Source organism: Mycobacterium genavense ATCC 51234 (assembly GCF_000526915.1).
Taxonomy (GTDB): domain Bacteria; phylum Actinomycetota; class Actinomycetes; order Mycobacteriales; family Mycobacteriaceae; genus Mycobacterium; species Mycobacterium genavense.
Genome location: NZ_JAGZ01000010.1, coordinates 1 through 57671, shown reverse-complemented (window position 1 = coordinate 57671; position 57671 = coordinate 1). Strand labels below are relative to the sequence as shown.

The window sequence follows — 57671 nt, the reverse complement described above, 5'->3', positions numbered from 1 at the left end:
CTGGGCGTCGGCGATGGTGTCGAACTTGCGCAGAGAGCCCCAGTCCCGGCCCCAGTCGTGGGACAGGTAGGTCGACATCACGTGGGCGCGCAGCAGCAGGTCGGTGATGCCCAGCAGGCCGCCGTTGACGCCGTCCTGCCAGGTGTCGGTGTCCTGCTTTTTGGCCGTGTAGTCCGGCGTGATACGGAACTTCGGGATTTCGGTGACGCCGTTGACGTGCAGCATCGGCTGTTGGCACGGGAACGCCAGGCCGACCGCCCAGTCCATTAGCACCGGCTGCGTCGAGCCGACGTATTCCTGCAACGAGCGCAGGTCGGGTACCCGCGGCGGCGTCACCGCGATCCAGTCGTCGGGCGTCAGCGACAGGTCCTCGGCCACCACCCGCACCGCGATCGTGTCCGACGGCATCTCGGAGCGGGCGAACCGCAGGTTGCGCCAGACCTTCGGCTGCTCGCCGTAGAGGTCGTAGGGCACCAGCCGACCGGCCGGTGCCACGGTGCCGTCGGGCCCGGGCCTGCCGTATTCCAGTTCCACGGTCTGCCCCGTGGTGTGGTGGTGCAGGATGCTGTTGCCGGCGATCGCGCCCGCGGCCGTCACCACCACCAGCGGATGCCCGGCGTCGGGCTTGGGCAGCTGGTACCACGCCGAGGTGAGCCTGCTCTGCTGTTGCGGGCCGCTGGTGTAGCTACCGGCCACCGGAACCTGTGCCGGGTTCAGCCCGTAGGGCAACGGCAGCAGGGAGCCGTTGATCCCCGGTGACGTCAGTTTGGTCGGCCCGTACCAGTCGTAGTCGGTGCCGGGTTGCGGCACGGCGGTCTCGCGGACCGCTTCGGCCAGCGTGCGTTCCGGTACGCCGTTGGCGCTGAATCCCGTCGGGTTGATCCCACCGAGCGCGCCCAGCGGAGAGTAGCTGCCGGGATACGGCGTCATGAACCCGGCGTTGCTGTCCGGTTCGACCAGGACGTCGTCGGCCAACCCGCAGCCGCCGCTGAACTCGCGCAGGTTGTCCCAGGCATTGGAGTAGGTGGGGTACTGGCGCACGATGCCCGCCGTCATCGACGCCACGAACACCAGCGCCATGAAGCCGGCCGTGAGCGGGATCGGCGCCGCGGTCAGCGCCCGCGCCAGCCGCCCCTCGCCGTGGCTCGGGTCGGCGAAGTGCAACCAGGCCGCATAGATCGCGGTGATCACGAACAGTGCGAAAAAGATTGTGCTGATTGAGATTCCGCCGATCTTCGGCATGGAGCTGTTAAACGGCACGCCGTAGCTCGAGACGTACCACCAACCGTTGGTGGTGGCAAAGCACAGAGCCAACACGAACATCAGTGCCGCGGCGAATGCCATCCGGTTGCGCGACCAGCGCAGCACCTCTCGTGACACCAGCACGGTGGTCAGGGCGGCCATCGCCGCACCCACCGCGGCGAACAGCCCGAAGTGATGCACCCACTTGGTCGGGGTGAACATCAAAAAGAACATGGTGCCGAAGATGACACCCATCAGCCGCCACGCCGGCCCGCGGGCGACCCCCGGAACGCGCTTGCGCCGCAACATGATGAACACCGCGGTGAACAGACACAGCGCGGTGATCAGGAAGCCGAACCGGCGCGACAGCGAACCGTCGACGGTGGGCAGGATCAGGTAGTAGTAGCGCAGGTTCTCGGTGTACCAAGCCTGGCTCGGGCCGATCGCGGTTCGAATCCTGGTGGCTTCCAACACCGTTGACAATGTCTGGTCGGCGAACACCACGGTGAGGATGACGGTGCCGGCGGCCAGTATCGGGGCGACCAGCGGCCAGGTCCCGACCAGGCGATGCCGTTTCACCAGAATGCGCAGGATCGGACGACCACCGGCGACCAGCGCGGCCACCGCGATCAACCCGGTCGGCTGCACGCCCAGGGTGAACGCCGCAGTGACCACGGCCAGGGCGGCCGGGGTCAGCCGCGAGGCGCACATGGCCCGTTCGATCAGCACCCAGGTGAGAAGCGAACCGACGGCGATGATCGGCTCCGGACGCAGCCCGTTGTCGAACGGCATCCACGCGGTCAGCAGCACCAGGCCCGCCGCCCAGTTCGCCGCCTTGCTCGACGTCACCGCCGGGCCCAACCGGGGCAGCACCTCACGCGACAGCAGCAGCCAGCACACCAGCCCGGCGATCAAGTCGGGCAGTCGCATCCACAGGCTGGCATCGGTGACGTGGGTCATCAGCGCCAGCAGGTTGTAGTACCAACCGAAGGGGTCTTCCGGGCTGCCGAACCAGCGGAAGTAGTTGGACATGTAGCCGGCGTGGTCGGCGACCCGGGCCATACCCAGGATGTAGCCGTCGTCCGAGGAGTTCGCCCCGATCACATGCCACAGCACGAATCCGAAGATCACCGTGGCGTCGGCGAGGGTGAATTTCTTCCAGCGTGTCGGGATCAGCCGGTGCATCCGGCGACCGTCCAGTTGGTCCATCCGCCACAGCGCGACCAGCGAGACGATGGTGGACAGGATGGCGCCCACCATCGCCAGCAGCTTCAAAGTCGTTGGGGTGGTGGAGAACCGGGTGTCGATGGTCGACGAGAACTTCAATCCGGGCGGTGCGGGCCCGACCAGGTCGGTGAACACCCCGACGATCTGCGGGCGCAGGTTCGGGTCGTTGAACCCGCCGCCCAGCGGTTTACCCGCCGGGTCGGTCAAGCCGACGAAGGTGGCGAAAGTGCCGACGCGGGTGGAGGTTATCTCGATGCGTTGACATTGCGCGGACTCGACCTGCTCGCGCGACGCGCTGGCGATCACCACGTTTCGATCGGTGACGTCGACTCGCTTGGCGTTGACGACGACGAACAGCGCGTTGAGTGCGGCGTCCTTGCCCTTCTTGGGTGCGGTGCTGAGTACCACGCCGCTCTCGGGCGGCAGGTCGCGCACCGCGGCGCACGGCACGCTGGCCGTCACGTCGACCGGGCTCAGCGAAATCAGCGGGGCGGTAACGCTATTCAGTTGGCCGCCCTGCGGCCAATTCAGCATCGCGGTGGTCTGCACGACGGGCAGCAGCGGTGTCGCGACCGACAGCACGAAACCGATCAGCCCGGCGATCGTGGCGACCCAGCGGGTGACGCGGACATCGTCGCGCGGCGTGGCTTCGGCGCGTCTTTCGATGACGACGCTCACGGTAGTGCCCGAATCGGCCCTTGCCGGCTCCAGCCGTTCACGGTCATCACACCCTGTTCGACGACGGCGTTCGGCGCGAGATCACTCGGCACCAGTGGGTAATACTGCTCGACCGATCCCCAGTCGCGATACCAGTCGCCGCGCAGGTAGGTCGAGATCGTCGAGGTCCGCAACAGCGTCTGGGTGAACAGGAAGGGGCCGCCGGCCTCGCCGGCCTGCCACCCGTTCGACGACGCGGCCGTCTGCTTGTGGTCGGGAAGAATGCGGTACCCCGGAAGTTCGGCAACACCAAGGTGTTCGGCGAACGGTCGCTGGCACGGGAAGTTCGCGGCGGTCGCGATGTCCATCAGCACTGGCGTCTGCGATCCCATCAACTGCTGCAGGGTCTGCAGCACCGGAACCCGCGGCGGCGTGAACGCGAACCACTGATCCTCGCTCAGGTTCGGGTCGTAGGCGACGATGCGCGCCACGTTGGCCTCGGGTGGCGCCCAGGTCAGCGGGAAGCGCAGATTGCGCCACGCCGGCTCGGGCCCGATGTCGATCGGCTGCACCTCGGCCAGCGGCTGGGTGGTCCCGTCGGGGCGGGTGACACCCCACTGCAATTTCAGCGACTGCCCGTAGGTGAAGGTGCCGTCCTCTTTGTACGACCAGATGGCGCCCGCGGCCGAGACCACCACCAGCGGGCGCTCCGGGGTGCGCTCTTTCCAATCAGGCGGCAACTGGTACCAGGCAGACGTGGCGGTGGCCGACAGCGAATTCTCGCCGTAGCTGCCCATCACCGGGGTGCGGGCCGGGTCGAGGCCGAACGGCAGCGCCACGTTCGACCTGTTGACCCCGACCGGGCCTCTTCCGCCGGCGGTGCCCGCGGAGTCGGTCATCGCGGCGTTGGGCTTGTTCGGTGACGCGTCGGAGTTCACCACACCAGGTTTGGTCACCACGGGATAGGACCTCAGGTCGTCACCCACCCCGCCGGGTTTGAAACCGACGGGATTGGTACCGCCGAGTGGGCCGTCGGGTCCGAACGTCTGGCCGCTAACCGGTTGCAGCAGACCAAGATTGGGGTCGGGCTCGGTCAGCACGTCGTCGGCCATCGCGCAGCTGGTGTTCGACAGCCCGGAATCCAGGGCGGCCAGATTGGCCTTGGCGGTGGTGTAGAGGGGGTAGCGGAACACCGCACCCTTGGCCAGCGAGCCGACTTCGCCCAGCACCATGATCGTCGCGACGACCAACAGGGGCGTGGCGGCCAGCACGCGGTTACGCCGGCTCTCCTTGATCTCGGTGTGCCCGGCGTAGTCCATCCGGAAGTGCAGCCAGGCGGCCAGCAGCCCGGTCGCGATCGACAGTGCCAAGAACATCGACGTCACCGGCTGGCTGGCGACGACCGGCTGGATGTCGAACCAGGGCACCCCGTAGTTGCCGACGTAGAACCAGCCGTTGATGCCCGAGGTCGCCCAAGCCAGCAGGAACAGCAGCGCCGTCACGTACAGCGTCAGGTTGCGGCGACTGTGCAGGCCGATGCGCGCGAAGGCGAACGCGGTGACCGCGCCGAGCGTCCCGCCCAGGCTGGCGAACGCCCCGAACTGCACGGCCCATTTCGTCGGCGTGAAGGTCAGCAGCAGCAAGCCCAGTGCGGTGGTGCCGATCAGCCGCCAGGCCGGGCCGCTGGCCAATCCCGGCACGCGGCCGCGGCGCAGCAGCACGACCAGCATGCCGAACAGGCAGAGGAACAGCACCAGCACCGCGAAGCGCCGCGCCATCGACCCGTCCGGGTTGGACTCGACCGTCAGAAAGTAGTAGCGCAGCCAGTCCTGGTACCACGCGATCGTCGGGCCGACCTTGTATTTGATGCGGGCCGACTCGGCGACCGTGGCCAGCGTCTGGCTGCGGAACACCACCACCACGATCAGCGACAGCGCCGCCGCCAGCACGGCCAGCGGCGCCAGTAACCCGTCGGTGGCGCGGCGGCGCCGGATGATCGTCGCGATGGCCCGCGCCCCGGTCAGCAGCGCGGCGACGGCGATCAGCCCCTGCGGCGCCAGCGTTACGGTGAGCATCGCGACCACGATCGCCACCGCGGCGGGAGCCAGCCGCCGTAGCGCTATCGCACGCTCCACCAACATCCAGGTGACGATCACGCCGAGGGTGATCAGCGGCTCCGGGCGCAGGCCGTTGTTGAACGGCAACCACGCGGCCAGGAACACCACGGCCCCGGTGAGCACCGCCACCGTATTGGATCCTAGTCCGCCCTTGGCGGGGCCCAGCCGGCGCAGCGCCCAATGGCTGATCACCAGCCAGCAGGCGATCCCGGCCAGCGTGGCCGGTAGCCGCATCCACACCCCCGCGGTGCTGACCGACGTCAGTTTGGACAGCAGCGACAGGTACCAGTCGAACGGCGCCTCGGTGGTCCCGAAGTAGCGGTAGTAGTTGGCCACGTAGCCGGCCTTCGGCGCCACCCGGGCGATGGTCAGGTTGTAGCCGTCGTCGGACGAGGTGGCGCCGATGACATGCCACAACAGCAACGTCGCGACCACGCCCGCGTCGGACAGCCAGGTGGCCCAGCGCCATCCGGGGCGGGGCGGGTGCGGGCGGTACCGGGACAGCCAGCCGACCGGGGAGCGCCAGTTGGCCAGGGTGCCGCCGCGGCCATGGCGGTCGAGGATGGCCAGCGCGACGATGGCGACCAGCACCGCCAGCGCCCCGGTCACCATCACCAGCGTCTTCAGCGCGGTCGGCGTCGTGATGAACCGGGTGTCGATGTCGATCCGGGCGAACAGCCCCGGTTGGGCGGCCACCTTCAGATCGGTGAAGACGCCGCCGACCTGAGGTTTCTTCTCAGCGGGCAGGATTCCGGAGGCACCCGGGATGCCGACGAAGTCCGCCCCCGCCGCGCCGGCGTCGGCCCAGACGTGCAGCACGCTGCAGTCGCCCGCGGCGATCGCCGAGCGCTTGGCCACCGCGGCCACCGTGTCCCGGAAGGCGACGACGACCACGTCCTTGTCGGCCCGGACGAACAGGCCGTTCTTCCCCGGGTCGACGCTGCCGGTCGGCAGCGTCGAGAGCACCAGTCCGCCGCTGGGCGGCAGGGTGGCCATCGCCGGGCACGGGATGGAGATGTCGAGGGTGCGCGGCGCACCGGATACCAGCGGCGCGGTGAGCTGGGTGACGTGCCCGTCGGCGGCGCCCTGCGGCCACGCGATGGTTGCCGTGGTCTGCCTGACCGGGAGTAACGGGACGACGAGGCACAGCAGTAGGCCGGCAAGTCCGGCGACGACGGCGACCAGGCGCGGGATCCGCTGGGATCGCTCGTCGTGGGGCACGGGGTTCGATGGTAAGCGAAGCCGCTTGGTGGGTTGAGGATGCGGGGCCGCAACCACCCGGATCGCCACCAACGGCTATTCGGGCATCCTCGCGGCCAGCATGGCGCGGCCCGGGCCGCTGAGGTCGGCCAGCGCCGCGCGGCGTCCGGTCATCGCCATCAGCAGGGCCTCGCCCGGGCCGGTGACCTCCGGCCCGGGCCCGTGCGCCCAGTCGACATCGGTGGCCCGCAGTTGCAGCCCCCTGATCCGGCGCCCGGCACCCAGGCGCGGATTGCCCGGCACCAGAGCGAGCACCCGCTCGAGCCGAGCGGGCGGCACACTGCGCGGACGGCCGAGCGACCGGCGGATGTCCTGGTGATGGATCGTGCCGTCGACCAGGGCGATCATGCCGCCGAAACCGGCTGTCAATCCCTGAGGTTAGAGGTGGTTACGCAGCAAGGTGAGCAGTTGCGGGGCGCTCAGCGGGGCGAGCTCGTCGACGCCCACCTGGTTGGCCCGCACCACCGCGCCCTTCGCGAAACGCTTCAGCAGCCCGAGCTCTTCATAGCTGATCACGTGCGCCACAACATCTTTGACGGTCCACTTGGAGCACAGGCTTTGTGTCTCCCAGTCCTGCGGGCTCAGCGTGGCCAGAAAATCCGCGAGGTCGGCGCGTTCGTCGTGGGCCATGCTCATCATCGACCCGACGGCGGTCATCGCGGCACTCTGGCGGTCAGCGTGACGTAGCGGTGCAGGTACAACGGCCAGCCGGCCTCGCCGTCAACGCCGTCGGCAACCGCCTGCCAGCCGGGGCCGTGCCGGTCCAGGTGGCGGTGGTCCAGGTCGACGCGCGTGCGGGTTTCGGACTCCGCGGTGAAGCGCACCTCGACCTCGCTGGTTCGCGACGGGTCGGATTCCGGTTGCCAGGACGGACTGATGTCCCAGCTGAACAGCAGCCGGTGCGGAGGCTCGTAGGCGAGCACCCGCGCCCACCGGCACACGCTGCCGTCGACGCCGCGGTCGTAAATGTGGCCGCCGGCATGGGTTTCGAACACCGTCTCGGCGATCGGGACCGCCAACAGGTTGTGCTCGCGCGGTTTGAAGTCGCCGAACTGTTCGGTGAAGACGGCGAAGGCACGTTCGATCGGGGCATTGACGATCACCTGGTGCTGAACTTCGGGGCTGCGCGGCTGGGTCATGACGCCTCTCCTTCGATCTCGGTGAACTTGGCCGCGTAGTTGGCCAGGGCTTGGGTCCAGAACCGGTCCAGGTCGGCGCGCATGGCCTCGAGGCCGGTCGGGTCAAGCTGGTAGACGCGACGGGTCCCCGCCGCGTGGTCACGCACCAAGCCGGCGCATTTGAGCACCTTGAGGTGTTGTGACACGGCCGGACGGCTGACCGGCAGCTCCCGGGCCAATTCGCCGACGGCTGCCGGGCCATGCGCCAGGCGCTCCACGATCGCCCGACGCATGCGATCCGCCAGGGCGACCCACGCGTCACCGGTGGCTTGGTAAGTGGTCACGAACCGTAAGTGTACGCTTACTAATAGCGCTTGGCGGCTTTGGGATCGGTAGCACCCTTGACCGGTTGCACTGGCGGCATGAACACTTCGCGCAGCATGAAACGAGCGTTTGCCGGTGCGGTGGTGTCGGGCGGCCTGGCGGTCGTCGGATTGAGCCTGGCCGCGGGAATCGGCCAGGCTCAGCCCGCGCCGATGGTGTGCCAGGACCCGACCCGGGGGCCGAGCCCCACCAACAGCTGCACCTACCAGTGGTGCCCGGACTCGCCGGTCATGAAAAACATGCCGGACTAGGACCGGAACACTTGCCACCCTTGGTATTTCGACAAGAACAGCCCGGCGACCAACTCGACCATCATCGAAGGCTTTCCGCCACCATACGTGCCGTCGCCGCCGTGTATCCCGTTCATCAACTGCCTGCCGGGGTTGTAGTTAGCCCCGGCGCAGCGGGGCCGGGTCCCACAGGCCGCCGCGCGTCGCGGTGCCCAGCTGCAGCCGGGCGGGCTGGGCGTTGGCGTAGTACGGCGTAAGCCGTTGCAGCGAGCCCCAATCGCGCGACCAGTCGTCCTTGAGGTAGGTGGCCATCGTGGTGGCCTTCACCAGCAACTCGGTGACACCCAATGGGCCGCCGCCGTTGTTGTCCATCACCGGCGAGTTGGCCTCGGCGCCGAACCGATCCGGCAGGATGCGCCACTTGGGGGTTTCGTCGACGCCGTTCTGATGGCCGAACGGTCGCTGGCACGGGAATGCTAGACCCACCAGCCAATCCAGGAACACCGGATCCGCCGAGCCCACCACCTGCTGCAGCGTCCGCAGTTGGGGAATGCGCGGCGGGGTGACCGCGATCCAGTGCTGCGGCGCTAGGTCCTCGTCGTTGGCCACCAGACGGACCTGGGTCGCGCTCTCCGGAATCCAGGACATCGGCATCCGCAGATTGCGCCATGCCGGGGAGGCGCCGACATCGAAGAACTGGAACGACCCGCCCGGGTGTCCGCCGGCCGCCTGCGCATCGGTGGCCCACTGCACCTGCACCTCGCGCGGGTCGAACCTACCGGCCGCCGAGACGACCAACAGCGGGCCCGCCTTGTCCCGCGGCGGCAACCGGTACCAGCCCGAGCGCAGCATGGCGGGCACCTGGATGCCGGCCCGCCAACTGCCCAGCACCGGGGTGTGCGCCGGATCGAGGTTGTAGGGCAGCTGGGCGCGCGAACCGTTGATGCCGGGCGCGGCGCTGGTGCCGCCCTCGGTGCCGGCCTCGCTGGTGGTGGTCTTGCCGTCTTCGTTGACGAAGCTGCGGTCGCCCGGACGCTCCATCACCGGGTCGGCCGAGACATCGGAGGGAATACCGTTGGGCGTGAAGGCTTCTGAGAGTCCGGCGCCCAGCGCGTCGCCCACCGGCGCGGACATCGGCGATAGCATGCCGGCGTTAGGATCCTGCTCCACCATGACGTCCTCGGCCAGGCCGCAGGACTTACCGGTCAGCGCCTCCAGGTTGGAGCGGCCCACCGACCAGGCCGGGTACTGCCCCGTCATCGCCAGCGTCAGCGAGAGGACCTCGAACATCACCAACGCCCACGCCGCAATTGCCAACGGCGACTGGATGATTGCGGACATCCGCGTCCCGTTGCGGGTCTTGGGGGGCCCGTTCTCCGGGGCTACGAAATGGAACCATGCCGACAACAGCAGCACCGCCAGCGTCAGTCCGAGCAGCACGGTGGCGAACGCGTAGTGCCAAGCCGGGAACGCATTCGACCACGGCACACCGAAATTGGAGACGTACCACCAACCATTGACGCTGGCGAACGACATTGCCACCAGAAACAACACCGTCGCGGAGAACACGGTGCGGTTGCGGCGGGAGCGCACCGCCACACTCGTCACCGCGACGGCGGCCAACGCGCCCAGCGAGCCCGCCAGCCCGGCGAACACCCCGAAGTGGTGTGTCCATTTGGTTGGGGTGAACATCATCGCCAAGAACGAGATGATCGTGATGCCGACGATGCGACGGCTCGGTCCGGCCGCGGTGCCCGGAATTCTGCCCTTGCGCAACGACATTGCCACGGTGATGCCGAGAGCGAGCAGCACCGCCAGCACCGCGAAGCGGCGGGCCACGGATCCGTCGGGGCTGGCCATGAACAGTCGCTCGTAGCGGATGTGTTCGTCGAACCAGCTCAGGCTGGGCCCGAGCGCCCGCTTGAGTGCGGTGGCCTGCAATTCACCGGCCAGCGTTTGGTCGCGGAAGATCAGGATCACCGTGACGGTAGCCGCGGCCAGGATGGGCGCCAGCAGTGGCAGCACCCCGAACCGCCTGGACCGGCGGTGAATGATGGTGCGCAGCGGCCCGATTGCGACCAGCAGGGCGCCGATCGAGGCGATACCGGTCGGCCCGGAGAACAGGGTCAGCGCGCCGATGATGCACGCGATCGCCACCGGCAACAGCCGATTGGTGGCCACCGCCCGCTCCACCGAGCACCAGGTGAGCAGGATGCCCAGGGCGATGATGGGTTCGGGGCGCAGCCCGTTGTCCAGCGGCAACCAGGTCGCCAGGAACAGCCCGGCGGCCGTCCACGCCGCCGCACGGTTGGTCTTGACGGCATGGCCCAGGCGGGGGATGACTTCGCGACTGATCGCCCACCAACAGGTCAATGCCATCGCCAGGGTGGGCAGCCTCATCCAGATGCTGCTGGTACTGACGTGCGCCCAGATCGCCAGCAGGTCGTAGTACCAACCGAACGGCGCCTCGGGGGTGCCCAGCCAGCGGTAGTAGTTGGCCATGTAGCCGGCGTGCTCGGACACCCGGGCCATGGTCAGGATGTAGCCGTCGTCGGAGGTGTTGGCCCCGACGAAGTGCCACCACACCAGCACGGCGATGACGAGCGTGTCCAGCCCGCCGATCGACCACCATCGCGGCGGCAGGAAGCGGCGATGCCGGGTGCCGTCGGTGGTGTCGAGGATGTGCAGCGCGATCAGCGCGACGGCCGTCAGCGCGACGCCGAGGATCATCGCGGCCATCTTCAGCGGCGTGGGGCTGCTGCTGTAGCGGGTGTCGACGGTCGCCGAGAAGCTCAGACCGGGCGGCGCCGGTCCGGACAGGTCGGTGAAGACGCCGACGATCTGCGGCCGGAAGTCGTAGCCGCTCTTCTCACCGCGCAACGGCGATCCGGGATGCTCGGCGTTGGGGCCCTGCATCAGCCCCACGAATTCGGCGGTGACCCGGTCGGCGTGCGCGGTGAACGTCAAGCGCTGGCAGGTGGGGCCGAGGACCTGACTCAGCGGCGCGGTGACCACCGGGACGTTGCGCACCACCAATACCAACTCGTCGTTGGCGCGCTGGATCAGCAGCCCGCGGTCGACGGCTTTGGGGGCCTGCTTGGGCACCGTCGACAGCAGCACGGTCTTGCCGGCGTTGTGCGGTCCGGCCAGTCCGGCGGCGGCCGCGCACGGCACGGAAATGTTCAGCTCGGTGGCCACATAGCCGATCAGCGGCGCCTCGACGCTTTTGAAGGTGCCGTTCTGCGGCCAGTTGAGTTGGGCGGTGGTCTGGTTGACCGGCAGCAACGGTGTGGCGATCGCCAGCAGGGCCCCGAGCAGACCGGCGACGACGGCGACGATTCGAGCGGTCCGGTGCTTAGCTCCCGCACCCTTCACGGACCTAGATGGTAGTTCTTCGGCCAAGTCGCGCGCGGTGTCGGTCGCCATCAGCGGCTCCCCTCCGGTTGGGCCGCCGGCCGGCGGATGGCCAGCACAAACGGACCGGCGCTTTGCACCGCGAAGCGCGGGTCGTCGAACAGCGCGGCCCGCAGTTCGACGGTGTAGCGACGAACGTTGGGCTGGTTGGGGTACACGTCCTCGGCCAGGCGCAGCGCGTAGTTGTTGTTGGCGCCGCGGCGCATCAGGAACACCGTGGGTGGGGGCCACGGCGAGGTGTCCAGCGCGCGGATAAACTCGTCGGGGCTCTTGAGGTTGGACCACTTCTTGATCTGCTTGGCGCGCAGGTCGAACTGTGCCAGCGGGTTGGCGTAGTGCGACGTCAATCCCTGGAAGCCCCAGTAGGGGTAGTAGGACAGGAAACTGTAATCGGCGGTCAGCACCACGGTTTGGTCCCGCGGCTTGCCGGTGACCGCGGTGATGGCGGCGTCGATGGCGGGATAGAACTTCTCCGAGCCCGGTGGCCGACGGTCACCGCGCTGGCCGTGGCCGTCGGTGTCGGTGTAGGCGATGGTGAGGTCGGGCCGTAGCACGTCGGGAATGTCCTGGCTGAACGCGATGGCGGCGGCCAGCCCGATCGCACCGGCCACCGGCAACGCGGCCCGGCTTCGGTGTCGCAGGGCGAGGGTGGCCTCGATGAAGCCGAACACCCCGGCGGCCACCAGCAGCATGCTCAACGTCGGCTGCAGCCGGAACGACAGCAGCGTGGTGCGGGCCAGCGTGGTCAGCATCGACAGCAGCGACCACAGGTAGATGGCCAGCACGCCGATCGTCAGGGCGCCGGCACGCACCGACGAACGGGTGCGCACCACCAGCCACAGCGTGCCCAGCATGCAGATCGCCCCCAGCAGCGAGAACTGCAGCATCGGGAAGGTCAGCTCGGCGCCGTCGGCCGGCAGGTAGTGGAAGGCGCTGCCGCTGTTGCTGACTGGATTGGAGGCCGCGCGCACCAGGAACGGCAGCCAGGTCGTGGCGGCGATGGCGGCGGCGATGACGGCGATGACGGCCACGCGGCGCAACGGATCGAGCGCGGCTTTGCGGCCGGCCGCCCGCCAGCGTGCGACGACCAAGGCCAGCGCCATAAGCGCGATCGTGAAGGCGGTGTAGCCGAACATCAGCGAGTACCAGGTGGCGGTGAATCCCAGGAACAGCCCGGCCCCGACGACCGCGGCCCAGCCGCCGGACCCCGCGGCGCGCAGGCCCGACCAGGTCAGCACCAGCACCGGGGGTAGCAGCACGGTGATCATCGCCGCGTAGGGCTCCGGCGAGCTGTAGGCCAGCGTCACCGCCGCGGTCGCGGTCGTGACGATCAGCGCGTACTCGAAGCGAATCATCCGCCACCACAGCACCAGCGCGACGGCGACGGCGACCGTGATCGAGGTGATCGCCCACGGCTTGAACAACTCCCACGCGGGCGTCCCGGTCAGCGCCGCGGTGCGCCCGCCGATCCAAAACCAGCCCGGCGGGTAGAACGACGGCAGCCCGAGGTAGGTCATGTCGTGCAATGCCGGGCTGTCGGCCAGCCGCGTCAGATACTCGGTGCGGAACTGCTGGTCGACGGAGATGCCGAACAGATACAGCTTCGTCGCTCCCAACGGCATGCCGAGCGTGACGACGGAAAACGCCGAGGAGAACACCAGCCCGCCCAGCTGGGCGACCAGCCGGGGATATCGACCGCCGCGGCGCCACAGCCAGCCGACGCCGAGCAGCCCGATCAGGCAACCGGTTTGGCCGACGGTGGTCAGCGCGTGCAGCTGGTTCGACGACGGAAAGGCCGGCCACTGGACCCGGGCGATGGCGATCAGCGAGATCACCGAAACGACGATCGCCACCACCACCGCGGCCAACATCTGGCCGAGGCTGGCCAGCGCGTTACGCATGATCAGATGGGCAGCTTGCGGAAGATGGGCCGCGGGATGTGTCGCAACACCATCATCACGTACTTGAATGCTGCTGGCGCCCAAACCAATTCCTTACCTTTTGCGGCTGCGGTGACCGCGAGGTTTGCGACATACTCTTTGTCGACGGTGAGCGGCGCTTCCTTGATGTGGGCGCTCATCTGGGTGCGTACCTGGCCGGGGCGAATCACCAACACGCGGACTCCGTGCTCGCGCAACGCTTCTCCCAGTCCCAGGTAGAAGCCGTCCAGGCCGGTCTTGGTGGAGCCGTAGACGAAGTTGGACCGTCGCACCCGCTCGCCGGTCACGGTGCTCATCGCGATGATCTGGCCGAAACCCTGAGCCCGCATCTTCTCGCCCAGCAGCACACCCACGGAAACCGCTGCCGTGTAATTGATCTCGGCGGCCAACACGCCTTTCTGCTGGTTTTGCCACAACTCTTCGGCGTCGCCGAGCACGCCGAACGCGACGATCGCCACGTCGACGTCACCGCCGGAGAAGGCGGCCTCGATCATCTTGGGGTGGCTGTCGGGCTCGGTGGCCTCGAAGTCGATCAACTCGACCGAGCGCGCGCCCGCGGCCTTCATCTGGGCGACGGCCTCGTCACGCCCCGGATCGCCGGGCATGGCGGCCAACAGGATTCGCGCGTGCGCGTTCTGCAGATAGCGCTCGCAGATCGCGAGCCCGATCTCGGAGGTACCGCCCAGCAGCAGGATCGTCTGTGGGTTTCCCACGGCGTCAAGCACCATCTAGAGCAGCTCCAAGCGTCGGGCCATGTCGGAGGCGAAGACCCGCAGCGGGTCGGCCTTGCGGCGCACGGCGATCCACTCGTCGATGCGGGGATACATGGCGTGAAAGGTTTCGGCGGTGGTGCGCGAGTCCTTGGCGGTGTAAACCCGCCCGCCGAATTCGAGTACCCGGCGGTCGAGTTCGTTGAGGAACTCGTTGACCCCGGGCTTGTTGGGGAAGTCCATCGCGACGTTCCAGCCGGCCATCGGAAAGCTCAGCGGTGCGCGGTTACCGGGGCCGAAAAGCTTGAACACATTCAGCGCCGAGTAGTGGCCCCGCGTCTGGATCCAGCGGATGATCGCCTTGAACTCGTCCAGTGCGTCCGGTGGCACCAGGAATTGATGTTGCGCGAAACCCGTTGGGCCGTAAGCATTATTCCAACCGCTGACCAGGTCGAGCATGTGGTAGAACTGGGACAGATTCTGGATCTTGCCGGTGTAGTTTCCGCCCAGCCGGTAGTACGTTTCGCCGATGGCCATGAACGACAGCTTGTTCATCGCGCTCAGCGGAAAAACGTTGGGCACCGTTAACAGGTGTGGCGCGTCGAATTTCAGCGGATTCTTGGCCAGCTTGTCGGGTAGCTGATCCAGTTTCGCCAGGCTGCCCCGGCTCACCGCGGCGCGGCCGAGCTTTGGCGGCGGGCTGATCAGGTCGAACCAGGCGCTGGAGTAGGTGTACCTGCTTTCGCTGCCGTCGACGTGCACGGCGACGGTCTCGTCGAGGCCCTTGGTGGCCACGCCGTCGGCGATGAAGTACGCGGTTTCCGTCGGCGTCATGGCGATCGTCGCACGCAACACGATCCCGGTCAGGCCGTTGCCTCCGACGGTCGCCCAGAACAGCTCCGACTCGGCACCGTCGGGGGTGATGGTGTGCACGGAGCCGTCGGCCATCAGCAGATCCATCGACCGCACGTGGCTGCCGAAGCTGCCCGCGCTGTGATGGTTCTTGCCGTGGATGTCCGAGGCGATCGCGCCACCGACGGTCACCTGGCGGGTGCCCGGCAGCACCGGCACCCACAGCCCCAACGGCAGCGCCGCCCTCATCAATTGGTCCAGGCTGACTCCGGCGTCGACATCGACCAACTGGGTGTCGGCGCTGATCGAGTGGATGCGGTTGAGCGGGGTCATGTCGATCACCAGGCCTCCGCCGTTTTGCGCGTTGTCCCCGTAGGAGCGGCCCAGCCCGCGCGCGATCACGCCTCTTCCGTTGGAAAGGCCGCCGGAGTCGGCGACGCGGGCGACCGCCTTGGCAATCACCTCGGGATCGGGCGTCGAGAGCACGTGTGCCACCGACGGCGCGGTGCGGCCAAAGCCCATCAGCCGGGTCGGGGTGGTCGGAAAGTCGGCGCTCAACATCGTCACAGAGGGTACCGCTTGCGCGGGACGGGTCAGTGGATGCGGAAGATCACGACGCGCTGCACGACGAAGTTGATCACCGTGGCGGTGCCCTGCGCGATCACGAACGCGACGACGGCCGCCCATCCCCGGTAGTGCATCAACACCAGGCAAAGGTGGTTGAGCCCGACTTGCACGGCGAAGGTGATGGCGTAGAGAACCATGACCGCGATAAAGCGCGCGGTGCTGGGCGGGGCCTGGAAGGTCCAGCGGCGGTTGATCAGGTAGGCGGTAATGGTGCCCGCCACGAAGCTGGTGGCCTTGGACACGTCGACCTGCATGCCCAGGACCTTCCAGAGCAGCATGTAGAGGCCGAAGTCGACGACGGCGGCCATCCCGCCGGTCGCGACGAAGCGCACGATCTGCGTGGTCAGACCCAGACACGCGGGCGCGGTGTCCGACTCGGGGGGAAGCATTGGGGGAGTTTATCGGGGGAGGGCGCACCCCGGCGCCGGCTAGCGGGGCAGCTTGACCGATATCAGCTCGACCTGGCTTTCGCCCTGCGGGGTCGAGTAGGTGACCGTGTCGCCGGCTTTGTGTCCCACCAGGGCCAGCGCCAATGGACTGTGCGAGGTCAGCGTCTCGGCTTCGCGGCCGACGGGCGTCTCCTCGACGATGGAGATCACATGCATTGTGACGACCTCGCCGTCGGCGAACTTGAGGGTCACCTCGGTGCCGCCGGGCAGCGCCGCGTCCTCGTGGGAGTTTGACGGCCCGGTGCGCAGCCGCCGGTCCAGTTCGTTGATCCGGTCGCCCAGGACCACCAGTTCCTCGGCCCGCTGGATGGCCTCCGCTGCGTCGCCGTGGTCGCCGATCATGCCACGGTCGTCCTTGACCTCGGCCTCGAGATTGTCGCGGCGCAGCCGCAGGCGGTCCAGCTCCGCGGCGAGGTTCTCCTGTGCCGCATCCGCCACTGATTGGACTTTTTTACTCACGTCCGTCGACCTTCCGCGGCGCCCCATCTTGGTCGCGGGGCATCCCAATTTGCCTGGTGGTGAATTTGTGGTGCTTCAGTTTTGCACCACACGAACTCGGCCGCCACCGATATCCGACGTTCTGCTGTCATCGGTTATACACGCGTGCGGCGACCAGCCGGCTGCTGTTTTCGCGCCGTCGGACGCGTACTACTGCTGCGACGAGGTGCCCGCGGTTCCGGTGAACGTCGCGTCGTCGTACTCGACGATCTCGCCGCGCAGCGCGTCGAAGATGGCCATGCCCTGCGACACCAGCCCGGCGGCCACCTGCCCCAGGCCCTCGGCGCCGTTGAGCACCGTGAGGTTGGAGTTCGCCAATCCCAGTGCGGCCTTTTCGACGATCTGCGGCAGCTGGTCGATCAGCGCCTTGTCCAGGGCGACGCGGTTGTGCGACGCCGCCGCCTCGGCCTGGATCTTCATCTTCTCGGCATCGGCGACGGCCATGATGCGGACGCGCTCGGCTTCGGCTTCCGCGGGTTTGACCACCTCGGCGACCAGTTCCTGCTGGCGCAGCTCGGCGGCACGCTGGGCCAGCTCGGTGCGCATCTTGAGCACCTCGCGCTGGGCCTCGGCCTCGGCCAACGGGCCCGCCTGGGCGGCGAGTGCCTGGGCCTTGTCGACCTCGGCCTTGTACTCCGCCTTGACGATCGCGGTCTGGCGCGCGAATTCCGCCTGCTTGCGCTGGGGACGTGGGACGCGTTGTGGAGCCGGGACTCCTGCTCGGCCTCGGCGGCCGCCTGGTTCGCCTGGACCTGAGCGATCTGCGCCTGCTGCTGGATGGCGGCGTTGTGCGGGCCCGACATCGCGTTGATGTAGCCGAGGCCGTCGTCGTCGATGGACTGGATCTGTAATGCGTCGACGGCAAGACCGATGCGGGCCATCTCCTCCTTGGATCCGTCGAGGACCTCGGTGGCCAGCTTCTGCCGTTCCCGGATGATCTGCTCCACGGTCATCGAACCAATGATCGAGCGCAGGTGCCCGGCGAAGATCCGGCCGGTCAGTACCGACATCTGGTCCTGCTCGGACAGAAATCGCTGCGCGGCGCTGATGATGCTTTCGGTGTCGTTGCCGACCTTGAACGCGATCACCGCCCGGACGTTGAGGGTGATCCCCTGTTGGGTGACGCACTTTTCGGCGACCTCGGACTCGCACATGGCCAGGGTGAGGAAGCGCGCCTTGCGGAAGAACGGTAGGACGAACGCGCCGTGGCCGGTCACCACCCGGAACGGGGCATTGCCTTTCGCGCGGCCGCCGGAGATGAGCAACGCCTCGTCCGGGGCGGGCACCTTATAACCGAGCATCTTTTGACTCCTTGGGTTTTGGTGTTGGGTAGCAGGGGATTTCACTCGTTGTCTGAATCAGGACAGATCCTGCTCGGCTCGTTCCCATGGCTCGACCACCACGGTCCGGCCGCCCCGGATCTCCACTACCAGGACCTTGCTGCCCTTCGATAACGGATCGTCGGACCAGGCCAGGAACGGTCTCCTTTGACCCCCGTACGGTCACCAACACCTCGCCGGGGCCGTGGTCGCCGCGCGTCGCTACGACCAGCTTTCCCACACAACCGATTGCCAAGGCGTCGCTCACGATCGCATATTCCTCCATCGGCGGCGTCTGCGCTACGCCCAGTCCTCTACCCCCTATCAGAAGGGCGGTGGGTCGTAGCTGGCGGCGAGGCGTTCGGCGCGCCGCGCTGCTTGGGCGGCAATGCGGGCTTCGTTGGTGCCGCGCTCCCAGCGGATGCGGTCTTGGGCCCGGGTTTGTCGCCGGGCCGGCATCATGAGTCCGCGGGTTTCTGCCGGCGATGGTGTCCAGGTGGGTAGCGTCAGCGTCCCCGTTGGAACGGCCAGCGCTGGAGACAACAGGCTGCCACCGGGTTTGGTGACGTAAGTCTGCCCCGTTGGCGACGTCCACACCACGGTGCCGTCGGGCTCTTGCCGATCCGCACAGCCCGCCCGGCCGGTAAAGAACGTTTTGAGCAGGTGATGGTAACGGCACAGCAGTTTGACATTCGACGGATGGGTCGGACCGAGCGGAAACGGTACGGTGTGGTCGATGTCACAGACCTCCGCGGGTGCATCACAGCCCGGGAATCGGCAGCACAGGTCGCGAAAGCGGACGAACTCGGCCAGCGCCACCGAAGGCCGATAGCCCGACTCCAACCGGTCTTTGGGGATGATCAGCGGCTTGACCTTGGCAATGCCGGCCAACTCGCGCAACCGGTCCGGGGGCAAGGGACCAAACCCGGGTAGATAGCCGAAAGCTTGCGATCCGCCGTCCACGGCGGTGTGCTCAGCGAGCACATGAATCACCACATTGGTTCCCGAGGGGCGTTGTGCGGCAGCGCAATCCGGTGAACCACACTGGCAACGCAGCGCCTTCAACCCGGCGGCCAGCGCGCCCATGGCATCGGCACGGCGCTGGGCGTGGGTGCGCGGATCCGCCCGGCACACAGAGCCGGCCAACGCGTCCAACGTGTGCTCCAACGCGGCGCCGTCGGTGGCGTGTAGCTGCGCCCACACGCCGGCCAGCCCAGAATCGGTCGGCCTGATCTCGACATAGCGATCCTCGGTGCGCGCTCCCGGCCTCCGCACTCCGGCCGGGTCGAACCGGGCCACCCACAAATCAACACGCTCGGCGAGTTTGGGCCCCGAGAGCCGCATCCATCGCGGGGCATGTCGGGCTATCGCGGCGTCGAGCTTCGCGAGCAATGCGGCATCGTCGACCAAGTCAGTGCGGTACACCACCGCGGCCACCAACCGAAAGTCGATGTCCCCGCGCGTAAACACCTCGGCCACCCGCGGCAGCCGCTCACGCAACGCGATCGCATACCGCAACCGCTCTCGGGCTCGGCCGCGACTGATGCGTAACGCCGCACCCAGCTCGGCCACCACATTCTCATGCCCATCAATGGCCCAGCAGGCCCGCTCGTCATCATCATCGGGCGCTCGACGCGCATACAGCTCACCGACCGACACCAGCTCCCGAGCACACGCGGCGTTTTGCGCGCGCGCCGCTGCGGTGACGGCATCCACCACGCCCGCGTCGGTCAGCGAATCGAACATACTTTCGATTGTACGCGTTTCCGGCGTAACTGGTTTGATAGCGCCCTCGGTTGTGGATAACTTTCGCAACCGACGTGGGCGGTGCGCACACCAACCGGCCGCTAGACCCAATAGGGCACCCGGGCGCGGTATTGACGCATCGCGAAGGCCGCCAGCAGCCAGCCGACGACGGTCAGCACCAGCACCACCGTCCAGTGCCGCGTCTCCTGGTGAGCGCCCAGCAACGGCGCACGCACGATATCGAGATAGTGCAGCAGCGGGTTGAGTTCGACGATCTTCGACCAGCTGCCCGCTCCTTGCTGGCGCAACGTGTCGCCGTTCCAGATGATCGGCGTCATGAAGAACAGCAGCTGCACGATCGAGAACAGCAGCGGGCCGATGTCGCGGTAGCGGGTCGCGAGAATGCCGAAGCACAGCGACACCCAGATGCAATTGAGCACGATCAACGCCAACGCCGGGAGCACCGAAAGGTCGGCCCACGACCAGGGTTTGGGATAGATGATCGCGACGACGAGGTAGATGACGATGTTGTGAGCGAACAGGATCATCTGCCGCCACACCAGCCGGTACACGTGCACGCTCAACGGCGTCGGCAACTGTTTGATCAGACCCTCGTTGGCGACGAACACGTCGGCGCCTTCCAGGATGGCGGCGTTGATCAGGTTCCAGATGATTAGGCCCAGCGTCACATACGGCAGATGCACGGACAGGTTGAGGTGGAACAGCTTCGAATACAGCCCGCCCATCGCGACGGCGGTGGTGCCGGTCGCGATGGTGATCCAGAACGGCCCCAGCACCGAGCGGCGGTAACGCTGCTTGATGTCCTGCCAGCCCAGGTGCAGCCACAGCTCCCGACGGCGAAACCCCTCGACCAGGTCGTTGCGGGCCCGGGTGAAGGTCCGCGACTGTGCGGCGGCGTCGATGAATGTCACGGGGTTCCTCCAGGTCCGGATGGTGGCGACCCGCTTCGTCCGGCTGCGCCGAGCTCCCGGTCGCCACTTGGCTTGCCGAATTGCTCACGACGTCCCAAGCGGCGCAACCGAATCCACTCCAGCAGGCCGCTGGGATCGCGCCGGGTCAGGAAGAACCAACCGAACCGCACCCACTCCTGGACCAGCAGCTTGCGCAGACCCGGCTGGGACAACAGATAGCCGCGGTTGCGGTAGGTGTAGAACCGCTTGGTCGGGTTGTCGGGATACTGCGTATGCATCCGTCCGCCCAGGATCGGGCGGAACTCGTCGGATCCGCAGGGGTGCAGATAGGTCGCGTCCAGGCAGGTCCCGAACGGCAGGCCCGAGCGCACCAGCCGCCGGTGTAGTTCCACCTCGTCGCCGCGGATGAACAACCGCATGTCCGGGACGCCGACCGCGTCCAGCGTCGACGCCCGGAACAGCGCGCCGTTGAACAGCGACGCGATCCCGGGCAGTAGATCTTGTTCCGCCTCGGTACGCAATTCGCTTGCGCGCCTGCGCCATACCAGGCCACGCCGCAACGGGAACGCCAGCCGCTGCGGGTCGTCGGAGTTGCACACCATCGGCGAGACTTCGGCCAGGCCGTGCTTCTCGGCGCAGGCAAGCAACGTGGCCAGCACCTGGGCGTCGTGCGGGCGGCCGTCGTCGTCGGCCAGCCACACCCAGTCGGCACCCTGCGCCAACGCGTGCAGCATGCCCAACGCGAAACCACCTGCGCCGCCGAGGTTTCGGCGCGACGGTAGGTAGGTGGTCGAGATCGGTTGAGCGGCAACCAGTTCGCGGATGCGGTCATCGGCACCGCCGTCGTTGTCGACGACGATCAGATGATCGGGCAGCCGCGTTTGCGCGCTGAGCATGTCCAGCGACTTGGCGAGCTCCTGTACGCGCCGATGGGTGACCACCACGGCGAAGATGGATTCACTCATCCCGCGGCGGTCTCTTCGAGCACCTCGCGGACGTGCCGTGCGGCGTCCTCACCCTCGTAGGCGCGCACCACTTCTTCGATACCGCCGGTTTGGCGGATGACGCCGTGGTCGATCCACATCGCGGTCTTGCACAGCCGGGCCAGGAACTCGTTGGAATGGCTTGCGAAAACCAGGATTCCGGACCGCTCCACCAGGCTCTGCAACCGCGACTGCGCCTTCTTCAGGAAGTCGGCGTCGACGGCGCCGATGCCCTCGTCGAGCAACAGGATCTCGGGGTCGATGCTGGTGACCACGCCCAACGCGAGCCGGACCCGCATCCCGGTCGAATACGTGCGCAACGGCATCGACAGGTAATCCCCGAGCTCGGTGAACTCGGCGATCTCGTCGACCTTGGCCAGCATCTGCTTTCGGGTCTGCCCCAGGAACAGGCCGCGGATGATGATGTTCTCGTAGCCGGAGATCTCGGGGTCCATCCCGACGCCGAGGTCGAACACCGGCGCCACCCGACCGGTGACTTTGGCCCACCCCCGGGTCGGCTCGTAGATACCCGAAAACAGGCGCAGCAGAGTCGATTTCCCGGCCCCGTTGTGGCCGACCAGGCCGACGCGGTCGCCCAGCTCCAGCGACATCGTGATGTCGCGCAACGCCTCGACGACGACGACGTTGGAGTTGTTGCGGCCGATCGTGCCACCGGCCTTACCGAGGAAGGCCTTCTTCAACGATCGCGACTTCGCGTCGAAGATGGGGAATTCCACCCATGCGTTGCTGGTCTCGATACGCGGGGCGCGAGGACCGGACACCAACGCCTGCTCTTACAGGTACTGTCCGGTGCCCGAGCCGTGTCCGTGGCCCGAGCGCCCGATGCCGGGCGGCAGGGCGCCTTGGCGCATCTGCTCGAGCTGCGCACGAGCGGCCATCTGCTGGGCGAACAGCGCGGTCTGGATGCCGTGGAACAGTCCCTCGAGCCAGCCGACGAGCTGCGCCTGCGCGATGCGCAACTCGGCGTCCGAGGGCTCGGAGTCCTCTCCGAACGGCAGGGTGAGTCGGTCGAGTTCCTCGCGAAGTTCCGGCGCGAGGCCGTCTTCCAGCTCCCGGATGCTGGTGGCGTGGATGTCGCGCAGCCGCTTGCGGCTGGCCTCGTCCAGCGGTGCCGCCCGCACCTCTTCGAGCAATTGTTTGATCATGGTGCCGATGCGCATCACCTTGGCGGGCTGCTCGACAAGGTCGGTCAGCGAGCGCTCGTCGGAATCGTCGTCGTCGCCGTCGTCGCGAAGCGCCATGATTCGCGGATCGACGCCGCCGATGATCTCGACACCGTCGTCGTTGCCGTTAGTCAATCCGGTCACCATCCTCTTGTCCTTCTAGGGGTGGGGCGGTGTGGTGTTTCCGCGCCATTCGTAAATTCTGGCCCCACCGTTGTCGTAGATCAGCGCCCACGACTTCGATTTTTCCAGCGACACTAGTCCGTCGGGCACGGCGAACCCCCGAACCGTGGGCGAGCTGGTGTAGATGTAGCGGATATTGAGCGCCTTTATCGCCTCGACGACCTTCGGATCGGAATCGCCGCGACGGGCATAGGCCCAGAAAATGTAGCGCTGGGGTCCCGGCCCGGTCTGCTGCGGGTAGTCGTAGTGCGTCCACAACGGGTGCAAATCGGCGACGGCGTACATCCAGGTGGTGCCGTCGGTGTTGGCGTTGCCGATCAGCGTGTCACGCGCGCCGGGTAGTTTCGCCAGGTACGCCATCGCCATCAGGTCGCGCTGGTCGACCATCACCGAGTCGTATTTGTCGCCGAACAGCACGATGTGGCGATAAAGATAGTGCCGCCCGATGAACACGGTCGAGAACACCAGCAGGACCGCGGTGGCCGAGGCCCATACCGGCGCGGGGAGGGTCTTGAACCGGCTGGTGAGTCGGCGGGCGACGGCGACCACCAGCGCGACGGCGCCGAACAATGCGGTGGCGGCCATCGGCGTCACCAGCATCGTCACCACCGCGGTGAGCCGGCGCGGATCGTTGTAGAAGAACTGGCTGAACTCCTCGATCGCCGCGCCAGCCGCGTTGTGAAACGGGGCCCCCGAGTACACGGTCGCCACGGTCAACACCAACCAGACCGCCGGCGGCCACCAGATGCGCCGGTACAGCAGATAGGCCATGCCGAGATAGACCAGCACGACCAGGCCGTATTGGATCGGGAAATCGTTCAGGTGACGGGTGTGCAGCAGCAGCGCGTCGATGACGCCCTGCTTGGCGCTCTTGAAGCTGGGGAAGGCATGACCGGCGATGATGTCGGCCTGCTTGAGCACCCCGATGAACTGGGGTGCCAGGATCAGCTCGGTCGGCACGGCGGTGGCGGCCAGGATCGCGACGTCGGCGAGCCGGCCGCGCACCGGATGCCACAGCACGTGCAGCAGCCACCAACCCAACAGAAACAGGATGACGATGAATCCACCCGTCAGGTGCACCGACAGCACGCCGATCAGCGCCAGCACCGCCACCGGGATGCGGTCGCGATGCCGCAGCGTCGAGGTGATCAGCACGAACGTCGGAATCGCGACGCCGTAGGCCGCCAGGTTCGGCATCGCGGCCACGCCGAACTCGACGTAGGGCACTGAGGTGAACGACGCCGACAGCGCGCCCGCCGTCGCCGCGACCGCGGCCGTTCGGCCCGGCGTCATCATCGGTCGCAGCAGATGCCAGGTCAGCATCGCCGCGCTGGTCGGGAACAGCCACACCGAAGCCGCCACCGAGCTCAGCGTGTAGCCGGTGGTCGGCGCCGCACCGGTCAGCTGGCAAAACACCGCGATCAGGGCGTGGAACACCGACGGGTAGTACAGCGCCTGGTGGGTCTCGACGTTGCGCAGCTCACCCATGTGGGTGGAGGACGCCTGGCCGGTGTCGAGAATGAAGCGCACCTCGTTGGCGTGCCACACGGCGTCCCAGGTGCTGGGGATCGTCTGCCAATGGGCGGCCAGCCCGCGATACGCCGCCCACATGACCAGCAGCGCGCCCAGCGCCACCCCCGCCGCGACCGCCAGCGCCGGCCAGCCCTCGATGCCCCGCGCCTCGGCGTCGGTGTCGCGGTAGCGGGCGAGCAGCAGCTGCAAACCGGTCGCCACCACGCACACGACAGCGAGCGCCCCGAACGCAGTCCAACCGTTCCAAGGGATTCCGAGCGCACCGAAGGGGATGATCGCCAGCGCGACGACACCGTAGGTCAGCGCCGGGCCAACTGTGACCGCGATTGGCCACGTTAGCTGGGTGATACGCGCAACGATTGTCCCCGGGGCGATCAGCAAAAACAGTGCGATCAGCGTTCCGATCCACAGCCCCACTGGACTAGTATGGCTGGCCGGGTGACCTGGCTCGGGTAGCCACCGGTTGGCTCTGACGTCTGTGGCACCCGCTACCGTCACAACTTCGCTCAAGTGCGGAAGCTCTAAGGTGGCTGCATGGCTTATGACGTCGCCCGGGTGCGCGGACTGCATCCGTCACTGGGTGACGGATGGGTGCACTTCGACGCGTCGACGGGGATGCTGATCCCCGATTCCGTTGCGACCACCGTCTCCACCGCATTCCGCCGTTCCAGTGCCACCACCGTGGGAGCGCACCCGTCGGCCCAGCGCAGCGCGGCCGTGCTGGACGCGGCGCGGACAGCCGTGGCGGATCTGTTCAACGCCGACCCGGCCGGCATCGTGCTGGGCGCCGACCGCGCGATCCTGCTGTCCTCACTGGCCGAGGCGTCGTCGTCGCGGGCCGGCCTGGGCTACGAGGTGGTCGTCAGCCGGCTCGACGACGAAGTCAACATCGCCCCGTGGCTGCGGGCCGCGCACCGCTACGGCGCCAAGGTGAAGTGGGCCGAGGTCGACATCGAAACCGGTGAGCTGCCGACGTGGCAGTGGGAGAGCCTGATTGGGAAGTCGACGCGGCTGGTCGCGGTCACTTCGGCGTCGGGGACGTTGGGCACGGTCACCGATCTGCGGGCGATGACCAAGCTGGTCCACGACGTGGGCGGGCTGGTGGTCGTCGATCATTCCGCGGCCGCACCCTTCCGGCTGCTCGACATCAAAGAAGCCGAGGTCGACGTGGTGGCGGTGAACGCCATCGCTTGGGGCGGACCGCCGGTCGGAGCGATCGTGTTTCGCGATCCGGCGCTGATCAACTCGTTCAGCTCGGTCTCCACCGACCCCAACGCCACTGGCCAGGCCCGCCTCGAAGTGGGCGCGCATCAGTTCGGGCTGCTGGCCGGGGTGGTCGCCAGCATCGAATACCTTGCGGCACTGGACGAGTCGGCCCGCGGCAGCCGGCGCGAGCGGCTGTCGGTGTCGATGCAATCCGCGGCGTTGTATCTGAACCGGATCTTCGACTACTTGATGGTCTCGCTGCGCTCGTTGCCGCTGATGATGCTGATCGGTCGTCCGGAGGCGCGGATACCGGTCGTCAGCTTCGCATTGCAGGGCGTGCCCGCCGAGCGGGTCGTACAGCGGTTGGCGGACAACGGAATTCTGGCCGTCTGCAACGAGAGTTCACGCGTGCTGGATGCGTTGGGGGCCAACGAGGTTGGCGGCGCGGTGACCGTCGGGCTGGCGCACTACTCGACGACGGCCGAGGTCGATCAGCTGGTGCGGGCGCTGGCGTCGTTGGGCTAAGCGCGTCCGGCTCTCTGATTGCCAGTGTATTCAGGGCGCCCTAATCGCAGAGTGGCGGCCGTGAGCGCACAATCGACGGCCCAGCCGGCGCGAAAGCTAGACGGTCAGCACGATCTTTCCGTGCACGTCGCCGGCCACCAGCTGCTGATGAGCTTGTCCCGCTTGCTGAATGGGCATGCGCGCACCGATGAATGGCCGCACCCGGCCGTCGGCGATCATCGGCCACACCGACTCCGTTACCGCGGCGACGATCTCGCCCTTGCTGTTCGGGCCGGACACCGGCCGGCCGCGCAGCGTGGTGCCGATTACTCGTAACCGCTTGGGCAGTAGCTTGCCGATGTTGAGCTCGCCCTTGAGACCGCCCTGCATGCCGATGATCACCAGCTGTCCGTCGCTGGCCAAAGCGTCGAGATTGCGATCCAGATACGACGCACCCATGATGTCGAGGATCACGTCGGCGCCGCCGCACTCCTGCAGCCGCGCCACGAAATCGTCGTCGCGGTAATTGATGGCGATCTCGGCGCCCAGGTCGCGGCAGGTTTGCAGCTTTTCCTCGGACCCGGCGGTGACGGCCACCCTGGCACCCAGGGCCCGGGCGACCTGAATCGCGTGGGTGCCGATCCCGCTGGCCCCGCCGTGCACCAACAGCAGCTGGCCCTCGTGCAGGTGCGCGGCCAGCACCAGGTTCGACCACACCGTGCAGGCGACCTCGGGTAGCCCCGCGGCGTCCCCCAGCGTGACGCCGTCCGGGATGGGCAGCACCTGGGGGGCCGGAACCGCGACGTACTCGGCGTAGCCACCGCCCGCCAACAACGCACAAATCTGTTGTCTGACAGACCATTCCGCGACCCCGGCGCCCAATTCGGTGACGGTGCCGGACACTTCCATGCCGATGATGTCGCTGGCTCCGGGCGGGGGCGGATACTTGCCGGCGGCCTGTAGCACGTCGGCGCGGTTGACGCCGGCCGCGGTGACCTTGATCAGCACTTCACCGGGCCCGGCGGAGGCATCGGGGACCTCTTGCCAGACGAGTCGGTCGGGAGATTCGGCGACGATGGCGCGCATGCGGGTCACGGTACTAGCCCCGCTACCCTTGTCAGCGGTGGCGTGGCAGAGCGGCCTAATGCACTCGCCTTGAAAGCGAGAGACGGCTAACACCGTCCGGGGGTTCAAATCCCTCCGCCACCGCGTTGTGATGCGGCGAGAAGGGCACCGATGCGGCCCGTCGGTAAAGCACGATTACGCGCCTTCGGTGTCGTCGAAGAACGACCACTCACCGTCGTGTTCGACTTCCATCCGCCAGCCGAGTTCGGTGTTGTCGGCCTTGTTGTTGACGAACCAGGCGCGTGGGCGTCCCCGGCACTGGCGATGTCCTTGGTCGCGACGACCTCTCCCTGCGGGTTCAGCACTCGATAGTTAGTCATCGCCGCAGTGTTCCCACCGGGCGTCGTGCTCAATCAGTCGGGATCTGTGCCGCGATGGTGTTCATCAGCGCGGTGTAACGGCGTAGCTCCGGGTCGCGGCCGGGTTTGCCGCTGCTGATCAGACCGGCGGCCAGGCTGCGCTCGGGGTCGGCCCAGATCGCGATGTTGCTCAAGCCCAGACTGCCGAATGCTTCCGGCGCATTGCGCCCGAACGGACCCCACCGGTTGGTGCCGAGAATGAAGCCGGTGCCCCAGCGGGCCGGCATCAGCCCGACCGCGAAATCGGGCCGCAGCCGCCGGGATTCAGTGACCACGCCGCGCAGCGTTTCGGCCTGTAGCACCCGCACACCGTCGAGTTCGCCATAGCGGCGCCAGATTTCGGCGAAGCGGGACATCTCGTTGGCGGTTGAGACGGTATTGGACGACGGGATCACCGTGGTCAAGAAGAACGGCGCGTTGGTCACCGGGATCATCTCGTGCACCGTGCCGCCGATGGCCTTACGGAATATCTGTGCGATCACCGGCGGCAAGGGCCGGCCGGTAGCATGGCTCGGGGCGACCAGATCGAGGTCTTGTTTGGCGACGCCGAAATTGGTCCACCGAAAACCCAGCGGGTCAAGGATTTCGGCGGCCAGAATCTCGCGGATGTCCTTGCCCGCGGCCGTGTAGACGATTTCGCGGATCAGCGGGCCCCAGGTCAGCGCGTGGTACAGGTGGATCAACCCGGGCCGGTACAGCGGCCGCAGATTGCTCAGCATCTGCTGCACGTACTCGTGATCGTCGGCGCGTTTGAGGTCCGGCAGCGGTCCGGTGGGAAACGGCAGCCCGGCGCTGTGAGTCATTACGTGCCGGATCGTGATGCGGTCCTTGCCATGGCTGGTGAAGGTGGGCATGTAGTCGCAGACCCGGTCATCGAGGGAAAAAAGACCCCGCTCGACCAACATGTGCACCACGGTCGCGGCGATGCTCTTGGCCGCCGAGTACACGCAGAACGGCGTGTCCGTCGTGACGGGGACCTTCTCGGCATCGGGGGCGTCGGTGGGCGCGTTGCCCCAGCCGTGGCCGATCGCGCGGTTGAGCACGACGCGCCCGCGGTGCCGGATGCACAGCTGGATCGCCGGGTGCATGCCCGCCCGGTACCAGTGCCGCGCCGCCTGCCAGATGCGTTCGACGGCCGCGGCGTCGATTTCGGAGTGGTCCTCGTCGCCGAGCGTCGTCACCGAGTCCAGGTCGGCCGGGACACGGATCTTGCCGTCCGGGGTCACTTGCGCCGCTCCTCGTCGTCGCTGCGCGCTGCATCGTCGTCGGCGCGGGTCGTCAAATTAGCGGTCGTATTCACCACTCCCGCGAGGGTACGTGGCGCGCGGCTACTCCCCGGTGAACTGCGGCGGACGCTTGGCGAACGTCGCCTGGATGCCTTCGGTCAGGTCCTTGGACGGCAGGAAGGCCGAGTTCCAGGCGGCTACGTAGCGCAGGCTCTCCGACACCGCCGCGGTGCGCTGCTGGTCGAGCACGTCCTTGACGCCGTAGACGGCCAGCGGCGGGTTGGCGGCAATCTCCGCCGCGGTCGCATGCGCGGCGGCCAGCGTCTTGTCGGCGTCGTCGTACACGTCGTTGACCAGCCCGATTTTCTCGGCCCGGGCTGCGTCGATGTCTTTGCCGGTCAGCGCCAGCTCGCGCAGATGGCCGTCGTTGAGGATCAGCGGCAGCCGGGCCAGGCTGCCGACGTCGGCGACAATGGCCAATCTGACTTCCCGGACCGAGAACTTGGCGTCGGCGCCGGCGTAGCGGATGTCGACTGCCGAGATCAGGTCGACGCCGCCGCCGATGCACCAGCCGTGCACCGCGGCGATGGTCGGGGTCCGGCAGTCGGCGACCGCGGTGATCGCACCCTGCATTCGCCTGAGTTCGGTGTGGAACTCCGTGCGCGGGCGAGCCAAGGCGCCGTCGGCCATCAACGGCGTGAACATGCCGCCCATCGCGGGCAGATCCAGGCCGTAGCTGAAGTTCTTGCCCGACCCGGTGATCACGATGGCGCGCACGTCACGGTCGGCGTCCAGCGTCCCGAACACGTCCGGCATCTCCGCCCAGAAGGCCGGGCCCATCGCGTTGCCCTTGCCCGGTCCGATTAACGTCACCCGCGCGACGTGGTCTTTGATCTCGACGGTGACGGATTCGTAGGTATCGCCCATATCGAGACCGTAGCGTGGGAATTATGTCTCGTGATTTGCGGCCCGGACCTCACTCCCGGCCCACGGATGAACTGCACAGCGCCGAGGACACGCTGGGGATCTTGCAGCGCGCGCTGCACCCCATCTCCAGCGATGATCTGTCCAAGCAGACGCCCTGCACCGAGTTCGACGTGACGCGGTTGACCGAGCATCTGCTCACGTCGATTAGTGGCATCGGCGGCATGGTCGGCGCGCAGATCCCGGAGCGCGACGAGAGCGATTCGGTGGAACGGCAGATCGTCCTCGCGGCTCGCCCGGCGTTGGACGCGTGGCACCGCCACGGCCTGGACGGCACGGTGCCGTTCGGCAAGAGCCAGATGCCGGCCAAGTCGGCGTGCGGCATCCTTTCGATCGAATTCCTAGTCCACGCATGGGATTACGCCGTCGCGGTGGGACATGAACTCGATGCCCCCAGCCGTTGTCCGAGTACGTGCTGGATCTGGCGCACAAGACCATCCGGCCGGAATTCCGCGGCACGGCGGGGTTCGACGATCCGGTGGACGTGCCCGACGATGCCGGCGCTTTGGAGAAGCTCGTCGCATTCACCGGACGCAACCCGGCCCGGTAATTCACGGCGCCGATTCGGACGCGCTGCGGACCACCCCTCGCAGCCAACTGTGGGACGGATCCTGATCGAAGCGCGGGTGCCACACGGCGTAGAACTGCAGCGCGATCAACTCCCGGGGCGCCGCGAGGATGCGGGTCTGCGCGGGGTCGGCATTCTTGCAGGCAACTCGCTCCGGAACCGTCAACAGGAGGTCGGTGCCCGCCAAAATGCTTGGCGCCAAGGCGAAATAGGGCACGCTGACAGCCACCCGGCGGGTGACGCCGAGCGCCTCGAGGGCCCGGTCGATCCAGGGCTGGCCGATGTCGATGGTCAAGTGTGGCCAGCGTAGATACGTCGACAGCGACACGGATGTCTGCTCGGCCAGTGGGTGCTCGGCGGCGACTATGCAGACGAAGCGATCGCTGAAAAGGTGTTCGCTGCAGTATCTTTCGGGCGCAACCCGGCCGTAGATCGCCAGGTCCAGTGTCCCCGCGTCGAGCTTGTCGAAGACGTGCTCGTCCAGGACTTCGCAACTCACGGTCGAATTGGGTGATTCGGCCAGGACCTTGCGGATCAGCGCGGGACCGAACGTCGCGACGGTGTAGTCGCTGACGGCGAGGCGAAAGGATTGTGCGGCCGTTGCCGGGTCGAACGCCTCATTCGCAAACACCTGCTCCAAATGCGTTACGGCCGTAGTTAATTGGTCGCGCAGACGCTCGGCGCGCGGGGTCAGCGAGTAGCCGTCCGGTCCGCGCACCAGCAGCTCGTCGCCGAAGTGCCGACGTAGGCGCTGCAGGGCCCGGCTCATCGCCGGTTGGCTCAACCGGACCCGCTCGGCGGCTCGCGAGACGTGTTGTTCCTCCAGCAGGGCCACCAACGGGGGCAGCAGATTCAGGTCCACCTGATGGATATGCGTGGTGCGCATGCACCAAATGCTAACGATTCATTTCACAAATAGCAGCAGGTGTCGGACCTGCGCTCAAGGGGCCTAGACGCGTTCGAGGTAGAAGTAGTAGTAGCGGCCCACCCCGTCCTGGAAGTCCAACACGCCCTTGCCGTTCATGATGCCCATCACGGCGTCGTCGTCGATCTTCATGAAATGGTCGTGCACGGGTTGGCCGTCGTAAACCATGGTGGCGGTGACCTCGCCGCGGAATTCTTCCAGCCAGAGGCTCGCCTCGCCCTTGCCCATCTTCTTGTTGGAGAACTTGTTTCCGTCGTCGTCCAGGCAGACCAACGGCTGCACGTCGCTAACCGAAGTGAAGGTCTTGCCGAACCAGCCGACCTTCGCCAACTGCCCGTTCATCATGTGACCGGTCAGGAACTCGCCGCCCTTCCACTCGCCCATCATCTCGTCGATGGTCGCGGGGTCCAGGGTTGCCCAATAGTCGTCGAGTTCGGCGTCGGCGATCTTGTCGCTGCGGTTCTTGAACTCGTTGAATTGCTTGCGGGCCAGGCTCATTCGGCAACCTCCGGGTGTGCTATCCAGTCGCGGGCGAATGCCAGCAGCGCGTCGTTTTCGGCGGGTGCACCGATGGACACGCGAACACCGTCGTCACCGTATTGGCGAACCACGATGCCCGCGTCGGCCGCCCGGGTCACGAAATCCCGGGTCCGCGGCCCCAACGGCAGCCAGACGAAGTTCGCCTGCGAAGGCGGCAATGCGTATCCGGCGTCCCGTAACGCGGCGCTGACCCGAACCCGATCGGCGGCCACCGCGTCGGTGCGGGTCAACAATTCGTCGGCGGCGTCCAGCGATGCGATCGCGGCGGCCTGCGAGATGTTGGTCACCGAGAACGGAACGAACACCTGGTCCAAAGCCGTGATCAGGTCGGGGTGGCCGACCGCATAGCCGACCCTCAGGCCGGCCAGCCCGTAGGCCTTGGAATAAGGTGCGCAGCACAACGACGTTGTCACGGGCGCGGACCAGGCCCAAGCTGTCGGGCAGCATGCCGTCGCGAATGTATTCGACGTAGGCCTCGTCGATCGCGATCACGATGTGCGGCGGAACGGCCTCGACAAACCGGGCCAGCGCGTCCGGGTCGACGACGGTCGAGGTCGGGTTGTTGGGATTGCAGACGAAAATCAGCCGGGTGTTTTCGGTGATCGCGGCGAGCATCGCGTAGAGGTCGAAGGTGTGGTCGGTCAGCGCCACCTTGACCGCGGTCGCGCCGGCGACCTGGACCAGCGGCGGGTAGAGCTCGAAGCTGCGCTAGCCGAGGATCACCTCGTCACCGGCCGAGGCGGTGATTTGCACCAACTGCTGGCAGAGGTTGACCGAGCCCGCGGCGACGGCGACGTTCTCCGGGTCGAGGCCGGGCCCGAGATGTTTGGCCAGCGCCGCGTCGAGTTGCACGCAGCCGTTGTCGGGGTAGCGGTTGACGTTGTCGGTCGCTTGCTCGATCGCGGCGCGGACACTGGGCAGCGGGCCGAACACCGTCTCGTTGCTGGCCAGTTTCATCGAACCCGGCACCGTCTTGCCCGGAACGTAAACTGGCAGCCCGGCCAGCTCCGGCCGTAGGCGGGCAGTCACTTCGACAGCATATGTCCTCGCTGTGTACGCTATGCCTCCGGCGGTTCAGGGACGCCCGTATCGAGTCGGGTACCCTCATGAAGTCCAAGGGAGGCGTGCCAGAGCGGCCGAATGGGGCTCACTGCTAATGAGTTGTCCCCCCTAAAGGGGACCGGAGGTTCAAATCCTCTCGCCTCCGCTGCAGTCCTTTCGCGGACACAACTGAGTTACCGGCGCCCGTAGCTCAACGGATAGAGCATCTGACTACGGATCAGAGGGTTAGGGGTTCGAATCCCTTCGGGCGCGCTCTCTCTCAAGGCTGCGGCGGCGGGGCCGGAGGGTTGTCCCAACTGCCTGGCGTCCCAACGGGCACCTGCATGTCGAGCCAGTTGCACGGCATCATCGATCTCCAGGCGATAAACGCGCACTGTTGCTCGGGCGTCAACGGACTAGGACCCGCGCACGGTGGCGTTCCCGGCACTCCACAGATGGGATCGGCGGTCGCGGCCGGTGCGGAGGCAAATGTCGCAGCGGCGATCGTCAGCGTGACGGCCGTGAGGAATCCAGCGACCGGACGTCGGGTGGGTTTCATGGCTGACTCGAATCTGTAGGCTGCCCCCTGCGCAGATCGTAATCGCAGCTCCTGACGTTGCGTAACCCTTCGATCAATCGTCAGTGCGGCGACTTCTCGGCAAGATTGACGACTTCGGATTCGCCCAGCCTGTCGCCGGTGTCAGCGCCGCGCGCTTCCACCTTCCATTCACCGGAGGTGATGCCGTTGCTGTCCAGCCACGCCCGGCACGCCCGGGTCCGCTGTCCAGTTCGCGGCGGGTGTACGGGTCGTGGTCGTACTCCGTCCAAACGGCGCCGTCGCGGCGCATTAGCGCGCATGCCTCACCAACAGGTGCGCGTGGCACAGCGCGGCGCGGTCAAAGGCACTGCCCGGTTTGGTGGGGAAATATCCGCCGCATGCTGCGCAGGTCCGCATCACGTGGTCCGGCCCGTCGTCGACCGTCATCGGCGTGAACCCCAGCGCGTCCGAGGTGAATTCGAGGTCGTCTCCCATGCTCATCAGCAGTTCCTCGCGCCGTAGCGTCGGAATTTGACCTTACTGACGGTCAGTGCCGGCGTAGACGGCCGGTCGAACCTGTAATCCGTTGTTCGACAGACCGTTAATGAGCAGTGTCGTCGGCGTCCGGGCCGGTGGACTTGTCGGGCATGGGCCCAACCGTCGCGAACATCGGGATTCTGAGCGTCTTGCCGCCGACGATCGGCAGGTGGACCGCGACGAACACGATCTTGAGCTCCAGGCTCACCTGCCGCAACGGCTGCTCGTACAGGTCAAAGCGCATGTCCCGAATCCGCGCCAGGCCGCGCTCGAACCGATTCATGGCCTCGACCCTACCGAGCCATTACCGTCGTGGCTCGAACGGCCGGGCCCGACGGGTAAGGAGGCACGTCCAAAGATGCTAGCCGTTGCCGATCTGGGTCAGCGCGCGCTCGAACAGGTGCACCGTGGCCGCGTGCAGCGCATCGCCGACATCTTTCTCGGCCTTGCCGGCACAGGCCCGGGCCAGCGTGCCCTCGATGACGATGCCCAGCTTGAAGCACGCCAGCACCGTGTACCAGGTGATGTGCGACAAGTCGCGGGTGGTGTTGGCGGCGTAACGCTCGAACAGCTCGTCGGTGCTGGCCAACCCGTCCTGACTGCTCAGCGTGTGGCTGAACACGCTGGAACCGTCCGGCTGGCGCCAGGTGGCCAGCAGCCAGCCCAGATCCAGCAGCGGGTCGCCGATCGTGCACATCTCCCAGTCGACGATCGCGACGACGTCGGGCCCGGTGCGGGAAAACATCACGTTGGCCGAGTGGTAGTCCCCGTGCATGATCCCGGGTGTCCAGCTCGTCGGCCGGTGGCGTTCCAGCCAGGCCGATACTTCCTCGATGCCCGGGATCTGCGGCCCGGGATAGCCGTCGTACTGGCGGTAGGAGTCCAGCTCCCCAAGCCAGCGCGGCACCTGGCGTTCCAGGAAGCCCTCCGGTTTGCCGAAATCGGCGAGACCCACCGCGACGTGGTCGATCGCACCCAGCCTGGCCAGCGAGTCGGCCATCGACAGGCCCATGCCGTGGCGCACCTTGGCATCGCCGGCATGCAGCGGGAGCAGCCCCTCGCCGGCGTTGAAGCCGTCGACCGGGTCCATCAGATAGAAGACGGCATCGCCCAGCACGGTGGGGTCGTCGCAGACCGCGATCAGGTGCGGGTGTGGAACGTCGGAACCGGCAAGTGCCGCAAGGACTTTGGTTTCCCGCAGGATCACGCTGTTGCTGCGCGGCCGCAGGTGTCGCGGCCCGCGCCGCAGCACATACGGCCGACCGGCCCGGGTGAACCGCAGCATCACGTTCTGCGTGCCGCCGGTGACGGCCGACACGTCCTGCAGCGGACCGTCGCCCAGCCCCTGCCGAGACATCCATTCCGCGACGGCGTCCAAGTCCACGTGCTCCACGGGGTGTGAACCTACTCGCGACGTCTCGGCGTGTACCGGACGGTCTGCGCGCGAATCATGCCGTCGCGGAAGACGAAGGTGTCGACGCCGTCGTCGACCCGGTTGGCCGCCGACTCGGCGGCCCATTCGAGGAACAACACGTCGCCGTCCGGGTCATCGCGGCACTCCTTACCTGTGGGCCCTCTGTGAAGACAGCGTAAGTGACCCGCAACGAGTGCCAAGAGCCGTCGGCGGCTGGAAGAATAGTGAACGCAATCGACTATCAGGGTGGGAGAGGACTGGCGATGCCGCGGACCGACAACGATTCCTGGGACATCACACCGAGCGTGGGATCCACCGCGCTCGGTGTTGCGGCCGCCCGCGCCGCCGAGACCGAAAGCGAGAACCCGCTCATCAACGACCCGTTCGCGCGCGTCTTCGTCAACGCCGTGGGGGAGGGGATGTGGAGCATCTACGCCGATCCCGAGTTGTTGGCCAAGGCGGTCGAGATCGAGCCCGAGGTGCGCACGCGAACACAGTTGATGGTCGACTTCATGGCCACCCGGACGGCGTTCTTCGACGAGTTCTTTCTCGGTGCGGCCGACGCCGGCGTCCGGCAGATGGTGATTTTGGCGTCGGGGCTTGACTCCCGCTCGTGGCGGCTGCCGTGGCCGGTCGGCACCGTGGTGTACGAACTCGACCAACCCAAAGTGCTGGATTTCAAGACGGCCACGTTGAAACAACACGGCGCGGACCCCACCGCAATGCTGGTGACCATACCGATCGATCTGCGTCAGGATTGGCCAAAGGCACTGCGGGAAGCAGGATTTGATCCGTCGAAACCCACCGCCTGGTCGGCCGAGGGGTTGGTGCGCTACCTGCCGTCGCAGGCACAGGACCTGTTGTTCGAGCGCATGCATTCGCTCAGCGCGCCGGGCAGTTGGCTGGCGTCCAACGTGCCGAGCAAAGGCTTTACCGACCCCGAGCGGGTGCGGCGCCAGCGAGAAGATGCGCAGCGCATGCGGGCCGCGATCGCCGAGGTGGTCGACGCCGAGATCACCGACGTGGACGACCTTTGGTACGCCGAGGAACGCACCCCGGTCGATGAATGGCTGCGTGAGCATGGCTGGGAGGTGCAGGCGGCAAGCTTCCCGGAGTTGATGGCGCGTTATGACCGCGCCCTGCCGGACGGTGCCGACGACGCCATGCCGACCACCCTGTATGTGTCCGCGCAGCGCCGCCGCTAAGGCGTGATGGGCGTCGAATTCGGAACCGCCGCTGGCTGATTCCGGCTCGCCGTTCTTCACCACCGCCCCCTTCGACGGCTATCCCTCGGTGCGGGTGCGTGGTAGTCGACTGGCAGAAATCTCGCCGAGCTGATCCAGGACGCGTGGCTGTCCCGGGCCTCCAAGAGGCGCGCCTAGCAATGGCTGGCGGCCCACTCGTAGCGGGTCCAAGAAGTTAGCCACGCCGAGGTTTAGACATACGTCCAACGGGTATCGCTAGCCGACGGGAATATCGTTCTCGAACACAACGGAGGTCACGATGCGTGGTCGCGGAATTATTGGCGCGATCGTCCTGGTGTGGCTGCTTACGGAGTCTTCGCGGCATGGCAACGCGGATACTTTGAAACTGGGCAAACAAATTGTGTCACAGTGGGAAACATCGCGCTGACAGTGGTCGCGGGGCCGTTGAACCACGGGGGCGTCAACCCCAAAGTCAAGGATTGCCATGTGCCGCAACCCAGTTCAATGCATAGCAATCTAGTGTCGCTCACGTAAGGAAGTCTGTCATGATCGTCTTGGGCGTAGTCCTACTCATTCTCGGATATCTGTTCGCCATTCCTTTGCTGTGGACGATCGGCATTGTCCTGATCGTCATCGGCGCGGTGATGTGGATCCTCGGCTCGATCGGCCGCCCGGTCGCCGGCAGGCGGTACTGGTACTAGGCACCAGCTGCTGTTTCACAGGACACACAAAGGAATGTCATAGCGTCGGCCCAGTCGGACGCGGATACTGGAACCTGTGACGCAGCCTCGAACCTCCGTGGAGCGCGTTGTCATGTGCCGCGCGGACGGCAATCCGATCAACGTGCTGGTCGTCGACGACGAATCCGTATTGTCCGAAATGGTGTCGACGGCACTGCGGTACGAGGGCTGGAACATCGCAACCGCCGGCGACGGATCGTCGGCAATCGCCTCCGCTCGTGCCCAGCGCCCGGACGTCGTCGTACTCGACGTGATGCTGCCCGACATGAGCGGGCTCGAGGTGTTACACAAACTGCGCGAAGAGAATCCGCAGCTGCCGGTGCTGTTGTTGACGGCCAAGGATGCGGTCGAAGATCGCATCGCAGGGTTGACCGCCGGTGGCGACGACTATGTCACCAAGCCGTTCAGCATCGAAGAGGTCGTGCTCCGGCTGCGCGCTTTGTTGCGGCGCACCGGCGTCACCACGCTGGACAGCGGCGCACAGCTCGTCGTCGGCGACTTGGTGTTGGACGAGGACAGCCACGAGGTCACCCGCGCCGGTGAGCCAATTTCGTTGACCTCCACCGAGTTTGAGCTGCTGCGGTTCATGATGCGCAATTCCAAGCGGGTGCTGAGCAAGGCGCAGATCCTGGACCGGGTGTGGAGTTACGACTTCGGTGGTCGGTCCAACATCGTCGAGCTGTATATCTCCTACTTGCGCAAGAAGATCGACAACGGCCGCGACCCGATGATCCACACGCTGCGCGGGGCGGGTTATGTCCTCAAGCCCGCCATCTAGGGCACGGCGCGTCTGGTCGCTTCGGCTACGGCTGCTGGTTGGGCAGGTCATCGTTCTGGCCCTGGTCTGCGTCGGAATCACCACGGCAACCGACCTTTCGCTGAACCATCACTTGATACGTCAGCTGGACGGACAGTTGGGCGGGACCTCGCACCGCTCGGCGCTGATGTACCCCGAACCGAACCGACCGAGATGGCGTCACGACCACGGCTTCAACCCGCGGCCCGGCCCCGGCCCCCGGTTCCTCGACGCTCCCGGGCAGCCGGCGGGCATGGTCGCCGCGGTGGTCAGCGGCGGCAAGACGGTCGACGCGGGCTACCTGACCAGCATCGGTTCCCGGGCCGCGTTGACCGACAAGGCCCAGGATCAGCTGGCGGCCATCGCCGGCAGCCGCAAGCCGGTGACCGTGGATCTCGACGGCCTCGGGCGGTACCGCGTCGTCGCGGCTCCGAGCCGGCGCGGCGGCCACGTGATCGTCACCGGACTGTCCATGGACCAGGTCGATGCGACACTGATCCAGATGCTGGTCATTTTCGGGATCGTCACCGTAATCGTGTTGGCCGCAGCGACGATCGCGGGGATGGTGATCATCAGGCGAGCACTCGCACCGCTGCGCCGCGTCGCGGCAACCGCGCGCCGGGTTTCGAATCTGCCGTTGGACCGCGGCGAGGTCGAACTGCCGGTACGCGTTCCCGAATCCGACGCCAACCCCTCTACCGAGGTGGGACAACTCGGGTCGGCGTTGAACCGAATGCTCGACCATATCGCGGCCGCACTCTCGGCGCGGCAGGCCAGCGAGACAAGGGTTCGGCAGTTCGTCGCCGACGCGAGTCATGAGTTGCGGACGCCGCTGGCCGCGATCCGCGGCTACACCGAACTCACCCAGCGGATGGGCGACGACCGGGAAGCGGTGGCACATGCGATGAGTCGCGTCGCGTCGGAGACCGAGCGGATAACGCGGCTCGTCGAGGACTTACTGCTCTTGGCCCGGTTGGACTCCGGCCGGCCATTGGAGCGCGAACCCGTTGACCTGTCCCGCGTGGCGGTCGACGCGGTCAGTGACGCGCACGTCGCCGGACCGGAGCATCAATGGGAGCTCGACCTGCCCGAGGAACCGGTGGTCGTCCTCGGCGACGCGGCACGGCTGCATCAGGTGTTGACCAATCTGCTTGCCAACGCGCGGATCCACACCGGCTCGGGGACCGTCGTCACGACGCGGTTGAGCACCGACGCGACGCACAGCGTGCTGCAGGTGATCGACAACGGCCCCGGCATTCCGGCGGCTCTGCAGTCGGAGGTGTTCGAGCGGTTCGCCCGCGGCGATACTTCACGGTCGCGCAAGGGCGGCAGTACCGGGCTGGGGCTGGCGATCGTCTCCGCTGTCGTCAAGGCGCACAACGGGACGATTTCCGTCGACAGCTCACCCGGTCACACCGAGTTCACGGTGCGGTTGCCACTCAGTGTCCTTTAGGAGGGTGGCAACCGCCCGCAGCCTCGCCTAACTAGCTATTGCAGGTTACGTCGATCTCGAAGGGCTTGTTCACCGGCTGGGTGGGATTGGCCATGTCGACGCCCGTGGCGGTACCGGTGATCTTGTAGCTGTTGCCGTTCTTGGTGGCCGAGGCGTTGCCGCCGCCACCGGCCGCGGCGTACGCGAGCGTCACGCCGTTGACATTGCCCAGCCCAACGGATGTCACCTGGGGCGGGTTGGCGTCGGTCAGCACCGCGGCGATGCCGGTCGCGGCCCCGCCGATCGCGATGTTGATGCTGCCGACTGCCGTTGTGCACACGACCGAGCCGCTTACGTTCTGGTCCTTACCGTCGACGATCACCTTCGCACCGCCACCTCCGCTGGAGCTGGACGAAGTGCTTGCGCCCGACGAGGAACCACTCGAACTCTTCTTGTCGCTGGAACAGCCGGAAATGCCGGCGACCAGAATTGCAGCTCCGGCTACCGCGACCGTCAGTTCACGCTTCACCTGTTCTCCTTTGCCCGATCGTTGCGGTCCTCAACGATGAGGCCTGTCAACGCAGTATGCCGTGTTTGCCGGGCCGCATAAAAGAGGTTCCGCGAAATTGTTTCGTCCCGGTTAACCCGTCGGCTTTCAACGCATCCTTTCGGGCACGGGCCGGTTATGGCAATGTATTGCCGGTGGACCACAAGCCCCCCACCGCAGCCATCGGGTCGGCGCACCGTGCACATGCCCTGCCCTGGGATGACACAACAAATTTCGACAACGCCGATCGTGGATTCATCGCGTCGTTGTCGCCCTGCGTCATCAAGGCCGCTGACGGACGAAGGGTGTGGGACAACGACGTCTACGCCTTCCTCGACGGCGACGCGCCAACCTCAGTGCATCCCAGCCTGTGGCGGCAATCGATCCTCAACGCCAAACAAGGCCTGTACGTGGTGGTCCCGGGCATCTATCAGGTCCGCGGCTTCGACATCTCCAACGTCACTTTCGTCGAGGGTGACACCGGGATCATCGTCATCGATCCGTTGGTGTCCACCGAAGTGGCCGCCGCGGCCCTGGATCTGTACCGCACCCACCGTGGCGCCGACCGCCCGGTGGTAGCGGTGATCTACACCCACAGCCACGTCGACCATTTCGGCGGCGTGCTGGGGGTGACTTCGCAGGCGGACGTGGATGCCGGCGCGGTCGTCGTGCTGGCGCCGGAAGGATTCACCGCGCATGCCATGCAGGAGAACGTCTATGCCGGGCCCGCGATGCTGCGGCGCGCGACCTACATGTACGGCAGCCTGTTGGCGCGCGGGCCTCAAGAGCAGGTGAGTTGCGGGCTCGGGCAGCTTCCGTCGACGGGCGAGGTGGCTATCATCGTGCCCACCATCGACATCCGGGAGACCGGCGAGACCCACACGATCGACGGCGTCCAGATCGAATTCCAGATGGCGCCCGGCACCGAGGCTCCCGCTGAAATGCATTTCTATTTCCCACGTTTACGCGCATTGTGCATGGGCGAAAACGCCACCCACAACCTGCACAATCTGCTCACCTTGCGCGGGGCACTGGTCCGCGATCCGCACGCCTGGGCGGGTTATCTCACCGAGGCCATCGACACTTTCGCCGATTGCGCCGAGGTGGTGTTCGCCTCGCACCATTGGCCGACCTGGGGACGGGACAACATCGTCAAGTTCCTGTCGCTGCAGCGCGACCTCTACGCCTACCTGCACGACCAGACGGTGCGCCTGCTCAACCAGGGCTACACCGGTGTCGAGATTGCCGAAATGTTCCAGATGCCAACGGCTTTGGATCAGGCGTGGCACACCCGGGGCTACTACGGGTCGGTGAGTCACAACGTCAAGGCCGTCTATCAGCGCTATATGGGCTGGTTCGACGGCAACCCGGGCCGACTCTGGCCGCATCCTTCTGAGGCGCTCGCGCCTCGCTATGTCGACGCGATGGGTGGCATCGACCGCGTGGTCGAGCTAGCCTAGAAGGCGTTCGATGTCGGCGATTTCCGTTGGGCGGCGACGCTGTTGGATCATGCCGTGTTCACCGACAGTGAGCATGCCGCGGCGCGTGAGCTGTACGCGGACACCTTGGAGCAACTCGGCTATGGCGCCGAGAACGCGACGTGGCGCAACTTCTTCATGAGCGGGGCAACCGAATTGCGGGAGGGCAACTTCGGATCAGCGGGACAGATCACGTCGTCGACGATGCTGTCCCAGCTGACGCCGGAACAGATCTTCGACGGTCTCGCGATCCGTGTCAACGGGCCGCGCAGTTGGGATCTCGATATTGCCATCGACATCACCTTCGCCGATTTGGCCACCAACTACCGGTTCACCCTGCGCAACGGGGTGCTCGTCTATCGCAACGTCGCGGCCGACCCCGCAACGGCGACCGTTACCGTCAAGCTAGATAACAAGTTTCGCTTGTTGCAGACGGCCATGGGCGACTTCACGTCGCCGGGTTTGGACATCTCCGGCGATCAGAACGCGCTGCGGCTGTTTCTCGACGTGCTCGAAAAGCCTAACCCGAACTTCAACATCGTCACGCCGTAGGTCAGGCGACGTCGATCACGACCTTGCCCAGGACTTTGCGATCGGCAACGTATCGCAGTGCGGCCGGGGCCTCGGCCAACGGAAACCGCGCGCCGATGTACGGACGGACCGTGCCCGCGGTGAACATCTGGGTCAGTTCTTCGATATCGCGGACGTACTCATCGGGGTAGTCGGCCATGAACGTGCGAATCTCCATGCCGCGCACGCAGATATCTTTAAGCATCACGAGGTTGAGCGGGATCGCCGGTATGGTGCCCGCCGCGTAGCCCAGCGTGACAAAAGTGCCGCCGCGGGCCAAACTGCGCAGCGCCGGTTCCAAATACGATCCGCCGACCGGGTCCAGGACCACTCGAGCGGCGTCGCCGGTAAGTTCACGGATGCGCAGTTTGAGGTCGTCGCGGTCGTAGTCCACGACGGCCTCGGCGCCACGGTACCGGCACAGTTCGAGTTTGTCCGGGCTGGACGCCGCGGTCAGCACCCGGGCGCCCATTGCCACGCCCAGGTCGACCGCGGCCAGACCGACTCCGCCGGCAGCGCCCAACACGACGACCCAATCCCCTTTTTTCACACCGGCAGTCGTACGCAGTGCGTGATATGCGGTGCGGTAGGTGACGCCGAACGCCGCGGCCGATGCGTAATCGACGTCGTCGGGCACCAGCGACGCCTGCGTCGCATCGAGCAGTGCTTGCTCGGCGAACGCTCCGAAGGTGGTTCCGGCAATCCGCTGTCCCGGGCGAAACGGCGCACCCGCGCCGACCGAGATCACTTCCCCGGCAACCTCATTGCCCGGTATGAATGGTGGCGGGAGCTTGACCTGGTACTTGCCGGCGATGAACAGCACGTCGGGAAAGTTGACGGCGGCGGCGTGGACCCGCACCAACATCTGGCCGGGCGCCGGGACGGGCTCCGGGACGTCGTCGAGCACCAGGCTCTCCGGTGGACCGTAGGCGCGACAGACAACAGCACGCATCAATTGACTCCCAGACCGTTGAGACAAAACCTCACCACATGCGCGATGTCGTCGGCTCGGGTCGAACGGTGGAGCCCATGTAGCGCCGCATCGTCGCCGCCGTGCAGCAGAACACGACCTCGACGTCGCGCTCGACGTCGGTACTTCCCAGTGCGGCAACCGGTTCGATCAACAGGTCCCGCAGTGGGCGCATCATCTCGTGATCGATCATCCGCCAATTTGTCGCGGTTGCCAACTGACCGGCCGCCGCACGGCTTTTCCTGATCAGGTCGGGTTCGCCGACTTGGGCCAGGGTGCCCTCGATCCAACGGGCAATCTTGTCCCGCGGTTTGGCCTCCTTGGCCATCTGGTGTTCGAGATAGGACACGGCGATCCCGACGCCGCGCTCCATCACCGCCAGGATGAGATCGTCCTTGCCCGCGAAATACCGGTAGAACGCCTTGTTCGACGAGCCGGCCTCCGCGACGATGTCGCTGACCCGAGGCGCCTCGGGCGCGACCCGCTCCATCACCCGCACCGCGGCCTCCAGGATGCGTTCGACCTCCGCTGTCGCGCCACGGTGTTGGTCGTCGAAAGCGCGTTCGACAGCCGCCGCCACTCTGTTGATCATAGCGAATGTGGATGTGCCGGAACGCTTCCGACCAGGGCGCCGTACTTCTCCCGGGCGGCAGCGCGACGGACATCCAGCATCTCGCTCGGCCACTCGCCCTCCTCGGCCTCATAGCTCCTGAGCAGCATCCGGGCCAGGTTGACCTTGTGCGCCTCGGTCGGTCCGTCGGCCAGCCCGAGCGCGACGCCGCCCAGCAGCACGTTGACCAGCGGCAGCTGATCGGTGAGCCCCAGCGCGCCGTGCACCTGGCTCGCCCGCAGCGCAATCGATTTCAAAACCTGCGAGGCCAGGATCTTGCACGCGGCGATCTCGGCGCGCGCGGCATGCTCGTCACCGTTGTCGATCAGCCACGCGGCATGCAGCACGGTCAGCCGAAACGGGATCAGCTCGGTGTAGGAATCGGCGACGAACTCCTGGACCAGCTGCTTATCGGCCAGCGGGCTGCCCGGGGTGAAGCGGCTTTTCGTGCGCCGCGCCATCATGTCGACGGCGCGCTGCGCCATCCCGATCGAGCGCATTGCGTGATGCAGTCGCCCGCCGGCCAGCCGGGTCTGCAAGATCAGGAAGCCCTGACCGGGTTCGCCGAGCAGGGCGTCCGCTCCCACTCGCACGTCGTCGTAGTGCACCAGCGAATGCCCCGGCCCGTGCGGGTCCGCTCCCACCAGGTGGTGGTTGGCCTCCAAGCGCAGCCCCTCGGTGCCGGCGGGAATCAGAAACGTCGACGCCCCGCGGTGGACCGGTACGTCCGGATCGGTGATCGCCACGACGATGAAGAACAACACGACAGAAGCGTTGGAGGAGAAGTACTTTCGGCCGGGATCACCCAGTCGTCGCCGTCGCGCACGGCGCGGGTGGTGAACACGCGGGGGTCGGCGCCGCCTTGTGGTTCGGTCATCGAGAAGCAGGAGAAGATCTCCCCGGACGGCAATCCGGACAGGTAGCGGTCCTTCTGGTCCTGGGTTCCGAAGCGCGCGATGATCTCCGCGTTACCGGTGTCGGGCGCTTGGGTGCCGAACACGATCGGCGCCCAAGGGCTGCGGCCCAGAATTTCGTTGATCAACGTCAGCTTGACCGCCCCGAAGCCCTGACCACCCAGCTCCGGCCCGAGATGCGGTGCCCACAAGCCGTTGTCGCGGACCTGCTGCTTGAGCGGGTCGACGATGCGCCGGCGCTCGTCATTGAGTGGCAGGAATTCGCAGCCCGGGAACAGGACCTCGAGCGGCTCCACCTCTTCGCGCACGAACTCGCGAATCCAGGCGAGCTTTTTCTCGAACTCGGGCTCGGTAGAGAAGTCCCATGACATTCGAATACTCCTACCTTTAGGGAATTCCGCCGTCGGTCCGCAGTATCGACCCGGTGGTGAAACTGGACGCGTCGGACGCCAAAAATAATGCGGCACCGACGACTTCGCGTGGATCGCCGGCGCGTTTCAGATGGAGATGGCTGAAGTTGTTGCCGGCCAGGTCCCAGGACTTGCTGACGTCGGTCAGGTAGGGCCCGGCCATCAGGGAGTTGACCCGCACCGTCGGCCCGAAGGCCTGCGCCAGCCCTTCGGTCATTGCGTTGAGCCCGGCCTTGGCGGCCGCGTAGGGGATGATGCCGCCGTTGGGCCGCAGCGATCCGGTGGAGCTCACGTTGATGATGGAGCCGCGGCCGGCGGCCACCATCCGTTCGCCCACCAACGCCGACAACCGAAACGGCCCTTTGAGATTCAGGTTCACCACGGCGTCGAACAGCTTCTCGGTGACGTTGCTCAGCTTGTCGTACAGGGGTGACATGCCCGCGTTGTTGATCAGGGTGTCGACCTTGCCGAACCTTTCATACGTCGCATCGACCAAACCGTCGAGTTGGTCCCAGCGCCCGACATGCACCCCGTAGGGCATGGCGGAACGTCCGGTTTCGGCCTCGATCTCCTTGGCGGTCGCCACGCAGTTGTCGATGTTGCGGTTGGCGATCACCATGTCGGCGCCGCAGTAGGGCGGCGGCGAATGCCATCTCGCGCCCCAGGCCACGGCTACCGCCGGTGATCAGCACTACGCGATCGGTAAGGTCGAAAAGCTGGTCGGGATAACCCATTTCAGCGACCTCTCGTCGGCAGGCTGCGAGCCAATTCGGCCGCTGTCGCGATGAGGGTAAGGATCATCGGCCCGAACGCGTCGGTGATCTTGGGGTCCACTTTTCTGGTGCGCACGCCGGCGGCGTAGGTCTTTTCGAGGACGATGCCGAGTTTCCAGTTGGCCAGCACCAGGTAGTAGTCGATGTTTTCGGTGGACAGCCCACTGACTTTCTCGTAGTGCGCCAGCAATTCGCTGCGCGTGGGCATCCCGTTCATGTCGAGGTAAAAGCCGTCGCCCTTGGGGTTTTCGCCGTCATAACCCAGCAGGCACCAGGCCAGGTCCAGCAGCGGATCGCCGACCGTCGTCATCTCCCAGTCCACGATCGCGGCGAGGCGGGCCCGGCCGCCGTGCGCGAACATCACGTTGGCGAACTGGTAGTTGCCGTGCATTATCCGTGGCTTGTACTGCGCGAGCCGGTTGCGGCGCAGCCCATCGGCGGCCTCGTTCAGGCCGGGCAACTCGCGCACCCTGTATGCGTCGAGAAACGCCAGCCAACGATCGACCTGCCGGTCGTGGAATCCGTCGGGCCGGCCGAAGCCGTCGAGTCCTTGGCCGCGCCAGTCGACTCGGCCCAGCTTGGCGGCGCCCTCGACGAGTTCGAAGGCGAGCCCGCGCCGGGCGTCGAGGTCGGTGTCGAACGGTGGTTGCCAGCCGCCGTCCATCGGGCTCCACCCGTCGATTGCGCGCATCAGGTAGAACGGCATGCCGAGCACGGTGCCGGTGTCGTCGGCCGCGATCAGCTCGGCGTGCGGCACATCGGTGCCCGACAGCGCCCGCACCAGCCGGATCTCGCGCCGCAGGCCGTCGATGCGGGCCGCGTCCGCGCGGGTGCCGGGCATCCGCAGCACCATGTGCTCGTCGCCGCGCCGAATCAGATACAGGGTGTTCTGCGAACCGCCCTTGAGCTGCTCCAGGCGCGGTTCTTCGCCATGTCCCGGAGCGTCGTTGTCATCCAGCCATCGGCCCAGCACACCCGGGTCCAGTCCGGTCGTCATTGTCCGCACACCCCACCGCGGAGAATAGCATTCTCCGCGGTGGGGCTGCGCCGGCTCGTGCACCGGCCTCGGCGTCGAACGTGCTCTGAGGGTGAGAAATTCGCCAAAATCTCGCCACCAGAGCACGTTCGGCGAACGGCAGGCCGCCTGCGGTGGCCAATGCTACAACGGGCGGCCTGCCGTTAGTCCGGCTTGTGCCCGGCGAGCAGAAACCCCGGCACCATGAAATGCCCTTCGCCATCGTGTTCGGCGTTCGGCAATTCGGTGTCGAGGGCGGCGTCGTTGCCGTAGACCTTTGCTGGCCGGACATCGTCGACCTGCCACAGCGTCGCGACCGGGTCGTGCAATTCCGTCTCGGTGAAGCCGCGCGGTCCGGGCCGGTCGCCGGGTTCGCCGAGCGCCCCGGCGGCGAACGTCAGGATGTAGAGCGTCGCACCGGGTGCGGCCGCGCGAAAGATCGACTGCAGATAGCCCGGTCGCCCCTCGGGCGGCAAGGCGTGGAACAGGCCGCTGTCCAGGATGGTGGAAAACCGGACTTCGGAGCCGGGCGGGTAGCCGCCGAAGGAAGTGACGTCGGCTTGCGCGAAAGTCGCTGTCGTCAACCCTTGTTCGGCGGCGGAGGCGGTTGCGACGTCGATCGCGGTCGCGCTCGCGTCCAGTCCGACGACCGTGTAGCCGCGCGCGGCTAGGGCCAGCGACAGGGCAGCGTGGCCGCAGCCGGAGTCCAGCACGTCGCTGCGAATCTTGCCCTGATCGATCAGCGCAGCCAGCTCGGGCTGCGGCTGGCCGATGCTCCATGGCGGTGGTGATTCTTGTCGGTAGGCGGCGTCCCAATCGATGCTCGGCTGGGTCATCTGTCCTCCTCGAGATAAGCCTCCCTTGCAGATTAGGCGGGGGCCGCTCCCCGTAGCGGAGCCTAGTTGTCCCTCCGGCATGGGCCGGCCGCACGCGGCGGCCTCGCGCGATGAGAAACTGCGAACCACATCCGACGACAGGAGAACCATGCAAGTGCTTCTGGTCCGGCACGCGCTGCCGCTGCGTAGCGAACACGGCCAGGGTTCCGACCCGGACCTGTCGGAAGAGGGGGTGGCCCAGATCGCGCGTCTGCCCGAGGCGCTGGCCAGGTTTCCGATCTCGCGCGTCATCAGCAGCCCACAGCGGCGCGCCATCCAGACCGCCGAACCGGTCGCGGCGGCCCGGAACCTCGCCGTCGAGGTCGACGAACGTTGGGCCGAATACGATCGCGACCTTCCCGTGTACATCCCCGTCGAGCAGATCCGTCAGGAAAACCCCAAAGAATGGGAGCGAATGGCCCAGGGCCACCTTCCCAGTGCGGTCGACGAACACGCGTTCCGGGCGCGAATCCGGGCGGCGATCGACGATCTCGTCGCCTCGGCGGACCCCGAGGACACCGTGGCCGTATTCAGCCACGGCGGCGTGATCAACCTGTTGCTGCACGAAATCCTCGGCACGGCGCGGCTGTTGTCATTTCCCGTCGACTACGCATCGGTGACTCGGTTGCTGTATTCGCGGACCGGCCAGGCAACGGTGGCGGGAGTCAACGGGGTCGAACACGTGTGGGACCTGTTGCCGCGAAATCAGCGATGGTAGACAAGTGCGGTGACTTCGGCTGATCGACTCGACGGGCTGGACCTGCCCGCGCTGGACCGGTATCTGCGTTCGCTCGGCATCGAGCGCGACGGCGAATTGCGCGGGGACGTCATCTCCGGCGGCCGCTCCAATCTGACGTTTCGGGTCTACGACGACAAGACGAGCTGGCTGGTGCGGCGTCCACCGCTGCACGGGTTGACCCCGTCGGCGCACGATATGGCCCGGGAGTACAAAGTCGTGGCGGCACTGCAGGACACGCCCGTTCCGGTGGCGCGCGCGATCGCGCTGTGTGAGGACGACTCCGTGCTGGGTGCGCCGTTCCAGATCGTCGAGTTCGTAGCCGGGCAAGTGGTGCGCCGGCGCGCTCAACTCGAAGCCTTCAACCACACCGTGATCGACAAATGCGTCGACTCGTTGGTTCGGGTACTCGTCGACTTGCACAACGTGGACCCGAATGCCGCGGGGCTGGCCGATTTCGCCAAGCCCAGCGGTTACCTGCAACGCCAGGTGCGCCGCTGGGGCTCGCAGTGGGAGCTGGTGCGGCTGTCCGACGACCATCGCGACGCCGATGTCGAGCGACTGCGCTCCGGTCTGCAGCAAGCCATTCCGCCGCAGAGTCGCACCTCGATCGTGCACGGCGACTACCGGATCGACAACACCATCCTCGACGCCGACGATCCCACCCGGGTGCGCGCCGTCGTCGATTGGGAACTCTCGACGCTGGGGGATCCACTGTCGGACGCGGCGTTGATGTGTGTATACCGCGACCCGGCGCTGGATCTGATCGTCAAAGCCCAAGCCGCCTGGACCTCGCCGCTGCTGCCGACGGCCGACGAGCTGGCCGACCGGTACTCGCTGGTCTCCGGATTGGCGCTGGCGCACTGGGAGTTCTACATGGCGTTGGCGTACTTCAAGCTCGCCATCATCGCCGCCGGCATCGACTTCCGCAGGCGCGTGGCGGATCAGGCCAGCGGCAAGGAGTCCGAGCACATGCCAGAGGTTGTCGCGCCGCTGATCTCGCGTGGACTGGCCGAACTGGCCAAACTGCCGGGCTAGCCGCGGGTGGCGGCCGCGTGTTGCTTCTTGGCCGCGCGACGCAACTGCAGGATCCGCGCGGTGCCGACGGCCACGGTGATCAGCCCGCCGACGACCGCGGCCAACAGGATGGCCACACCCAGCGGCAGGCTCCAATGCCAGCCCAAGAACTTAAACGCCGTCGAGGTCGTGTTCTGAGCGATGAAGATCAGCAACAGGATCAGGATCAAGAAGCCCGCAATCAGGGCCGACCACAGCGCGCCGGCGCGGGTGAACCCGATGGCGGGTTCCTTGGGGTGCGCGCCGACCGGTGGCATGGGCTCGGGGGAAGACGTCGGAGTGGGTTTAGGCGGCGGGTTACCCGGCGAGCCGGGGTTGGTGCTGCTCATGGGTCTATCTTTGTCCCATCCCGGCCGGAATGAAACCAAACCGGGCAAACCGGCTGTTTCGGCCGCAGCGCCCGGGCCGGTTCTGCCGTTAGTGTCAGCGGTATGAGGATGCTGCGGCGCAGCCACCGCGTGATCATCCCGCTGGCAGTGTGCTTCCTGGTCACTTGCTTGGCTGCGGCTTGCAGCAATTCCGACCCGCTGGCGCCGCAGCTGCGCAGCATGAAGTCCATCGTGGTCGGGTCCGCAGACTTCCCGGAATCTCGGATCGTTGCCGAGATCTATGCACAAACGTTGCAGGCCAACGGTTTCGACGTGGGACGGCGGATGGGCATCGGGAGTCGCGAAACGTACATCCCGGCGCTCAAAGACCGTTCCATCGATTTGGTGCCAGAATATGTCGGCAATCTGCTTCGGTACTTCGCACCCAACTCGACCGCGACCATGCTCGACGCCGTGGAGTTGGAGCTCTACCAGAAACTGCCGGGCGACCTGTCGGTTCTGACGCCGTCCCCGGCCTCCGATACCGACATGGTCAGTGTCACCAGCGGAACCGCCGCCGCGTGGAACCTCAAAACCATCGGCGACCTGGCCGCTCACTCGCCGGAGGTGAGATTCGGCGCACCGTCGGACTTCGAGCGTCGACCGTCCGGGCTGCCCGGGCTGCGCCAGAAGTACTCCCTCAATATCAGTCCAGGCAATTTCGTCGCGATCAACGACGGCGGCGGTGCGGTGGCGGTGCGTGCGCTCGTGGAGGGACAGGTGAACGCGGCCAACATCTTCACGACTTCGCCGGCGATTCCACAGAACCATTTGGTGGTGCTCGAGGACCCCGAACACAACTTCGTCGCCGGAAACATTGTGCCGCTGGTCAATTCGCAGAAGAAGTCCGATCTTCTCAAGACCGTCCTGGATGCGGTCTCGGCGAAGCTGTCCACTTCCGGCTTGGCCGCACTCAACGCGGCCGTGGCGGGCAACTCCGGCATCGATCCTGACCAGGCGGCCCGAAATTGGGTGCGGGACAACGGCTTCAACCATCCGATTACACAATGACGGTCGACTGGAGGGTGCCGCGGTGATCGTCTTCGACGATGTCTGCAAGACATTCGCCGACGGGACCACCGCCGTACATCGGCTGAGCCTGATGGTTCCCAGCGGGCAGCTGACGGTCTTCGTCGGCTCCTCCGGAAGTGGCAAGACCACCGCACTGCGAATGATCAACCGGATGATCGAACCGACGTCGGGCGCCATCACCGTCGACGGGAAGGATGTCCGAGGCGTCGACCCGGTCAAGCTGCGGCTCGGAATCGGCTACGTGATCCAGCATGCCGGACTCATGCCGCATCAGCGGGTCATCGACAACGTCGCGACGGTGCCGGTGTTGCAAGGGCAGCCGCGTCGCGCGGCCCGCAAGGCGGCCTACCAGGTACTCGAACGCGTCGGGCTGGACGCCAGGCTCGCCAACCGCTACCCGGCGCAGCTGTCCGGTGGTGAACAACAACGCGTCGGCGTAGCGCGCGCCCTGGCCGCCGATCCGCCGATCCTGTTGATGGACGAGCCATTCTCGGCCGTCGACCCGGTCGTTCGCCTCGAGCTGCAAAACGAAATGCTGCGCCTGCAAAGCGAATTGCACAAAACCATCGTGTTCGTCACGCACGACATCGACGAGGCACTCAAACTGGCCGATCGAGTCGCGATCTTCGGGCGCGGTGGCGCGCTGCAGCAGTACGACGAACCCGCCCAAGTACTTTCGCGACCGGCCAACGATTTCGTGTCCAAGTTCATCGGTCTGGGGCGTGGCTACCGGTGGCTGCAGCTGAACGACTCGAATGGCCTGCCGCTGCACGCCGTCGACACGTTGCCCGCCAGCGGCCTCACCGAGCGTTCACTCGTCGGGTGGGCGGTGGTGGTCGACGATGACGGCCGCCCGCTGGGCTGGATCGACGGCGAGGGTCTGCAGCGCCACTGCGGTGGTGCGTCGCTGACCGACAGCATGAGCGCCGTCGGCGCGTTGTTCCGCCCCGGCGGCAATCTCAGCCACGCGCTCGACGCGGCGCTGTCGTCGCCGTCGACCGTGGGCCTCGCCGTCGACGACGACGGCAGGGTCGTCGGGGGAGTGCTGGCCGCCGACGTGTTGGCCGCGGTCGAATCGCAGCGGCGGAGCTGACCATGCACTACCTGCTCGGCCACCTCGGCGACGCCTGGACCCTGACCGTGATCCACCTGCGGATGTCGTTGGCGCCGGTGCTGATCGGCCTGGTGATCGCGGTCCCGCTGGGGGTGCTGGTGCAGCGTGCATCGACCGCGCGGCGGCTGACGACCGCGATTGCCAGTGTCGTGTTCACCATCCCGTCGCTGGCGTTGTTCGTGGCCCTGCCGGTCGTGATCGGAACCCGGATCCTCGACGAGGCGAACGTGCTGGTCGCGTTGACCGCCTACAGCACCGCGCTGATGGTGCGCGCGGTGCTCGAAGCGCTGGACGCGGTGCCGGCTCAGGCGCGTGACGCCGCCACCGCGGTCGGCTACTCGCCCGTCCAGCGCATCCTGAAAGTTGAACTGCCGCTGTCGATTCCGGTGATGGTTGCGGGGTTGCGGGTGGTCGTGGTGACCAATATCGCGATGGTGTCGGTGGGGTCGGTGATCGGGATCGGCGGCCTGGGCACCTGGTTCACCGAGGGGTACCAGACCGACAAGAGCGACCAGATTCTGGCCGGCATCATCGTGTTGTTCGCACTGGCCGTCGTCATCGACGTGTCGATCGTGGTGGCCGGCCGGCTCGCCACGCCCTGGTCGCACGCGGGTGCCCCGCGGCGCCGGTCCGTACTCGCTCCGGTGGTAGGAGGCGCGCGATGAACTTCATCGGCCAGGCGGTGTCCTATCTGCTGACGGTCGACAACTGGACCGGCCCGGTCGGCCTTGCGGCGCGGATCTTGGAGCACGTGGAGTACACCGTCGTCGCGGTGGGCGCCTCGGCGCTGATCGCCATTCCCATCGGGATGATCGTCGGTCACACCGGCCGCGGCACGCTGCTGGTCGTGGGCGCGGTCAACGGGCTGCGCGCCCTGCCGACGCTCGGGGTGCTGCTGCTGGGCGTGCTGCTGTTCGGCTTGGGGCCCGGGCCGCCGCTGGTGGCCCTGATGCTGCTCGGTGTGCCGTCACTGCTGGCGGGCACCTACGCGGGTATCGCCAACGTCGACCCGGTGGTGGTCGATGCCGCGCGGGCGATGGGCATGACGGAGGCCCAGGTGCTGCTGCGCGTCGAGATGCCCAACGCGATGCCATTGCTTCTCGGCGGGCTGCGCAACGCGACGCTGCAGGTGGTCGCCACGGCGACGGTGGCCGCGTACGCCAGCTTCGGCGGGCTGGGCCGTTACCTGATCGACGGGATCAAGGAACGTGAATTCCAGCTCGCCCTGGTCGGGGCGCTGATGGTGGCGGGGCTGGCGCTGATCCTCGACGGACTGCTGGCCATGGCGGTCTGGATTTCCGTGCCGGGCACCGGACGGTTGCGCAGGCCTACCCGGCGTGTCGATGTGACGGTGACCGCAGTTGCCGACCAGCCTGACGCGGCCGGTGGGCACGTTTTACGGTAGGGAGTGTGAACAGCCCCTCTGACCCGACTGAGCGCGTCTGGCCCGCGATGCTGACCTGGCGCGCGCCGGATATCTCCCGCATGGAATCGGTGCGAGTACAGGTGTCCGGCAAGCGAATTAGGGCTGCCGGCCGCATCGTGGCCGCGACTACGGCGACCAACCCGGCATTCGGGGCCTTCTACGAAGTACAGACCGACGAGAGTGGAGCCACCAAGAGGTTCGGGCTGACGATCACCCTCGCCGAGCGGGAACGCCAGCTTGCGATCGCCCGCGACGAAGAGAACATGTGGATGGTCACCGACCACCAGGGCGGTCGACGCGAGGGGTACAACGGCGCGCTCGACGTCGACGTGGTCTTCAGCCCGTTCTTCAACGCGCTGCCCATCCGCCGGCTGGGGCTGCACGAGCGGGCCGAAACCATCGCGCTGCCGGTGGTCTACGTCAACGTGCCCGACATGACCGTCACCGCCGCGACGGTGAGCTACACCGGGCAGGGAGCCCCCGAGGGGATCAAGTTGCGTTCACCGGTCGCCGACACCACGGTGAGCGTCGACACCGACGGGTTCATCGTGGACTATCCCGGATTGGCAGAGCGGATCTGATCACCCCACCGGCCCGCCCGGCGGCGGCCAGCTCCTCACGCCAGTCGGGTGCGCCGATCGTGACGGTGAAGATGTCGGAGCGCGGGAAGCGGTCGTAGCGCATTCGCGCCGCGTGGCCGGCCTCGACGAGTTCAGCCACCGAGTTGTCCCAGTCCAGCGAGTCGCGGGCGCGGCTGAGCAGGTCGATCACCCGGTCGACCGCGCTGAGCAGATGGGCGGTGTTGCCCTCGCACATCGCGCGCACCAGGTCCGGGGCGCTGCCCGCTACCCGGGTGCCGTCCCGGAAGGACCCGGCGGCCAGCGCGAAGGCGAGCGGCACCTCCGCGGCCGTCACCGCCAACGCCTCGGCGAGCAGGTGCGGCAGATGCGAGATGGCGGCCGCCGCGGCGTCGTGCTCGTCGGATCTGGCCGGAACCACCACCGCGCCGCAATCCAGCGCCAGCGTCATCACCATCCACCACACCACCGGGTCCACGTGGTCGTCGACGCTGACCACCCACGGTGCCGCCGTGAACAACCCGGCGTGGCCGGCCGCCCAACCCGAGCTCTCGGTGCCCGTCATCGGGTGTCCGCCGACAAACCGGTCCTGCAGACCGGCCGCGACAACCTCGTCGAGCACCGCGGTCTTGACGCTGGTGACGTCGGTGAGCGGGCATTTCGGGGCGAATTCGCTGACGTGGGCGAGCATGGCCGGCAGGGCGGGCATCGGCACGGCCAGCACGATCAGGGCGCCGGTATCGGCGGCGTAGGTCAAGGTGTCCGCGAGCTCGGTCGTCGCGGCAAAGCCGTCGGCGAGCGCTCCGCGCACGCCCTCCACGGAGCGGTTGTAGCCGAACACTTCCCGGCCCGCGGCCGCGGCCGCGCGCATGACGGAGCCGCCGATGAGTCCCAATCCGAGAACACACACCGGGGGCTTGTTCCCGGTCCCAGCCGGCGTCCACGACACAGACCAAGGTTGGCACAGTTGCACCGACAACGGAGGCCCCAGGTCCCGCTGGTGGCTTGCGCTGTCTGGTCAAGCCGCCTGGTCAGCGACTAGCGTAGGCGCCCATGGGACGAGAGCGGGCAGCAACGCAAGGCCCGTCCGTGGATACACCGGACGGCTTTGGCGTCGCCGTCGTGCGCGAAGAGGGCCAGTGGCGGTGTTCGGTGATGGCCCCGAAGTCGCTGACGAGTCTGGCCGCCGCCGAGACAGAGTTGCGTCAACTGCGGAGCGCGGGAGCGGTGTTTGGGCTTCTCGACATCGACGACGAGTTCTTTGTGATCGTCCGGCCCGCGCCGTCGGGAACCCGGCTGTTGCTGTCGGATGCCACGGCGGCATTGGACTACGACATCGCCGCCGAGGTTTTGGACAGTCTGGACGCCGACATCGATCCCGAGGACCTCGAGGACTCGGAGCCGTTCGAGGAAGGCGATCTGGGGTTGCTGTCCGATATCGGGCTGCCCGAGGCGGTGCTTGGCGTCATCCTCGACGAGTCCGACCTCTACGCCGACGAGCAATTGGGCCGCATCGCCCGCGAAATGGGCTTTGCCGACCAGCTGTCGGCGGTGATCGACCGTCTCGGTCGGTGATTTCGGACGAAGAGCTGATTCGCGCCGCGCTGGCAGTCGCCGCCACGGCGGGCCCGCGTGACGTGCCGATCGGTGCGGTAATTGTCGCGGCCGACGGAACCGAACTCGCCCGCGCGGCGAACGCCCGTGAGGCACTTGGTGATCCGACCGCGCACGCGGAAGTGTTGGCAATTCGCGCGGCGGCGACCGTGCTGGGTGACGGGTGGTGGCTGGAGGGCGCCACGCTGGCGGTCACCGTCGAACCCTGCACGATGTGTGCCGGTGCTCTGGTGCTGGCGCGCGTGGCGCGGCTGGTGTTCGGCGCGTGGGAACCCAAGACCGGAGCGGTCGGATCGCTGTGGGATGTGGTCCGCGACCGCCGGCTCAATCATCGGCCCGAAGTGCGCGGTGGTGTGCTCGCTGCCGAGTGCGCCGCGCCGCTGGAGGAGTTCTTCGCCCGGCAGCGATTGGGGTGAGCCGGTGCTGGTTCTGTAAACTGCTCGGCGGTGGCGTGTCCGAGCGGCCTAAGGAGCACGCCTCGAAAGCGTGTGACGGCTAACACCGTCCGAGGGTTCAAATCCCTCCGCCACCGCCAACAATGCCGTGGGGAAAACCAGCCAACAATGCCGTGGGAAAACCACAGGTGAGGCCCTATTTCGCCTATCCGCCCGCCGGCGCCGTGACCGGCGGCGGTCCGGGCAGCGGGCCGAATCCCGGCGGCGGTGCGGGCAGCGGCGGCGTATTGGGATCCACCCACGGTGGCCGCACGGGGTCATGCAGCGGATCGAGGGTGTAGTTCATGCGGAACGGGGTCCCGGGCGCCGGCGGTACGGGCATGTCCGGCTGTCCCCAATGGGTCCCCAACATCAGTCCGCGTTTGAGCCAACATCAGTCCGCGTTTGAGCCGTGGAATCGTCAGGTCCAGATCGGCGGTGATGTTGAAGTAGTCGCCACGCACGGCGCGGTCGACGAAGTTCTGGTTGAAGGGGAACAAAAACAGCGCCGCCACCGCCATCCCGAGCTCGGGTCCGACATCAGCGAGCGCTTTGAGGGTCGGCTCCAAGTTCCTGAGGTTCTTGACCAGGTCGTCCTGCGCGTCGTTGACCAACCGATTGGCGGCATCGCTGAACGTCCGCAGGTGATCCAGGGCCTCGGTCAATCGCAGGCGTTCCTTGATCAACACATCGAGCGCAGGCGGAATCTTGCGTAAAGCCTCGGTCAACACGTCACGCTGGACCGCGAACGTGCCGACAAGCCGGTTGAGCGCCTGAATGGACTCAACGATGTTGTCCCGCTGGTCATTTAGCGTCCGCACGAACGTGTCCAGGCGGTTGAGCAGATCACGCGCGGCACCCGCGTGCCCCGACAGCGCGGTCGAGAAGTTGTGAATGACCTCCCCGATCTGCCCCAGCCCACCGCCGTTTACGACCGCGCCCAGCGACGACAGCGTCTGCTCGGTCGAGGGGTAGGCCGTCGTGCGGCTCAGCGGGATGGTGGCGCCGGGCTGAAGGTGACCGCTGCCCTGCTGGCCCAGCGGGGTATTGAGCTCCACATGCATCGAGCCCAGCAGGCTGGTCTGACCGACGGTGGTCAGCACGTTGGCCGGAACCACGACATCGGGCTTGACCGAGATCTCGACGTCGGCATGCCAGCCCTGCACCCGCATCTCACCGACACTGCCGACGACGACGTCGTCGATCATCACCGGCGAATTCGATTCCATCGTCCCGACATTCGGCAACTCGACGTGAAAGATGTTGGCGCCGGGCCCCCGTCCGACCGCACCGGGCAACGGCAACGAATTCACGCCCTGGAACCCGCATCCCGCGGCCGACACCACCACGCTGCAGCCGAAGGCGCACACCCGCCGAAACGCAAC

45 protein-coding genes, 4 tRNA genes and 12 pseudogenes (1 of these 61 running past the window's edge) are annotated in these 57671 nt (G+C 66.7%); 22 read left to right on the top strand and 39 right to left on the bottom strand.

From position 1 onward, the window contains the following. From T428_RS0119450 to T428_RS0119430, 5 genes and pseudogenes are all read right to left on the bottom strand, one after another. On the bottom strand, positions 1–3147 hold the 5' portion of the coding sequence (locus tag T428_RS0119450; RefSeq protein ID WP_025737800.1) for an arabinosyltransferase domain-containing protein. The gene continues 75 nt to the left of window position 1, outside the view; 3147 of the gene's 3222 nt are visible here — the first part of the coding sequence; the start codon lies at positions 3145–3147; its stop codon lies off the left edge, out of view. Continuing rightward, positions 3144–6464 carry an arabinosyltransferase domain-containing protein gene (locus T428_RS0119445; protein WP_025737799.1) on the bottom strand — a complete coding sequence of 1107 codons (3321 nt, stop codon included), beginning with the start codon at positions 6462–6464 and terminating at the stop codon, positions 3144–3146. The genes T428_RS0119450 and T428_RS0119445 overlap by 4 nt, the downstream gene beginning before the upstream one ends. 75 nt (positions 6465–6539) lie before the next feature. Then, positions 6540–7160 (bottom strand): annotated as a pseudogene (locus T428_RS29540) (maleylpyruvate isomerase family mycothiol-dependent enzyme). Beyond that, entirely contained in the window at positions 7157–7642 is a 486-nt protein-coding gene (locus T428_RS0119435) for an SRPBCC family protein (RefSeq protein ID WP_025737798.1), read from the bottom strand. Before T428_RS0119435 ends, T428_RS29540 begins: the two are co-directional and overlap by 4 nt. Next, positions 7639–7965, bottom strand: coding sequence for an ArsR/SmtB family transcription factor (locus T428_RS0119430; protein ID WP_025737797.1), 327 nt, complete (start codon positions 7963–7965; stop codon positions 7639–7641). The genes T428_RS0119435 and T428_RS0119430 overlap by 4 nt, the downstream gene beginning before the upstream one ends. A gap of 78 nt (positions 7966–8043) precedes the next feature. Between T428_RS0119430 and T428_RS0119425 the strand changes: the two genes are divergently transcribed. Beyond that, on the top strand, positions 8044–8256 hold the full coding sequence (locus T428_RS0119425) for a hypothetical protein (RefSeq protein ID WP_025737795.1): 213 nt from the start codon (positions 8044–8046) through the stop codon (positions 8254–8256). Positions 8257–8394: 138 nt separating this feature from the next. Here T428_RS0119425 and T428_RS0119415 read toward each other — a convergent pair whose 3' ends face one another. From T428_RS0119415 to T428_RS0119355, 13 genes and pseudogenes are all read right to left on the bottom strand, one after another. Continuing rightward, positions 8395–11661 (bottom strand): arabinosyltransferase domain-containing protein, encoded by a 3267-nt coding sequence (locus T428_RS0119415; RefSeq protein ID WP_025737794.1) that lies wholly within the window; start codon positions 11659–11661, stop codon positions 8395–8397. Continuing rightward, positions 11661–13550 (bottom strand): galactan 5-O-arabinofuranosyltransferase, encoded by a 1890-nt coding sequence (locus T428_RS0119410; RefSeq protein WP_025737793.1) that lies wholly within the window; start codon positions 13548–13550, stop codon positions 11661–11663. The genes T428_RS0119415 and T428_RS0119410 overlap by 1 nt, the downstream gene beginning before the upstream one ends. 2 nt (positions 13551–13552) lie before the next feature. Continuing rightward, complete coding sequence (gene dprE2, locus T428_RS0119405) at positions 13553–14317, bottom strand: decaprenylphospho-beta-D-erythro-pentofuranosid-2-ulose 2-reductase (RefSeq protein ID WP_025737792.1); 765 nt, start codon at positions 14315–14317, stop codon at positions 13553–13555. Next, positions 14318–15712 carry a decaprenylphosphoryl-beta-D-ribose oxidase gene (gene dprE1, locus T428_RS0119400; protein WP_025737791.1) on the bottom strand — a complete coding sequence of 465 codons (1395 nt, stop codon included), beginning with the start codon at positions 15710–15712 and terminating at the stop codon, positions 14318–14320. A gap of 32 nt (positions 15713–15744) precedes the next feature. Next, positions 15745–16110, bottom strand: a complete 366-nt coding sequence (locus T428_RS0119395; protein ID WP_156943002.1) for a GtrA family protein — start codon at positions 16108–16110, stop codon at positions 15745–15747. 96 nt (positions 16111–16206) lie between these two features. After that, entirely contained in the window at positions 16207–16686 is a 480-nt protein-coding gene (locus tag T428_RS0119390) for a GreA/GreB family elongation factor (RefSeq protein WP_025737789.1), read from the bottom strand. Positions 16687–16875: 189 nt separating this feature from the next. Then, positions 16876–18026: pseudogene (locus T428_RS29535) on the bottom strand (SPFH domain-containing protein). A gap of 342 nt (positions 18027–18368) precedes the next feature. Continuing rightward, positions 18369–19790 (bottom strand): HNH endonuclease signature motif containing protein, encoded by a 1422-nt coding sequence (locus T428_RS0119380; protein ID WP_025737788.1) that lies wholly within the window; start codon positions 19788–19790, stop codon positions 18369–18371. A gap of 101 nt (positions 19791–19891) precedes the next feature. Continuing rightward, positions 19892–20722 carry a galactan export ABC transporter permease subunit Wzm/RfbD gene (wzm, locus tag T428_RS0119375; protein ID WP_025737787.1) on the bottom strand — a complete coding sequence of 277 codons (831 nt, stop codon included), beginning with the start codon at positions 20720–20722 and terminating at the stop codon, positions 19892–19894. Continuing rightward, entirely contained in the window at positions 20719–21687 is a 969-nt protein-coding gene (gene glfT1 / locus T428_RS0119370) for a galactofuranosyltransferase GlfT1 (protein WP_025737786.1), read from the bottom strand. Before glfT1 ends, wzm begins: the two co-directional genes overlap by 4 nt. Next, positions 21684–22487 (bottom strand): galactan export ABC transporter ATP-binding subunit Wzt/RfbE, encoded by an 804-nt coding sequence (gene wzt / locus T428_RS0119365; protein WP_025737785.1) that lies wholly within the window; start codon positions 22485–22487, stop codon positions 21684–21686. Before wzt ends, glfT1 begins: the two co-directional genes overlap by 4 nt. A 12-nt stretch (positions 22488–22499) precedes the next feature. Further along, entirely contained in the window at positions 22500–23036 is a 537-nt protein-coding gene (locus T428_RS0119360; protein WP_025737784.1) for a bacterial proteasome activator family protein, read from the bottom strand. Between the two features lie 12 nt (positions 23037–23048). Further along, positions 23049–25022, bottom strand: a complete 1974-nt coding sequence (locus tag T428_RS0119355; RefSeq protein ID WP_025737783.1) for a DUF6541 family protein — start codon at positions 25020–25022, stop codon at positions 23049–23051. Positions 25023–25139: 117 nt separating this feature from the next. Between T428_RS0119355 and T428_RS0119350 the strand changes: the two genes are divergently transcribed. After that, complete coding sequence (locus tag T428_RS0119350; protein WP_025737782.1) at positions 25140–26336, top strand: cysteine desulfurase-like protein; 1197 nt, start codon at positions 25140–25142, stop codon at positions 26334–26336. 96 nt (positions 26337–26432) lie between these two features. Here the strand turns inward: T428_RS0119350 and T428_RS0119345 are convergent, their stop codons facing one another. Then, the gene (locus tag T428_RS0119345) at positions 26433–27401 is read right to left on the bottom strand and encodes an NAD(P)H-quinone oxidoreductase (protein WP_036468473.1); all 969 of its coding nucleotides are present in this window, start codon (positions 27399–27401) and stop codon (positions 26433–26435) included. Between the two features lie 36 nt (positions 27402–27437). On the opposite strand from T428_RS0119345, the gene T428_RS0119340 reads away from it, so the two are divergent. Continuing rightward, positions 27438–27524, top strand: a tRNA-Ser gene (locus tag T428_RS0119340). A 51-nt stretch (positions 27525–27575) separates the two neighbouring features. Here the strand turns inward: T428_RS0119340 and T428_RS32245 are convergent. The 3 genes and pseudogenes from T428_RS32245 to T428_RS0119330 all read right to left on the bottom strand — a co-directional run bounded on the left by T428_RS32245 (position 27576) and on the right by T428_RS0119330 (position 29952). Continuing rightward, positions 27576–27760, bottom strand: a pseudogene (locus T428_RS32245) (hypothetical protein). A gap of 29 nt (positions 27761–27789) precedes the next feature. After that, positions 27790–29025 carry a lipase LipE gene (lipE, locus tag T428_RS0119335; RefSeq protein WP_025737780.1) on the bottom strand — a complete coding sequence of 412 codons (1236 nt, stop codon included), beginning with the start codon at positions 29023–29025 and terminating at the stop codon, positions 27790–27792. Between the two features lie 102 nt (positions 29026–29127). Further along, positions 29128–29952 carry a crotonase/enoyl-CoA hydratase family protein gene (locus tag T428_RS0119330; protein WP_025737779.1) on the bottom strand — a complete coding sequence of 275 codons (825 nt, stop codon included), beginning with the start codon at positions 29950–29952 and terminating at the stop codon, positions 29128–29130. 23 nt (positions 29953–29975) lie between these two features. Between T428_RS0119330 and T428_RS29530 the strand changes: the two are divergent. Further along, positions 29976–30559 (top strand): annotated as a pseudogene (locus T428_RS29530) (TIGR03086 family metal-binding protein). A gap of 1 nt (position 30560) precedes the next feature. On the opposite strand, the gene T428_RS0119315 reads toward T428_RS29530, so the two are convergent. The 3 genes and pseudogenes from T428_RS0119315 to T428_RS29525 form a co-directional block, all read right to left on the bottom strand. Then, positions 30561–31463 (bottom strand): LysR family transcriptional regulator, encoded by a 903-nt coding sequence (locus T428_RS0119315; protein WP_025737777.1) that lies wholly within the window; start codon positions 31461–31463, stop codon positions 30561–30563. Positions 31464–31526: 63 nt separating this feature from the next. After that, the gene (locus T428_RS0119310; protein WP_025737776.1) at positions 31527–32000 is read right to left on the bottom strand and encodes a DUF4334 domain-containing protein; all 474 of its coding nucleotides are present in this window, start codon (positions 31998–32000) and stop codon (positions 31527–31529) included. Beyond that, positions 31997–33071 (bottom strand): annotated as a pseudogene (locus T428_RS29525) (histidinol-phosphate transaminase). Before T428_RS29525 ends, T428_RS0119310 begins: the two are co-directional and overlap by 4 nt. A gap of 89 nt (positions 33072–33160) precedes the next feature. Between T428_RS29525 and T428_RS0119300 the strand changes: the two are divergent. Together T428_RS0119300 and T428_RS0119295 are read left to right on the top strand one after the other, a co-directional pair. Then, positions 33161–33249, top strand: a tRNA-Ser gene (locus T428_RS0119300). Positions 33250–33283: 34 nt separating this feature from the next. Then, positions 33284–33356: transfer RNA gene (locus T428_RS0119295), tRNA-Arg, on the top strand. 574 nt (positions 33357–33930) lie between these two features. On the opposite strand, the gene T428_RS0119290 is transcribed toward T428_RS0119295, so the two are convergent. The 4 genes and pseudogenes from T428_RS0119290 to T428_RS29520 form a co-directional block, all read right to left on the bottom strand. Continuing rightward, positions 33931–34122: a hypothetical protein gene (locus tag T428_RS0119290; protein WP_025737775.1), complete on the bottom strand. Its 192-nt coding sequence runs from the start codon at positions 34120–34122 to the stop codon at positions 33931–33933. A 100-nt stretch (positions 34123–34222) separates the two neighbouring features. Then, positions 34223–34441 (bottom strand): hypothetical protein, encoded by a 219-nt coding sequence (locus T428_RS0119285; RefSeq protein ID WP_025737774.1) that lies wholly within the window; start codon positions 34439–34441, stop codon positions 34223–34225. A gap of 78 nt (positions 34442–34519) precedes the next feature. Beyond that, on the bottom strand, positions 34520–35515 hold the full coding sequence (locus T428_RS0119280; RefSeq protein ID WP_245604998.1) for a phosphotransferase family protein: 996 nt from the start codon (positions 35513–35515) through the stop codon (positions 34520–34522). A gap of 47 nt (positions 35516–35562) precedes the next feature. Then, positions 35563–35700, bottom strand: a pseudogene (locus T428_RS29520) (nuclear transport factor 2 family protein); the annotation flags it as partial. A 135-nt stretch (positions 35701–35835) separates the two neighbouring features. Here T428_RS29520 and T428_RS0119270 point away from each other — a divergent pair. The 5 genes and pseudogenes from T428_RS0119270 to T428_RS29515 all read left to right on the top strand — a co-directional run bounded on the left by T428_RS0119270 (position 35836) and on the right by T428_RS29515 (position 39766). Then, positions 35836–36777: a class I SAM-dependent methyltransferase gene (locus tag T428_RS0119270; protein ID WP_025737772.1), complete on the top strand. Its 942-nt coding sequence runs from the start codon at positions 35836–35838 to the stop codon at positions 36775–36777. Positions 36778–37075: 298 nt separating this feature from the next. After that, positions 37076–37311: pseudogene (locus T428_RS34900) on the top strand (hypothetical protein). Positions 37312–37322: 11 nt separating this feature from the next. Then, a complete protein-coding gene (locus tag T428_RS33310; RefSeq protein ID WP_169718170.1) occupies positions 37323–37478 on the top strand; it encodes a DUF6131 family protein in 156 nt (51 codons plus the stop codon). A 112-nt stretch (positions 37479–37590) separates the two neighbouring features. After that, a complete protein-coding gene (locus tag T428_RS0119260) occupies positions 37591–38295 on the top strand; it encodes a response regulator transcription factor (protein ID WP_025737771.1) in 705 nt (234 codons plus the stop codon). Beyond that, positions 38273–39766 carry a sensor histidine kinase gene (locus T428_RS29515; RefSeq protein WP_051465286.1) on the top strand — a complete coding sequence of 498 codons (1494 nt, stop codon included), beginning with the start codon at positions 38273–38275 and terminating at the stop codon, positions 39764–39766. The genes T428_RS0119260 and T428_RS29515 overlap by 23 nt, the downstream gene beginning before the upstream one ends. A 31-nt stretch (positions 39767–39797) precedes the next feature. Here the strand turns inward: T428_RS29515 and T428_RS0119250 are convergent, their stop codons facing one another. Then, positions 39798–40274, bottom strand: coding sequence for a lipoprotein LpqH (locus tag T428_RS0119250; RefSeq protein ID WP_025737770.1), 477 nt, complete (start codon positions 40272–40274; stop codon positions 39798–39800). Between the two features lie 167 nt (positions 40275–40441). Here T428_RS0119250 and T428_RS29510 point away from each other — a divergent pair. Next, positions 40442–42322, top strand: a pseudogene (locus T428_RS29510) (alkyl/aryl-sulfatase). Between the two features lies 1 nt (position 42323). Here T428_RS29510 and T428_RS0119240 read toward each other — a convergent pair. From T428_RS0119240 to T428_RS0119215, 6 genes and pseudogenes are all read right to left on the bottom strand, one after another. Continuing rightward, on the bottom strand, positions 42324–43292 hold the full coding sequence (locus tag T428_RS0119240; protein ID WP_025737769.1) for an NADPH:quinone oxidoreductase family protein: 969 nt from the start codon (positions 43290–43292) through the stop codon (positions 42324–42326). Beyond that, a pseudogene (locus T428_RS29505) lies at positions 43292–43902 on the bottom strand (TetR/AcrR family transcriptional regulator). Before T428_RS29505 ends, T428_RS0119240 begins: the two are co-directional and overlap by 1 nt. Beyond that, a pseudogene (locus tag T428_RS29500) lies at positions 43899–45205 on the bottom strand (acyl-CoA dehydrogenase family protein). The pseudogenes T428_RS29505 and T428_RS29500 overlap by 4 nt, the downstream one beginning before the upstream one ends. A 16-nt stretch (positions 45206–45221) precedes the next feature. After that, positions 45222–45978 (bottom strand): annotated as a pseudogene (locus T428_RS29495) (SDR family NAD(P)-dependent oxidoreductase). A gap of 1 nt (position 45979) precedes the next feature. Beyond that, positions 45980–47014, bottom strand: coding sequence for a phosphotransferase family protein (locus T428_RS0119220; protein WP_036468493.1), 1035 nt, complete (start codon positions 47012–47014; stop codon positions 45980–45982). 182 nt (positions 47015–47196) lie between these two features. Then, complete coding sequence (locus T428_RS0119215; RefSeq protein WP_025737767.1) at positions 47197–47868, bottom strand: class I SAM-dependent methyltransferase; 672 nt, start codon at positions 47866–47868, stop codon at positions 47197–47199. 148 nt (positions 47869–48016) lie between these two features. Between T428_RS0119215 and T428_RS0119210 the strand changes: the two genes are divergently transcribed. Beyond that, positions 48017–48625 carry a histidine phosphatase family protein gene (locus T428_RS0119210; RefSeq protein ID WP_025737766.1) on the top strand — a complete coding sequence of 203 codons (609 nt, stop codon included), beginning with the start codon at positions 48017–48019 and terminating at the stop codon, positions 48623–48625. Between the two features lie 9 nt (positions 48626–48634). Then, entirely contained in the window at positions 48635–49681 is a 1047-nt protein-coding gene (locus T428_RS0119205; protein ID WP_025737765.1) for a phosphotransferase family protein, read from the top strand. Here the strand turns inward: T428_RS0119205 and T428_RS0119200 are convergent. Continuing rightward, the gene (locus T428_RS0119200) at positions 49678–50049 is read right to left on the bottom strand and encodes a LapA family protein (RefSeq protein WP_025737764.1); all 372 of its coding nucleotides are present in this window, start codon (positions 50047–50049) and stop codon (positions 49678–49680) included. The two genes, T428_RS0119205 and T428_RS0119200, sit on opposite strands and share 4 nt — an antisense overlap. A 102-nt stretch (positions 50050–50151) precedes the next feature. Here T428_RS0119200 and T428_RS0119195 point away from each other — a divergent pair, with 102 nt between their 5' ends. From T428_RS0119195 to T428_RS0119175, 5 genes are read left to right on the top strand one after another with little or no spacing between them, the layout of a single operon-like run. Then, positions 50152–51099 (top strand): ABC transporter substrate-binding protein, encoded by a 948-nt coding sequence (locus T428_RS0119195; protein ID WP_025737763.1) that lies wholly within the window; start codon positions 50152–50154, stop codon positions 51097–51099. 22 nt (positions 51100–51121) lie between these two features. After that, positions 51122–52213 (top strand): ABC transporter ATP-binding protein, encoded by a 1092-nt coding sequence (locus T428_RS0119190; RefSeq protein ID WP_025737762.1) that lies wholly within the window; start codon positions 51122–51124, stop codon positions 52211–52213. A 2-nt stretch (positions 52214–52215) separates the two neighbouring features. Continuing rightward, positions 52216–52899, top strand: a complete 684-nt coding sequence (locus T428_RS0119185) for an ABC transporter permease (RefSeq protein WP_025737761.1) — start codon at positions 52216–52218, stop codon at positions 52897–52899. After that, positions 52896–53639 (top strand): ABC transporter permease, encoded by a 744-nt coding sequence (locus tag T428_RS0119180; protein ID WP_025737760.1) that lies wholly within the window; start codon positions 52896–52898, stop codon positions 53637–53639. Before T428_RS0119185 ends, T428_RS0119180 begins: the two co-directional genes overlap by 4 nt. Positions 53640–53686: 47 nt before the next feature. Then, positions 53687–54241, top strand: a complete 555-nt coding sequence (locus T428_RS0119175) for a putative glycolipid-binding domain-containing protein (RefSeq protein WP_036468470.1) — start codon at positions 53687–53689, stop codon at positions 54239–54241. On the opposite strand, the gene T428_RS0119170 is transcribed toward T428_RS0119175, so the two are convergent. Beyond that, on the bottom strand, positions 54204–55148 hold the full coding sequence (locus T428_RS0119170) for a prephenate dehydrogenase (RefSeq protein ID WP_025737758.1): 945 nt from the start codon (positions 55146–55148) through the stop codon (positions 54204–54206). The two genes, T428_RS0119175 and T428_RS0119170, sit on opposite strands and share 38 nt — an antisense overlap. Positions 55149–55291: 143 nt before the next feature. Between T428_RS0119170 and T428_RS0119165 the strand changes: the two genes are divergently transcribed. The 3 genes from T428_RS0119165 (at position 55292) to T428_RS0119155 (ending at position 56387) form a co-directional block, all read left to right on the top strand. Beyond that, positions 55292–55813 carry a tRNA adenosine deaminase-associated protein gene (locus T428_RS0119165; protein WP_025737757.1) on the top strand — a complete coding sequence of 174 codons (522 nt, stop codon included), beginning with the start codon at positions 55292–55294 and terminating at the stop codon, positions 55811–55813. Next, a complete protein-coding gene (locus tag T428_RS0119160; RefSeq protein WP_025737756.1) occupies positions 55810–56268 on the top strand; it encodes a nucleoside deaminase in 459 nt (152 codons plus the stop codon). The genes T428_RS0119165 and T428_RS0119160 overlap by 4 nt, the downstream gene beginning before the upstream one ends. Positions 56269–56297: 29 nt before the next feature. Beyond that, positions 56298–56387, top strand: a tRNA-Ser gene (locus tag T428_RS0119155). 65 nt (positions 56388–56452) lie between these two features. On the opposite strand, the pseudogene T428_RS29490 reads toward T428_RS0119155, so the two are convergent. Then, positions 56453–57671 (bottom strand): annotated as a pseudogene (locus T428_RS29490) (MCE family protein); the annotation flags it as partial.

What these genes read in the sequence shown, in the direction of transcription:
- T428_RS0119270 (WP_025737772.1), top strand. Translation starts at nt 35,836, where the DNA reads ATGCCGCGGACCGACAACGATTCCTGGGACATCACACCGAGCGTGGGA.
- T428_RS0119175 (WP_036468470.1), top strand. Translation starts at nt 53,687, where the DNA reads ATGCTGACCTGGCGCGCGCCGGATATCTCCCGCATGGAATCGGTGCGA.
- T428_RS0119220 (WP_036468493.1), bottom strand. Translation starts at nt 47,014, where the DNA reads ATGACGACCGGACTGGACCCGGGTGTGCTGGGCCGATGGCTGGATGAC.
- T428_RS0119195 (WP_025737763.1), top strand. Translation starts at nt 50,152, where the DNA reads ATGAGGATGCTGCGGCGCAGCCACCGCGTGATCATCCCGCTGGCAGTG.
- T428_RS0119380 (WP_025737788.1), bottom strand. Translation starts at nt 19,790, where the DNA reads ATGTTCGATTCGCTGACCGACGCGGGCGTGGTGGATGCCGTCACCGCA.
- T428_RS0119410 (WP_025737793.1), bottom strand. Translation starts at nt 13,550, where the DNA reads ATGCGTAACGCGCTGGCCAGCCTCGGCCAGATGTTGGCCGCGGTGGTG.
- T428_RS0119180 (WP_025737760.1), top strand. Translation starts at nt 52,896, where the DNA reads ATGAACTTCATCGGCCAGGCGGTGTCCTATCTGCTGACGGTCGACAAC.
- T428_RS29515 (WP_051465286.1), top strand. Translation starts at nt 38,273, where the DNA reads ATGTCCTCAAGCCCGCCATCTAGGGCACGGCGCGTCTGGTCGCTTCGG.
- dprE2 (WP_025737792.1), bottom strand. Translation starts at nt 14,317, where the DNA reads ATGGTGCTTGACGCCGTGGGAAACCCACAGACGATCCTGCTGCTGGGC.
- T428_RS0119350 (WP_025737782.1), top strand. Translation starts at nt 25,140, where the DNA reads ATGGCTTATGACGTCGCCCGGGTGCGCGGACTGCATCCGTCACTGGGT.
- dprE1 (WP_025737791.1), bottom strand. Translation starts at nt 15,712, where the DNA reads ATGTTGAGCGCCGACTTTCCGACCACCCCGACCCGGCTGATGGGCTTT.
- T428_RS0119240 (WP_025737769.1), bottom strand. Translation starts at nt 43,292, where the DNA reads ATGCGTGCTGTTGTCTGTCGCGCCTACGGTCCACCGGAGAGCCTGGTG.
- T428_RS0119280 (WP_245604998.1), bottom strand. Translation starts at nt 35,515, where the DNA reads ATGTCTCGGCAGGGGCTGGGCGACGGTCCGCTGCAGGACGTGTCGGCC.
- T428_RS0119425 (WP_025737795.1), top strand. Translation starts at nt 8,044, where the DNA reads ATGAACACTTCGCGCAGCATGAAACGAGCGTTTGCCGGTGCGGTGGTG.
- T428_RS0119345 (WP_036468473.1), bottom strand. Translation starts at nt 27,401, where the DNA reads ATGCGCGCCATCGTCGCCGAATCTCCCGACCGACTCGTCTGGCAAGAG.
- T428_RS0119290 (WP_025737775.1), bottom strand. Translation starts at nt 34,122, where the DNA reads ATGAGCATGGGAGACGACCTCGAATTCACCTCGGACGCGCTGGGGTTC.
- T428_RS0119200 (WP_025737764.1), bottom strand. Translation starts at nt 50,049, where the DNA reads ATGAGCAGCACCAACCCCGGCTCGCCGGGTAACCCGCCGCCTAAACCC.
- T428_RS0119165 (WP_025737757.1), top strand. Translation starts at nt 55,292, where the DNA reads ATGGGACGAGAGCGGGCAGCAACGCAAGGCCCGTCCGTGGATACACCG.
- T428_RS0119330 (WP_025737779.1), bottom strand. Translation starts at nt 29,952, where the DNA reads ATGGGCGATACCTACGAATCCGTCACCGTCGAGATCAAAGACCACGTC.
- T428_RS0119215 (WP_025737767.1), bottom strand. Translation starts at nt 47,868, where the DNA reads ATGACCCAGCCGAGCATCGATTGGGACGCCGCCTACCGACAAGAATCA.
- T428_RS0119415 (WP_025737794.1), bottom strand. Translation starts at nt 11,661, where the DNA reads ATGGCGACCGACACCGCGCGCGACTTGGCCGAAGAACTACCATCTAGG.
- T428_RS0119210 (WP_025737766.1), top strand. Translation starts at nt 48,017, where the DNA reads ATGCAAGTGCTTCTGGTCCGGCACGCGCTGCCGCTGCGTAGCGAACAC.
- T428_RS0119285 (WP_025737774.1), bottom strand. Translation starts at nt 34,441, where the DNA reads ATGAATCGGTTCGAGCGCGGCCTGGCGCGGATTCGGGACATGCGCTTT.
- T428_RS33310 (WP_169718170.1), top strand. Translation starts at nt 37,323, where the DNA reads ATGATCGTCTTGGGCGTAGTCCTACTCATTCTCGGATATCTGTTCGCC.
- T428_RS0119435 (WP_025737798.1), bottom strand. Translation starts at nt 7,642, where the DNA reads ATGACCCAGCCGCGCAGCCCCGAAGTTCAGCACCAGGTGATCGTCAAT.
- T428_RS0119260 (WP_025737771.1), top strand. Translation starts at nt 37,591, where the DNA reads ATGTGCCGCGCGGACGGCAATCCGATCAACGTGCTGGTCGTCGACGAC.
- T428_RS0119185 (WP_025737761.1), top strand. Translation starts at nt 52,216, where the DNA reads ATGCACTACCTGCTCGGCCACCTCGGCGACGCCTGGACCCTGACCGTG.
- T428_RS0119315 (WP_025737777.1), bottom strand. Translation starts at nt 31,463, where the DNA reads ATGCGCACCACGCATATCCATCAGGTGGACCTGAATCTGCTGCCCCCG.
- glfT1 (WP_025737786.1), bottom strand. Translation starts at nt 21,687, where the DNA reads ATGAGTGAATCCATCTTCGCCGTGGTGGTCACCCATCGGCGCGTACAG.
- T428_RS0119310 (WP_025737776.1), bottom strand. Translation starts at nt 32,000, where the DNA reads ATGAGCCTGGCCCGCAAGCAATTCAACGAGTTCAAGAACCGCAGCGAC.
- T428_RS0119360 (WP_025737784.1), bottom strand. Translation starts at nt 23,036, where the DNA reads ATGGTGACCGGATTGACTAACGGCAACGACGACGGTGTCGAGATCATC.